Annotated in this window: 62 protein-coding genes and 1 pseudogene (2 of these 63 running past the window's edge); 28 read left to right on the top strand and 35 right to left on the bottom strand. The window is 71.8% G+C overall.

Translation table 11 applies throughout. From position 1 onward, the window contains the following. Both JAO84_RS19715 and JAO84_RS19710 read right to left on the bottom strand, forming a co-directional pair. Window positions 1-72, bottom strand: partial view of a response regulator transcription factor gene (locus JAO84_RS19715; protein ID WP_116159717.1) — the 5' end (the start) only. 609 nt of this gene lie to the left of the window's left edge; only the first 72 of its 681 coding nucleotides appear in the window; its start codon is at window positions 70-72; the stop codon falls past the left edge of the window. Beyond that, the gene (locus JAO84_RS19710; protein ID WP_265867386.1) at window positions 69-1,370 is read right to left on the bottom strand and encodes a cell wall metabolism sensor histidine kinase WalK; all 1,302 of its coding nucleotides are present in this window, start codon (window positions 1,368-1,370) and stop codon (window positions 69-71) included. Before JAO84_RS19710 ends, JAO84_RS19715 begins: the two co-directional genes overlap by 4 nt. Window positions 1,371-1,663: 293 nt before the next feature. Here JAO84_RS19710 and phoU point away from each other — a divergent pair, with 293 nt between their 5' ends. Further along, window positions 1,664-2,344: a phosphate signaling complex protein PhoU gene (gene phoU / locus JAO84_RS19705; RefSeq protein WP_265867476.1), complete on the top strand. Its 681-nt coding sequence runs from the start codon at window positions 1,664-1,666 to the stop codon at window positions 2,342-2,344. 106 nt (window positions 2,345-2,450) lie between these two features. Beyond that, entirely contained in the window at window positions 2,451-2,609 is a 159-nt protein-coding gene (locus JAO84_RS19700) for a hypothetical protein (protein ID WP_265867387.1), read from the top strand. 50 nt (window positions 2,610-2,659) lie between these two features. On the opposite strand, the gene JAO84_RS19695 is transcribed toward JAO84_RS19700, so the two are convergent. Next, on the bottom strand, window positions 2,660-3,151 hold the full coding sequence (locus JAO84_RS19695) for a GNAT family N-acetyltransferase (RefSeq protein WP_370414047.1): 492 nt from the start codon (window positions 3,149-3,151) through the stop codon (window positions 2,660-2,662). Window positions 3,152-3,223: 72 nt separating this feature from the next. Between JAO84_RS19695 and JAO84_RS19690 the strand changes: the two genes are divergently transcribed. Further along, window positions 3,224-3,835, top strand: coding sequence for an N-acetyltransferase family protein (locus tag JAO84_RS19690; protein WP_370414046.1), 612 nt, complete (start codon window positions 3,224-3,226; stop codon window positions 3,833-3,835). Window positions 3,836-3,847: 12 nt separating this feature from the next. On the opposite strand, the gene JAO84_RS19685 is transcribed toward JAO84_RS19690, so the two are convergent. From JAO84_RS19685 to JAO84_RS19675, 3 genes are all read right to left on the bottom strand, one after another. Continuing rightward, the gene (locus tag JAO84_RS19685) at window positions 3,848-4,201 is read right to left on the bottom strand and encodes a hypothetical protein (protein WP_370414045.1); all 354 of its coding nucleotides are present in this window, start codon (window positions 4,199-4,201) and stop codon (window positions 3,848-3,850) included. A gap of 182 nt (window positions 4,202-4,383) precedes the next feature. Further along, the gene (locus JAO84_RS19680; protein WP_370414044.1) at window positions 4,384-5,049 is read right to left on the bottom strand and encodes a hypothetical protein; all 666 of its coding nucleotides are present in this window, start codon (window positions 5,047-5,049) and stop codon (window positions 4,384-4,386) included. A 267-nt stretch (window positions 5,050-5,316) separates the two neighbouring features. Beyond that, complete coding sequence (locus JAO84_RS19675) at window positions 5,317-6,075, bottom strand: phosphoglyceromutase (protein WP_265867392.1); 759 nt, start codon at window positions 6,073-6,075, stop codon at window positions 5,317-5,319. Window positions 6,076-6,199: 124 nt separating this feature from the next. Between JAO84_RS19675 and JAO84_RS19670 the strand changes: the two genes are divergently transcribed. Continuing rightward, window positions 6,200-7,537 carry an MDR family MFS transporter gene (locus JAO84_RS19670; protein WP_370414043.1) on the top strand — a complete coding sequence of 446 codons (1,338 nt, stop codon included), beginning with the start codon at window positions 6,200-6,202 and terminating at the stop codon, window positions 7,535-7,537. A gap of 18 nt (window positions 7,538-7,555) precedes the next feature. On the opposite strand, the gene JAO84_RS19665 is transcribed toward JAO84_RS19670, so the two are convergent. After that, window positions 7,556-8,107, bottom strand: a complete 552-nt coding sequence (locus JAO84_RS19665) for a YbjN domain-containing protein (RefSeq protein ID WP_370414042.1) — start codon at window positions 8,105-8,107, stop codon at window positions 7,556-7,558. Beyond that, on the bottom strand, window positions 8,100-9,494 hold the full coding sequence (gene mshA / locus JAO84_RS19660) for a D-inositol-3-phosphate glycosyltransferase (RefSeq protein WP_370414041.1): 1,395 nt from the start codon (window positions 9,492-9,494) through the stop codon (window positions 8,100-8,102). The genes JAO84_RS19665 and mshA overlap by 8 nt, the downstream gene beginning before the upstream one ends. Before the next feature lie 246 nt (window positions 9,495-9,740). Here mshA and JAO84_RS19655 point away from each other — a divergent pair, with 246 nt between their 5' ends. From JAO84_RS19655 to JAO84_RS19645, 3 genes are all read left to right on the top strand, one after another. Next, window positions 9,741-10,553: a class I SAM-dependent methyltransferase gene (locus tag JAO84_RS19655; RefSeq protein WP_370414040.1), complete on the top strand. Its 813-nt coding sequence runs from the start codon at window positions 9,741-9,743 to the stop codon at window positions 10,551-10,553. Between the two features lie 248 nt (window positions 10,554-10,801). Next, on the top strand, window positions 10,802-11,860 hold the full coding sequence (locus JAO84_RS19650) for a C40 family peptidase (protein ID WP_370414039.1): 1,059 nt from the start codon (window positions 10,802-10,804) through the stop codon (window positions 11,858-11,860). A gap of 353 nt (window positions 11,861-12,213) precedes the next feature. Continuing rightward, a complete protein-coding gene (locus JAO84_RS19645) occupies window positions 12,214-13,458 on the top strand; it encodes a PP2C family protein-serine/threonine phosphatase (protein WP_370414038.1) in 1,245 nt (414 codons plus the stop codon). Window positions 13,459-13,526: 68 nt separating this feature from the next. Here the strand turns inward: JAO84_RS19645 and JAO84_RS19640 are convergent, their stop codons facing one another. The 3 genes from JAO84_RS19640 to JAO84_RS19630 all read right to left on the bottom strand — a co-directional run bounded on the left by JAO84_RS19640 (window position 13,527) and on the right by JAO84_RS19630 (window position 14,893). Beyond that, window positions 13,527-13,859 (bottom strand): DUF2516 family protein, encoded by a 333-nt coding sequence (locus tag JAO84_RS19640; protein ID WP_370414037.1) that lies wholly within the window; start codon window positions 13,857-13,859, stop codon window positions 13,527-13,529. Between the two features lie 112 nt (window positions 13,860-13,971). Then, window positions 13,972-14,484: a hypothetical protein gene (locus JAO84_RS19635; protein ID WP_370414036.1), complete on the bottom strand. Its 513-nt coding sequence runs from the start codon at window positions 14,482-14,484 to the stop codon at window positions 13,972-13,974. Between the two features lie 28 nt (window positions 14,485-14,512). Next, entirely contained in the window at window positions 14,513-14,893 is a 381-nt protein-coding gene (locus tag JAO84_RS19630) for a helix-turn-helix domain-containing protein (protein ID WP_370414035.1), read from the bottom strand. 250 nt (window positions 14,894-15,143) lie between these two features. Here JAO84_RS19630 and JAO84_RS19625 point away from each other — a divergent pair, with 250 nt between their 5' ends. From JAO84_RS19625 to JAO84_RS19600, 6 genes are all read left to right on the top strand, one after another. After that, on the top strand, window positions 15,144-15,476 hold the full coding sequence (locus JAO84_RS19625) for a WXG100 family type VII secretion target (RefSeq protein ID WP_370414034.1): 333 nt from the start codon (window positions 15,144-15,146) through the stop codon (window positions 15,474-15,476). A 22-nt stretch (window positions 15,477-15,498) separates the two neighbouring features. Next, on the top strand, window positions 15,499-15,804 hold the full coding sequence (locus JAO84_RS19620) for a WXG100 family type VII secretion target (protein WP_265867406.1): 306 nt from the start codon (window positions 15,499-15,501) through the stop codon (window positions 15,802-15,804). Beyond that, entirely contained in the window at window positions 15,804-17,516 is a 1,713-nt protein-coding gene (locus JAO84_RS19615; RefSeq protein ID WP_370414033.1) for an RNase A-like domain-containing protein, read from the top strand. The genes JAO84_RS19620 and JAO84_RS19615 overlap by 1 nt, the downstream gene beginning before the upstream one ends. Beyond that, the gene (locus JAO84_RS19610; RefSeq protein WP_370414032.1) at window positions 17,516-18,109 is read left to right on the top strand and encodes a hypothetical protein; all 594 of its coding nucleotides are present in this window, start codon (window positions 17,516-17,518) and stop codon (window positions 18,107-18,109) included. Before JAO84_RS19615 ends, JAO84_RS19610 begins: the two co-directional genes overlap by 1 nt. Window positions 18,110-18,176: 67 nt before the next feature. Next, window positions 18,177-18,476 carry an RNase A-like domain-containing protein gene (locus JAO84_RS19605; protein ID WP_370414031.1) on the top strand — a complete coding sequence of 100 codons (300 nt, stop codon included), beginning with the start codon at window positions 18,177-18,179 and terminating at the stop codon, window positions 18,474-18,476. A 12-nt stretch (window positions 18,477-18,488) separates the two neighbouring features. Further along, entirely contained in the window at window positions 18,489-19,163 is a 675-nt protein-coding gene (locus tag JAO84_RS19600) for a contact-dependent growth inhibition system immunity protein (protein ID WP_370414030.1), read from the top strand. Between the two features lie 35 nt (window positions 19,164-19,198). On the opposite strand, the gene JAO84_RS19595 is transcribed toward JAO84_RS19600, so the two are convergent. Together JAO84_RS19595 and JAO84_RS19590 are read right to left on the bottom strand one after the other, a co-directional pair. After that, window positions 19,199-19,762: a GNAT family N-acetyltransferase gene (locus JAO84_RS19595; protein WP_370414029.1), complete on the bottom strand. Its 564-nt coding sequence runs from the start codon at window positions 19,760-19,762 to the stop codon at window positions 19,199-19,201. Window positions 19,763-19,820: 58 nt separating this feature from the next. Further along, entirely contained in the window at window positions 19,821-22,181 is a 2,361-nt protein-coding gene (locus JAO84_RS19590; protein ID WP_370414028.1) for an ATP-binding cassette domain-containing protein, read from the bottom strand. Between the two features lie 211 nt (window positions 22,182-22,392). Here JAO84_RS19590 and JAO84_RS19585 point away from each other — a divergent pair, with 211 nt between their 5' ends. After that, window positions 22,393-22,812, top strand: a complete 420-nt coding sequence (locus tag JAO84_RS19585) for a helix-turn-helix transcriptional regulator (RefSeq protein WP_370416811.1) — start codon at window positions 22,393-22,395, stop codon at window positions 22,810-22,812. Window positions 22,813-22,822: 10 nt separating this feature from the next. After that, a complete protein-coding gene (locus JAO84_RS19580; protein ID WP_265867413.1) occupies window positions 22,823-23,242 on the top strand; it encodes a VOC family protein in 420 nt (139 codons plus the stop codon). Window positions 23,243-23,252: 10 nt separating this feature from the next. Here JAO84_RS19580 and JAO84_RS19575 read toward each other — a convergent pair whose 3' ends face one another. Beyond that, window positions 23,253-23,675, bottom strand: a complete 423-nt coding sequence (locus JAO84_RS19575; protein WP_370414027.1) for a hypothetical protein — start codon at window positions 23,673-23,675, stop codon at window positions 23,253-23,255. 534 nt (window positions 23,676-24,209) lie between these two features. On the opposite strand from JAO84_RS19575, the gene JAO84_RS19570 reads away from it, so the two are divergent. Both JAO84_RS19570 and JAO84_RS19565 read left to right on the top strand, forming a co-directional pair. After that, window positions 24,210-24,695, top strand: coding sequence for a MarR family winged helix-turn-helix transcriptional regulator (locus tag JAO84_RS19570; RefSeq protein ID WP_370414026.1), 486 nt, complete (start codon window positions 24,210-24,212; stop codon window positions 24,693-24,695). A gap of 97 nt (window positions 24,696-24,792) precedes the next feature. Next, window positions 24,793-26,238 (top strand): MFS transporter, encoded by a 1,446-nt coding sequence (locus JAO84_RS19565; protein ID WP_370414025.1) that lies wholly within the window; start codon window positions 24,793-24,795, stop codon window positions 26,236-26,238. On the opposite strand, the gene JAO84_RS19560 is transcribed toward JAO84_RS19565, so the two are convergent. From JAO84_RS19560 to JAO84_RS19545, 4 genes are all read right to left on the bottom strand, one after another. After that, window positions 26,228-28,294 carry an AAA family ATPase gene (locus JAO84_RS19560; protein WP_370414024.1) on the bottom strand — a complete coding sequence of 689 codons (2,067 nt, stop codon included), beginning with the start codon at window positions 28,292-28,294 and terminating at the stop codon, window positions 26,228-26,230. The genes JAO84_RS19565 and JAO84_RS19560 overlap by 11 nt on opposite strands. A gap of 74 nt (window positions 28,295-28,368) precedes the next feature. Beyond that, a complete protein-coding gene (locus tag JAO84_RS19555; RefSeq protein WP_370414023.1) occupies window positions 28,369-29,016 on the bottom strand; it encodes a TetR family transcriptional regulator in 648 nt (215 codons plus the stop codon). 20 nt (window positions 29,017-29,036) lie between these two features. Then, the gene (locus tag JAO84_RS19550) at window positions 29,037-30,287 is read right to left on the bottom strand and encodes a GNAT family N-acetyltransferase (RefSeq protein ID WP_370414022.1); all 1,251 of its coding nucleotides are present in this window, start codon (window positions 30,285-30,287) and stop codon (window positions 29,037-29,039) included. Window positions 30,288-30,455: 168 nt separating this feature from the next. Continuing rightward, window positions 30,456-31,085, bottom strand: a complete 630-nt coding sequence (locus JAO84_RS19545) for an ABC transporter substrate-binding protein (RefSeq protein WP_370414021.1) — start codon at window positions 31,083-31,085, stop codon at window positions 30,456-30,458. Between the two features lie 141 nt (window positions 31,086-31,226). Between JAO84_RS19545 and dtd the strand changes: the two genes are divergently transcribed. Then, window positions 31,227-31,652 carry a D-aminoacyl-tRNA deacylase gene (gene dtd, locus JAO84_RS19540; RefSeq protein ID WP_265867424.1) on the top strand — a complete coding sequence of 142 codons (426 nt, stop codon included), beginning with the start codon at window positions 31,227-31,229 and terminating at the stop codon, window positions 31,650-31,652. A gap of 51 nt (window positions 31,653-31,703) precedes the next feature. On the opposite strand, the gene JAO84_RS19535 is transcribed toward dtd, so the two are convergent. The 6 genes from JAO84_RS19535 to JAO84_RS19510 all read right to left on the bottom strand — a co-directional run bounded on the left by JAO84_RS19535 (window position 31,704) and on the right by JAO84_RS19510 (window position 36,656). Then, a complete protein-coding gene (locus JAO84_RS19535; protein WP_370414020.1) occupies window positions 31,704-32,669 on the bottom strand; it encodes a folate-binding protein YgfZ in 966 nt (321 codons plus the stop codon). A gap of 21 nt (window positions 32,670-32,690) precedes the next feature. Beyond that, entirely contained in the window at window positions 32,691-33,188 is a 498-nt protein-coding gene (locus tag JAO84_RS19530; RefSeq protein ID WP_370414019.1) for a Fur family transcriptional regulator, read from the bottom strand. A gap of 40 nt (window positions 33,189-33,228) precedes the next feature. Next, entirely contained in the window at window positions 33,229-33,801 is a 573-nt protein-coding gene (locus tag JAO84_RS19525) for an FABP family protein (protein ID WP_370414018.1), read from the bottom strand. Between the two features lie 241 nt (window positions 33,802-34,042). Further along, the gene (locus JAO84_RS19520; RefSeq protein WP_370414017.1) at window positions 34,043-34,909 is read right to left on the bottom strand and encodes a hypothetical protein; all 867 of its coding nucleotides are present in this window, start codon (window positions 34,907-34,909) and stop codon (window positions 34,043-34,045) included. After that, complete coding sequence (locus tag JAO84_RS19515; protein ID WP_370414016.1) at window positions 34,906-35,787, bottom strand: hypothetical protein; 882 nt, start codon at window positions 35,785-35,787, stop codon at window positions 34,906-34,908. The genes JAO84_RS19520 and JAO84_RS19515 overlap by 4 nt, the downstream gene beginning before the upstream one ends. Further along, window positions 35,784-36,656, bottom strand: a complete 873-nt coding sequence (locus tag JAO84_RS19510; protein WP_370414015.1) for a hypothetical protein — start codon at window positions 36,654-36,656, stop codon at window positions 35,784-35,786. The genes JAO84_RS19515 and JAO84_RS19510 overlap by 4 nt, the downstream gene beginning before the upstream one ends. Window positions 36,657-36,779: 123 nt before the next feature. Here JAO84_RS19510 and JAO84_RS19505 point away from each other — a divergent pair, with 123 nt between their 5' ends. After that, window positions 36,780-37,142, top strand: coding sequence for a DsrE family protein (locus tag JAO84_RS19505; RefSeq protein ID WP_265867431.1), 363 nt, complete (start codon window positions 36,780-36,782; stop codon window positions 37,140-37,142). 1 nt (window position 37,143) lies between these two features. Here JAO84_RS19505 and JAO84_RS19500 read toward each other — a convergent pair whose 3' ends face one another. From JAO84_RS19500 to JAO84_RS19460, 9 genes and pseudogenes are all read right to left on the bottom strand, one after another. Continuing rightward, on the bottom strand, window positions 37,144-37,404 hold the full coding sequence (locus tag JAO84_RS19500; protein ID WP_370414014.1) for a DUF3099 domain-containing protein: 261 nt from the start codon (window positions 37,402-37,404) through the stop codon (window positions 37,144-37,146). A gap of 46 nt (window positions 37,405-37,450) precedes the next feature. Next, window positions 37,451-37,633, bottom strand: a pseudogene (locus JAO84_RS19495) (XRE family transcriptional regulator); the annotation flags it as partial. 169 nt (window positions 37,634-37,802) lie between these two features. Then, on the bottom strand, window positions 37,803-38,090 hold the full coding sequence (locus JAO84_RS19490; RefSeq protein WP_265867432.1) for a DUF1416 domain-containing protein: 288 nt from the start codon (window positions 38,088-38,090) through the stop codon (window positions 37,803-37,805). A 36-nt stretch (window positions 38,091-38,126) separates the two neighbouring features. Next, window positions 38,127-38,972 (bottom strand): sulfurtransferase, encoded by an 846-nt coding sequence (locus JAO84_RS19485; protein WP_265867434.1) that lies wholly within the window; start codon window positions 38,970-38,972, stop codon window positions 38,127-38,129. 170 nt (window positions 38,973-39,142) lie between these two features. Next, window positions 39,143-39,223, bottom strand: coding sequence for an Ms5788A family Cys-rich leader peptide (locus JAO84_RS19480; RefSeq protein ID WP_352021666.1), 81 nt, complete (start codon window positions 39,221-39,223; stop codon window positions 39,143-39,145). Window positions 39,224-39,449: 226 nt separating this feature from the next. Next, a complete protein-coding gene (locus JAO84_RS19475; RefSeq protein ID WP_370414013.1) occupies window positions 39,450-40,142 on the bottom strand; it encodes a DUF2993 domain-containing protein in 693 nt (230 codons plus the stop codon). A gap of 119 nt (window positions 40,143-40,261) precedes the next feature. After that, on the bottom strand, window positions 40,262-41,422 hold the full coding sequence (locus tag JAO84_RS19470; protein ID WP_370414012.1) for a hypothetical protein: 1,161 nt from the start codon (window positions 41,420-41,422) through the stop codon (window positions 40,262-40,264). Window positions 41,423-41,432: 10 nt separating this feature from the next. After that, entirely contained in the window at window positions 41,433-41,687 is a 255-nt protein-coding gene (locus JAO84_RS19465; protein ID WP_265867437.1) for a MoaD/ThiS family protein, read from the bottom strand. A 45-nt stretch (window positions 41,688-41,732) separates the two neighbouring features. Next, the gene (locus JAO84_RS19460; RefSeq protein WP_370414011.1) at window positions 41,733-42,611 is read right to left on the bottom strand and encodes an alpha/beta hydrolase family protein; all 879 of its coding nucleotides are present in this window, start codon (window positions 42,609-42,611) and stop codon (window positions 41,733-41,735) included. 187 nt (window positions 42,612-42,798) lie between these two features. Here JAO84_RS19460 and JAO84_RS19455 point away from each other — a divergent pair, with 187 nt between their 5' ends. The 5 genes from JAO84_RS19455 (at window position 42,799) to JAO84_RS19435 (ending at window position 48,089) form a co-directional block, all read left to right on the top strand. Next, window positions 42,799-43,632: a response regulator transcription factor gene (locus JAO84_RS19455; RefSeq protein ID WP_370414010.1), complete on the top strand. Its 834-nt coding sequence runs from the start codon at window positions 42,799-42,801 to the stop codon at window positions 43,630-43,632. Window positions 43,633-43,693: 61 nt separating this feature from the next. After that, on the top strand, window positions 43,694-44,719 hold the full coding sequence (locus JAO84_RS19450) for a LacI family DNA-binding transcriptional regulator (protein ID WP_370414009.1): 1,026 nt from the start codon (window positions 43,694-43,696) through the stop codon (window positions 44,717-44,719). A gap of 124 nt (window positions 44,720-44,843) precedes the next feature. Next, window positions 44,844-45,878: a S1C family serine protease gene (locus JAO84_RS19445; RefSeq protein WP_370414008.1), complete on the top strand. Its 1,035-nt coding sequence runs from the start codon at window positions 44,844-44,846 to the stop codon at window positions 45,876-45,878. Between the two features lie 31 nt (window positions 45,879-45,909). Then, window positions 45,910-46,659: a response regulator transcription factor gene (locus tag JAO84_RS19440; protein WP_370414007.1), complete on the top strand. Its 750-nt coding sequence runs from the start codon at window positions 45,910-45,912 to the stop codon at window positions 46,657-46,659. After that, complete coding sequence (locus JAO84_RS19435) at window positions 46,656-48,089, top strand: ATP-binding protein (RefSeq protein WP_370414006.1); 1,434 nt, start codon at window positions 46,656-46,658, stop codon at window positions 48,087-48,089. Before JAO84_RS19440 ends, JAO84_RS19435 begins: the two co-directional genes overlap by 4 nt. On the opposite strand, the gene JAO84_RS19430 is transcribed toward JAO84_RS19435, so the two are convergent. Together JAO84_RS19430 and JAO84_RS19425 are read right to left on the bottom strand one after the other, a co-directional pair. Beyond that, on the bottom strand, window positions 48,054-48,914 hold the full coding sequence (locus JAO84_RS19430) for a phosphatidylinositol-specific phospholipase C (RefSeq protein WP_370414005.1): 861 nt from the start codon (window positions 48,912-48,914) through the stop codon (window positions 48,054-48,056). The two genes, JAO84_RS19435 and JAO84_RS19430, sit on opposite strands and share 36 nt — an antisense overlap. Window positions 48,915-49,043: 129 nt before the next feature. Next, on the bottom strand, window positions 49,044-50,888 hold the full coding sequence (locus JAO84_RS19425; RefSeq protein ID WP_370414004.1) for a bifunctional UDP-sugar hydrolase/5'-nucleotidase: 1,845 nt from the start codon (window positions 50,886-50,888) through the stop codon (window positions 49,044-49,046). Between the two features lie 212 nt (window positions 50,889-51,100). Here JAO84_RS19425 and mshD point away from each other — a divergent pair, with 212 nt between their 5' ends. The 4 genes from mshD to JAO84_RS19405 all read left to right on the top strand — a co-directional run. Beyond that, window positions 51,101-52,027 carry a mycothiol synthase gene (gene mshD, locus JAO84_RS19420; RefSeq protein WP_265867448.1) on the top strand — a complete coding sequence of 309 codons (927 nt, stop codon included), beginning with the start codon at window positions 51,101-51,103 and terminating at the stop codon, window positions 52,025-52,027. A gap of 100 nt (window positions 52,028-52,127) precedes the next feature. Continuing rightward, the gene (locus JAO84_RS19415) at window positions 52,128-52,529 is read left to right on the top strand and encodes a GntR family transcriptional regulator (protein ID WP_370416810.1); all 402 of its coding nucleotides are present in this window, start codon (window positions 52,128-52,130) and stop codon (window positions 52,527-52,529) included. After that, window positions 52,526-53,368 carry an ATP-binding cassette domain-containing protein gene (locus JAO84_RS19410; RefSeq protein ID WP_370414003.1) on the top strand — a complete coding sequence of 281 codons (843 nt, stop codon included), beginning with the start codon at window positions 52,526-52,528 and terminating at the stop codon, window positions 53,366-53,368. The genes JAO84_RS19415 and JAO84_RS19410 overlap by 4 nt, the downstream gene beginning before the upstream one ends. Continuing rightward, window positions 53,365-53,398, top strand: the 5' end (the start) of a protein-coding gene (locus JAO84_RS19405) for an ABC transporter permease (protein ID WP_370414002.1). 917 nt of this gene lie beyond the right edge of the window; the window shows 34 of its 951 coding nt (coding positions 1-34); its start codon is at window positions 53,365-53,367; its stop codon lies beyond the right edge, outside the window. Before JAO84_RS19410 ends, JAO84_RS19405 begins: the two co-directional genes overlap by 4 nt.

Genomic DNA, 53,398 nt, shown 5'->3' with positions numbered 1-53,398 from the left:
CTCCTTGCGGAGCATGTACGACAGGGCGTCGCTGAAGGATTCCTCATCCTCGACGACAAGCACACGGGTCACGGAAGGACCTCCGGGGCGGGGAGTGGTTCGGTCATGAGATCGGGGGTGGGGGAGGTGGAGGCGGCACCGTGGCCGGAGCCGAACCCGCCGCCGCCTTCGGCGTCGGGGTCGGCGTCGGGCCCGTCCTCGTCGGATCGGCGGTTCCGCGCGGCGCCCGCCTCGGGGAGCCGCAGGGTGAAGGTCGAGCCCTGGCCCTCGGTGCTCCACACGGTGACCTCGCCACCGTGGGAGGCGGCCACGTGCTTGACGATGGCCAGGCCGAGCCCCGTACCACCGGTGGCACGGGAGCGGGCCGGGTCGACCCGGTAGAAGCGTTCGAAGATCCGCTCGCGGTCCTTCTCCGAGATGCCGATGCCCTGGTCGGTCACCGCTATCTCGATCAGATCCCCGCCGGGCGCCGCCACCCGGCGGGCGGCGATGCCCACCCGGGTGCGGGCCGGCGAGTAGTTGACGGCGTTCTCCACGAGGTTGCCGAGGGCGGCGGCGAGCTGCCCCCGGCTGCCCCAGACGGACAGGTCGGCCGTGCCTCCGGACGCCATGGTGATCTGCTTGGTGGACGCGGTGTGGCGCGAACGGTCGATCGCCTCGGCGACCAGCTCGTCCACCCGCACCGGCTCGGAGTCCTCCAGCGGGTCGTCGTTCTGCACCCGCGAGAGGTCGATGAGCTCCTGCACGAGATTGGTGAGGCGGGTGGCCTCGATCTGCATCCGGCCCGCGAAGCGGGTGACCGCCTCGGGGTCGTCCGAGGCGTCCATGACCGCCTCGGAGAGCAGGGAGAGCGCGCCGGTCGGGGTCTTCAGCTCATGGCTCACGTTCGCCACGAAGTCGCGCCGCACCGCTTCGATGCGCCGCGCCTCCGTCAGGTCCTCGACGAGCAGGAGCACCAGCCGGGACCCCAGCGGGGCGACCCGGGCGGAGACGGCGAGGGCCTCGCCGCGCCCGGTGCCGCGCCGCGGCAGATCCAGCTCGACCTGTCGTATCTCCCCGTCCCTGCGGGTGTCGCGGGCCATGTTGAGCATGGGCTCCACGGCCAGCTTCCCGCCGCGGACCAGGCCGAGCGCGTACGCCGCCGAGCTGGCCTTGACCACCGAGTCGCTCTCGTCGAGGACGACCGCGGAGGAGCGCAGCACGGACAGCACGGTGTCGACGCCGGGCGGCAGCACGGCGTCGGTGTGCAGGGAGGTACGGGTGGGTCGCGCCTGGTCGCGCTCGCTCCAGCGGAATGCCAGCATGGCGATCACGCCGGTGCACACCCCGGCGATCGCGGCCAATGCGGCGACCGCCGCGTTCACGTCCATGCCATCCAGGTTATGCGGGACGAATGACACTCTCCCAGCCGTCCGAGTGGCTGCTCGAACAGTCGTCGCCCAGAGTTCACCGAGGGGACGGGCCGGGTTCATTTGCCCTGATGGAGACTGCGGCGTCCGTTGCCCAGAGTTCACCTGGGGGACAGGGGTGATTCACGCGAGGGGCTGGTGCCGGACGCGTAGGGGCCCGACCGTAGGGGGTACGTACGGCCGTACAGGCGTACAGCGGATACGGGCCTACGCAGATACAGGCGTACAGCAGAGGCGTGAAGAGAGGGACATCGATGCGGGACGCGTACCACGAGGAACTTGACTCGATCGGCGAGGGCCTGGTCGAGATGGCCCGCCTGGTCGGGTCCGCGATCGGGCGCGCCACCACGGCCATGCTGGACGCCGACCTGAAGCTCGCGGAGAGCGTCATCGCCGCGGACCAGAAGGTCGACGACCTCCAGCACGACCTGGAGGCGCGCGCGATCGCGCTGCTCGCCCGGCAGCAGCCGGTGGCGACGGACCTGCGGATCGTGGTGACCTCGCTGCGGATGAGCGCCGACCTGGAGCGCTCGGGCGACCTGGCCCAGCACGTGGCCAAGCTGACCCGGCTGCGTTTCCCGGACCGGGCCGTGCCGAACGACCTGCACGCGACGATCCTCCAGATGGGTCAGCTGGCGCAGCGCCTGATGGCGAAGGCCGCCGAGGTGATCATCACCAAGGACGTCGACATGGCGATGCAGCTGGAGCAGGACGACGACGAGATGGACCTGCTGCACCGCACGCTCTTCCAGCACCTGATGGACGACCGCTGGAAGCACGGCATCGAGACCGCCGTGGACGTGACGCTGCTCGGCCGCTACTACGAGCGGTTCGCCGACCACGCCGTGTCGGTGGCCAAGCGCGTGGTCTACCTGGTGACGGGCGAGCACGCGGACGAGCTGCAGCCGGCGGACGTGCCGGTCGAGGGCGCGTAAGGACCCACGGCGGGAGGTGGTCGCACAACAGTGCGCCGTTGATGCGCCCTGGGGGGTGGGCATGCAATGGGGGGAGGCGAGGTACGCCTCTGAGGGAGGGACCCCCATGGCCGACACCGCTCCGACCACCGACCGCCCGCAGGAGCCGCCGGCCCCGCGCGGCGCCCAGTTCCTGCCCGTCCTCGGCGCCTGCGGCTGCGGCTCCGGCTGCGGCTGCGGCTGCCAGTCCGGCGGGCCGTGCCAGTGCGGGGGCTGCTCCTCGTAGGACTCGGGTGCGGGGCCTGCCGACGGCGGGCCCCGTTCCGCTTCCCGCTGCTATGCAGGCTGTACGAGGTCGAGTACGCCGACGGTCTGGTCGCCGGCGAGCTCGCCGGTCTCGCGGAAGCCGAGCCGGCGGTAGAAGTCACCGGGCCCGTGCTCGCCGCGGTGCCAGGTCACGTACAGCTGCCCGGCCCCGCGCCGCCGCAGCTCGTCGCGCACGGCGTCGACGGCGAACCGCCCGTACCCCTTGCCCTGGTGCTCGGCGCCGATGTTCAGCCGCCACAGACCGCTGCGGAGGTCGGCCGGGTCCCGCTCGGCGTCCCACTGGATGTCGACGAAGGCCATGACGAAGCCGACGAGCTCGTCCCCGTCGAAGATCAGCCGCGGCCAGGCGGTGTCCCCGTACGCATAGGCCTCGGCGAGCGAGTGGGCGACGGGCGCGACGTTGTCCTGCTGGTGGGGGTGGACCTTCAAGGCGAGGGCGGCGTCGACGGTGGCCGGGGTGACCGGCTCCAGGCGCGGCGCCGGTATCGGTGACGAACTCATGGGCAGACGTTAGACGAGGCCTTGCGTTGTTCAGGCCTTGCGTTGTGTGCGGGGGGCGCCAGGATGGGGCGCATGCCTGCCGTACCCGCGCTGCTCCGCCGTACCGTCCTCGCCCGGGCGAACGCCCCCGAGGAGGTGTCCCCCGCGCTGCGCCGGCAGCTGATCGACTGCTGGATCGCGGTCACCAACGCGGGCGGGGCCGCCGGTTTCCCCTTCCCGCCGGTCGCGGAGGCGGAGGTCGCCCCGGTCACGGACGCGCTGATCGCGCGCCTCGCGCCGGACGGGCACCGCCTGATCACCGCAACGGTGGGTGCGCGCCTCGCCGGCTGGGTGGTCCTCGGCCACGACCCGAACCCGCTGGTCGCGCACTGGGGCTCGGTCCACCACCTGCAGACCCACCCCGACTTCCGCGGCCACGGCCTGGGCACCGCCCTGATGCGCGAACTCCACCGCGTGGCCCGCGACGAGCTCTCCCTCACCCACCTCCGCCTCGCCGCCCGCGGCGGCGAGGGCCTGGAAGCCTTCTACACCGCCCTCGGCTGGACCGAAACCGGCCGCTGGCCCCAAGCCCTACGCCTGGGCCCGACTCCGGAGGACCTCCGGGACGAGGTGCTGATGGGCCTGGACCTCCGGCCGACAACCGAGGTGCTGCGGGCGGCCGGCGCGAAGGTTCGTACGCAGTAGGCCGGGCGGCGGTCAGGGCCTGAGGAAGACCACCGAGCGCAGCTTCAGTCGGTCCGAGGCCGGGCGGCCGTGGGGGCGGAGGGTCCAGGAGTCACCGGTGCAGTCGGGCTCGGTGAAGACCATCGCGTACTCGTCGGTGTCGTTGTGCGGGGCGAAGGCCGGTGCGGAGGCGTCCGGGTCCGCGACCTCGGCGAGGGTGATGCACTGATCGCTCGCCGGGTCGTGCAGGGTGACGGCGATGGGCTCGCCGTTCAGGCCGACCACGCGGTAGGAGAAGTCGCCGGTGGTGGCATGGGCCGGGGTGGCGAAGGCGGCGGTGAGGGCGAGGGCACCGCAAGCGGCGGCGAGGGTGTGCCGAAGGCGCACGGGAAGGTCTCGTTTCATGGTGAGGAGAGGGCGTACGGGACAGGGCGGATCCGGACGGAACGGAACTGCACTGCCCGACCTCTACCGCTCCCCGTACGCCCCTCATGCCGCGCCCGCGAGCCGGAAGGTTTCTTTGTCACCCGTCCGGCCCACGGCCACGCCCCGCGCCCGCGCCCCACGCCCTACGGCATGAACACCTGGTCCAGGCGGTGGATCGCGCCGTCCTCGCCCACCTCGTAGCGGAAGACCAGCCCGGAGTCCGGGTGCGCGTTCACCCAGTCGATGAGCTCCTGGACACCGATCCGCTGGTTCTCGGTGCTCGGGACGATCGGGTCGGTGGCGGTGACGTACGCCGCCTGGTCGAGGGCCCAGCGGCTGTCCTCACCGCTGACGACGAACGGCGCGCCGTCACTGTCCGGGGTGCCGCAGCCCCACGCGCCGTGCTGCATGACGAGGTTGACCTTGCCCGTGCTTCCGGGAAGCTCCTCGATGCGGTAGAGGGCGAACTCGTCGGGGTCGTACGCGTCCGGGTTCGGCGCGCTCGTCACGCACCCGGGCGCCGCCGTACCGCCGCCACCGGAAGTGGTGCCCTTCTTGGTGCCCTTCTTGGACGTCTTCTTCTTGGTGCCGGACGTGGTGGACCCGGAAGACGGCTTGGAGGACGGCTTGGAGGCGGGTACGGCGGTGGGCGCGTCCGTGGTCGTGGCCGGGGCGGGCGCCGAGCTCGAGGCGGGCGAGGCGGCCGGAGCGGGCGCCGCGGCCTTGTCCTTCTGACACCCCGTGAGCGCGGCGGCCAGCGCGACGGCGGCGAGCGTGACGGCAGCGGATCTGAAGCGCGTGATGTTCATTCCGGGACTCCCCCTCTTCTGCGGCGGCCATCCGAAGCCGCATCCCGTCCCGGAACGTAGCAACGCACCCCCCACAGCCGCGAGATCCGGCCACCCTCTGTCGCACACCCGGGACATTCCCGTCACGCGACCCGAACGCCCGGATCCCACCCATCCCAGGCGCCCCAGGAGCACCGACGACAGCACCGACGACAGCACCGACGACAAACGAAGAGCCCCCCGTCCTGCCGTACACCGGCAGGACGGGGGCTCTCTCGTGCGGGAAGGTTACTTCTTGCCCTGGTTCTTCACGGCCTCGATCGCCGCAGCCGCCGCCTCCGGGTCCAGGTACGTGCCGCCCGGCTTGATCGGCTTGAAGTTCTCGTCGAGCTCGTAGGCCAGCGGGATGCCCGTGGGGATGTTGAGGCCCGCGATGTCGGCGTCAGAGATGCCGTCGAGGTGCTTCACCAGGGCGCGCAGGCTGTTGCCGTGGGCGGCGATGAGGACCGTGCGGCCGGCGAGGAGGTCGGGGACGATGCCGTCGTACCAGTACGGGAGCATGCGCTCCACGACGTCCTTCAGGCACTCGGTCCGCGGGCGCAGCTCCGGCGGGATCGACGCGTAGCGGGCGTCGTCGGCCTGGGAGAACTCGGAGTCGTCGGCGAGGGCCGGCGGCGGGGTGTCGTAGGAGCGGCGCCACAGCATGAACTGCTCCTCGCCGAACTCCGCGAGGGTCTGCGCCTTGTCCTTGCCCTGCAGCGCGCCGTAGTGGCGCTCGTTCAGACGCCACGAGCGGTGGACCGGGACCCAGTGGCGGTCGGCGGCCTCGAGGGCGAGCTGCGCCGTGCGGATGGCGCGCTTCTGCAGCGAGGTGTGCAGCACGTCGGGCAGCAGGCCGGCGTCCTTCAGCAGCTCACCGCCGCGGACCGCCTCCTTCTCGCCCTTCTCGGTGAGGTTGACGTCCACCCAGCCGGTGAACAGGTTCTTCGCGTTCCATTCGCTCTCGCCGTGGCGGAGGAGGATCAGCTTGTACGGTGCGTCGGCCATGCGTCCGAGCCTAGACGACGGCCGCCGATTGACGCGCACCGTCAATTCACTGGCGTCCGGCCTATGAGATTCGTAAGTTACGAGGGCTGCAAGCGGGACTTACTCACAGGGGGCCGGGCCACACATGTCCATCGATTCGCTCAGACGATCAGCGCGCGCCACCGTCTCGGGGTTCCCGGGCGGCTTCTGGTGGCTCTGGCTGTCGACCCTCGTCAACCGGACCGGCGCCTTCGTCCTCACCTTCCTCTCCCTCTACCTCACCCAGGAGCTCGGGCTCTCCGCCTGGTTCGCCGGACTCGTCGTCGCCCTGCACGGCCTCGGCGGCGTCGCCGGCTCCCCGCTCGGCGGCATGCTCACCGACCGCTGGGGCCGCCGCCCCACCATGGTCACCATGCACCTCGCGGCCGCCTCCTGCGCCGTACTGCTCGCACTCGTCACCAGCGCCTGGGCCATCGCCCTCGTCGTCTTCCTCATGGGCATCGCCATGCAGGGCGTCCGGCCGTCCATCAACGCCGCCATCGCGGACATGGTCCCCGCCCACGAGGTGCGCCGCGCCTACGCGCTCAACTACTGGGCGCTCAACCTCGGCTTCGCCATCGCCGCCATCGGCGGCGGCGTCGCGATCGTCCTCGGCTACCGCACCCTCTTCCTCGTCGACGCCGCCGCGACCGCGCTCTGCGCCCTGATCGTCTTCCTCCGCCTGCCGGAGACCCGGCCGGCCGCCGCGCTCGACGCGACCACCGGCAAGGCCGTCGCCGAGGAGAAGGTCAGCATCCTCACCGTGCTGCGCGACGCGCCCTTCCGCACCCTGGTGACCCTCAACCTGCTCGTCTGCCTGGTCTTCACCGCGCCCTGGATCGGCCTGCCGCTCACCATGACCGGCGAGGGCCTGAAGCCCTCGGCGTACGGCGCGGTCATCGCCGTCAACGGCATCGTCATCGTCGGTTTCCAGCTGCTCGTCAACAAGGTCACCGACAAGCGCTCGCCGGTGCTCCTGCTGACCGTCTCCTCCCTCCTCTTCGCCCTCGGCACCGGCGCCACCGCCCTGGCCGGCAGCCCCGTCGCCTTCGCCGCGACCGTCATCGTCTGGACCATCGGCGAGATGGTCCACGTCCCGACGAACGCCGCCGCCACCGCCCGGCTCGCGCCCGAGCACGCCCGCGGCCGCTACCAGGGCGTGATGGGCATGTCCTGGGCGGTGGCCGGTTTCGTCGCCCCGATCCTGGCCGGCTGGATCGTGGACGGGCCCGGCCCGGACGTCCTGTGGATCTCCTGCTTCGTGATCGGCGCCGTCGCCGCCCTCGGCTACCAGACCCGCCTGCGGACGGCCCTCGCGGACGCCGAGGAGGACGAGGAGACGGCGCCCGTGGCGAAGGTCTCCGAGGACGCGAAGGCCTCCGAGGACGCGAAGGCCTCCGAGGACGTGAAGGCCTCCGAGGACGTGAAGGTCAGCTCCGCCTGAACCCGGACCCGGCCCGGGTCAGTTCGCCGGCTTCTGGGTCAGGTTCTTGAACGCGTCGAGGTTACGGGTCGACTCCCCGCGCGACACCCGCCACGCGTACTCGCGGCGGATCGCCGACGCGAAGCCCAGCTCCAGGAGCGTGTTGAAGTCGCCGTCCGCCGCCTCCAGGACGGACCCGAGGAGCCGGTCCAGCTCCTCGGGTGTGACGGCCGCGAGCGGGAGCTTGCCGGCGAGGTAGATGTCGCCGAGCGGATCGATCGCGTAACTCACCCCGTACAGACGCAGATTGCGTTCGAGCAGCCAGCGGTGCACGCCGGCCTCGTTCTCGTCGGGGTGCCGGATGACGAAGGCGTTGAGGGAGAGGGAGTGGCGTCCCACGCGCAGCGACAGCGTCGTGAACAGCTTGCGCGTGCCCGGCAGCTTGACGACGTAGGAGCCCGGTTCGGTGGACTCCCACTCCAGTTCGGCGTCCTTGAAGGTGTCCTCGACGATCCGCCGGACGTCCCCGGTCTTCGCCCCGGGATTCGCCCCGGTCTTCGCCGCCTCTGCTGCCTCCGCTGCCTCAGCCATGGTGGGAGCGTACGCGACGCCGGTGCTCGCGCAGTTCGCGCAGCTCGCGCAGGCCGTGCTCGTGGCGCGCGCGGTGGTCGTGCATCGCGGCCGTGTACACGTCCGCCGTCGCCGAGGCCGCCGTGTCCCAGCCGAAGGAACCGGCGTGCCGGGCCGCCGCCGCGCCCATCCGGTCGGAGAGCCGCGGCTCGGCGGTGAACCGCTCCAGGGCGCGGGCGTAGTCCGCCGGGTCGTGGCCCTGCACGAGGAAACCGGTGACGTCGTCCCGTACGGCCACGGGCAGACCGCCCACCGCCGCCGCGACGACCGGGGTGCCGGCCGCCTGGGCCTCGATGGCGACCAGGCCGAAGGACTCGCTGTACGAGGGCACGACGAGCACGCTCGCGGCCCGGAACCAGTCGGCGAGCCGGTCCTGCCCGACCGGCGGATGGAACCGCACGACGTCGGATATGCCGAGCTTGGCGGCGAGCTTCTGCAGCCCCTCCGGCTTGGCGAGGCCGCTGCCACTGGGGCCGCCGACCACCGGCACGACCATCCGGGAGCGGAGGGAGGGGTCGCGGTCGACGAGGATCGCGGCGGCGCGGAGCAGTATGTCGGGGGCCTTGAGCGGCTGGATGCGGCCGGCGAACGCGGGGATGAAGGCGTCCTGCGGCAGCCCGAGCCGGGCCCGGGCGGCGGCGCGGCCGTCGGCGGGGCGGAAGTGGTCCAGGTTGACCCCGGGGTGCACGACGGCGATCTTGGCCGGATCGGCGTCGTAGAAACGGGAGAGCTCGTCGGCCTCCTCGGCCGTGTTGGCGATGAGCCGGTCGGCGGCCTCGACGATCTGCGTCTCGCCGATCACGCGGGCGGCGGGCTCGGGGGTGTCGCCGTCCGCGAGCGCCGCGTTCTTGACCTTGGCCATGGTGTGCATGGTGTGGACGAGCGGGACGCCCCAGCGCTCGGCGGCGAGCCAGCCGACGTGCCCGGACAGCCAGTAGTGGGAGTGCACCAGGTCGTAGTGCCCGGAGCGCTGCCCCGCCCAGGCCTGCATCACGCCGTGCGTGAAGGCGCACAGCTGCGCCGGCAGCTCCTCCTTGGCCAGCCCCTCGTACGGACCGGCGTCCACGTGCCGTACGAGCACACCGGGCGCGAGCTCGACGACCGGCGCGAGGCCGCCGGTGGTGGCGCGGGTGAAGATCTCCACCTCGACGTTGATCGCGGCGAGCCGCTTGGCCAGCTCCACGATGTAGACGTTCATGCCGCCCGCGTCGCCGGTCCCCGGCTGGTGCAGCGGCGAGGTGTGCACACTGAGCATGGCCACCCGGCGCGGCCCACGGTGCCGGCCGGGAAGCCGGAGCCGGGACTGCGTCGCCAGGGTGCCGGCGAACCGGGACACGTACTGGCTCACGTCGGCGGTCCTTCCGCTGTGGTTCCGCTGTCGGGCATGGCAGAGGGAGGGTGCGGAACACCCACCGGCCTCCAGAACACCGGAATGCCCGCTTTCATTTCCGTCCGGGGCTTCGCTTTGCCAATTCATTACGGCGGAGGCGGCGGTCATTACGGCGGAGACGGCGGCCGGCGGTACGGCCCAGGGGGCGCCCAGGGTCCGCCCAGGGGGCGCTCCGCACCCCATGCGCTCGCTTACGCTCATGGCATGGCCCGCCGCACCACCAGTACCGCCGCCGTCCGCCCCGTCGGGACGGTGACGCGCGGGACCACGAATCCGAACCGTCTGCGGCGCCAGGACCGGTGGATCGCGGCCGTGCACGGCCCGGCGATGCGGCGCTCGGAGGCGGCCCCGGTCGCGGTGGACCTCGGGTACGGGGCCGCGCCGTGGACCGCCGTCGAACTGCTCGGGCGGCTGCGGACCGCCGATCCGCGGGCGGTGGTCGTCGGGGTCGAGATCGAGCCGGCCCGGGTGGCCGCGGCGCAGCCGTACGAGCGGGAGGGGCTGACCTTCCGGCACGGCGGCTTCGAGGTGCCGGTGCCGGGCGAGGTCTCGCTGATCCGGGCCGCGAACGTGCTGCGGCAGTACGACGAGGAGCAGGTCGCCGCCGTCTGGGAGCGCCTGTGCCGGCGGCTCGCGCCGGACGGGCTGCTCGTCGAGGGCACCTGCGACGAGATCGGGCGGCGGCACGTCTGGGTCGCGCTCGACCGCTCGGGTCCGCGCACGGTGACCTTCGCGACCCGCCTCGGTTCGCTCGACCGGCCGTCCGATCTCGCCGAGCGGCTGCCCAAGGCCCTCATCCACCGGAACGTGCCCGGCGAGCCGGTGCACGCCTTCCTCCGGGACTTCGACCGCGCCTGGGCCGCCGCCGCGCCCTTCGCCTCGCTCGGCGCCCGGCAGCGCTGGATCCGCTCCGTGCGCGCCCTGGCGGCGGACTGGCCGCTCACGGACGGGCCGCGGCGCTGGCGCCAGGGCGAGGTGAGCGTGCGCTGGGACGCGCTGGCGCCCCGTACGGGATGAGTGAACTCCCCCTGAATTTCCCCGGGCTGTGGAACGCGCCCGGCGCCGCGTACGTCCACCGTGGGGGGAAGTGACCCGACAGGCCCGGCTTTCCCCTGTTGCTTTCGGGTTCGGCATGGCACTATCGCCAAGGTCACCAGTAAGTTACTGACGGTAAATCAGATACAGCACAGCAGCAGTGCAGCAGCAGTGCAATAGCAGTAGAGCAGTAGACAGAGCTTCAGATTCGGTGTCCTGAGGGGGAGCCAGTGAACCGACGCCGCCACGCCATCGCCACGCTCACCGTGGTCTGCGCCCTGACGGTGCTCGCCTCACCCGCGCTCACCCTCCAGGCCGCCGCGGCCCCGCTGCCGCCCGGGCCGCCCGCGCAGCCGAAGAAGACCCTCGAAGAGGTCCGCAAGGAGATCGACGGGCTCTACCGTCAGGCGGCCGCCGCCACCGACGCGTACAACCTGGCCGAAGAGAAGGCCAAGGAGCAGTCCGACGAGATCGTGAAGCTCGCCCGGCAGATCGTGGCCGGCCAGGAGAAGATCGACGACCTCAAGGCGCGCGCCGGCGCCGCCGCCCGCGCGCAGTACCGCAACGGCGGTCTGCCGGACGGCGCTCAGTTCGTCCTCACCAACGACCCGCAGCTCTTCCTCGACAACGCCGGCCGCCTCAAGGAGGGCCACAAGGCCACCAAGGACCTGCTCGCCGAGATGACGAGCACCCAGGCGCTGTTGACCGCCTACGCCAAGGACGCCAGCCTCAACTGGACGAAGCTGGAGGCCAACCGGGTCAAGCAGGCCAAGGCGAAGAAGGAGATCAACGGCAAGATCGAGGCGGCGAAGAAGCTGGAGTCGCAGCTCGCCGCCGAGGAGCGGGCCCGGCTGCTGCGCCTGGAGGAGCAGGCGCAGTACAAGGCGCAGACCGCCTGGCTCGACTCCGGCGTCCTCAAGGGCCTCAGCGAGAAGGCCACCCCGGCGGGCAAGCGCGCGGTGGAGTTCGCGACGGCGCAGATCGGCAAGCCGTACGTGTGGGGCGCCGAGGGCCCCGGCTCGTACGACTGCTCCGGCCTCACCCAGTCCGCCTGGGCGGCGGCCGGCCATCCGATCCCGCGCACCTCGCAGGAGCAGTGGCGCCTGCTGCCGCACGTGGACATCAAGGACATGCGGCCCGGCGACCTGATCGTCTACTACAAGGACGCCACCCACATCGGGATGTACGTGGGCAACGGCGCGATCGTCCACGCGCCGCGCCCCGGCCGGAACGTGACGATCGCGGGCGCGGGCTCGATGGAGATCCTGGGCGTGGTGCGGCCGGAGTAACCGGAGGACGGGATGCCGGCGCCGTACGGCTCCGCGCGCCGCCCCCTCTTCGTACTCCCGCGCGCCCTCCTCGTACGCTGCGCGCACCCTTCTCCAACTCTCCGCACGACCTCCGCGTGGGCTCCGCACGCCCTCCGCACGCCCCCTTCGCCCCCGCCCCGACGTGACGTTTCTCATCGCCCGGAGCGCCCGCCGGCCCGCCGTCACACGCTCCGAGCGGCGACTACCTCCCCATCCGTGGCATATGCCATACCGCCGTGCCGGTTCACTCGGTGATCGCCATTCCGCTGCGCCCCGCGGTACCGCTATGGTCGGTCCCCGGCCCTCGGGGGGAGGGAAGGAAACCCAAACCGATGCCCGTACCCGTACCGCGCCAGAGAATCGATTCTCCCGCGGCACCCGGAACGCCCGGCACCGCCCACGACCTCACGCTCCTGGTCGTCGAGGACGACCCGGCCGGCGCCCTCGCCGTACCCGAGCTGCTCGACGCGGCCGGGACCCGGGTCCGTATCCGCACCGCCCGCAACCTCACCGAGGCCGAGCGGCTGCTCACCGACGACGTGCACTGCGTCCTCGTCGACCTCTCCCTGCCCGCCCCCCGCGGGGCCGAGGACGACCTGCTCGCACCGCTGCGGCACATCCTGCGGCTCGCGCCGCGGCACGCCGTGCTCGCGCTCGCGGCGGCCGGGGACGCGGAGCTCGCGGCCGAGGCGGTACGGGTCGGGGCGCAGGACCACCTCTTCAAGGAGGAGCTGGACGGGCGGCTGCTGAGCCGCGCCATCCGCTACGCGGTCGAGCGCAAGCGCAACGACGTCGTGAAGATCAAGCTGGCCGAGTCGCGGCTGCGCGCCCAGGAGAACGCCCGCCTGGAGCGCGGACTGCTGCCCACGCCGCTCCTGGAGGGCTCCGACCTGCGGTTCGCGGCCCGCTACCGGCCCGGCCGGTCCCGGGCGCTGCTCGGCGGCGACTTCTACGACACCGTGCGCACCCCGGACGGCACCGTGCACGCGATGATCGGCGACGTCTGCGGCCACGGGCCTGACGAGGCGGCGCTCGGCGTGGAGCTGCGGATCGCCTGGCGGGCGCTGACCTTCGCGGGGCTGTGCGGGGACGAGCTGCTCTCCACCCTCCAGCAGGTCCTGGAGCACGAGCGCGAGAACGACGAGATCTTCGCAACGCTGTGCACCGTCGACATCTCGGCGGACGGACGCCGCGCCGGGCTGTGCCTGGCGGGCCACCCCTCGCCGCTGATCGCCCGGCACGGGCGGGCGGCGGAGCTGCTGCCGTACGAGGACGGGGGCCCGGCCCTGGGACTGCTGCCGCGCGCCCGCTGGCCGCGCCGGCAGGTGGAGCTGGGCGGTTCGTGGAGCCTGCTGATGTACACCGACGGGCTGATCGAGGGCCGCTCGGCGGGGCCTGGCTCGCCGCGGCTCGGCCAGGACGGCATGGTCGAGATGATCAACCGGCAGCTGGCGGAGGGACTGCGCGGCGAGGAGCTGCTCGACGCGGCGGTGACGGAGGTGCGCTCGCTGAACGGCGGGGAGCTGACGGACGACGTCGCGGTCCTCGCCCTGGAACGGGACAAGGCCCGGGCGTAACCGCCCGGACCTTGGCCTTGATCGCGCTCTTCCGACTGCCGGCTACGGGCAACCGCTACCGGCAACCGCTACCGGCCGCCGTTGTAGGGGCCGTACGGGCCGTCGCTGCTGGAGCCGCCGCGGCGGCCGCCGGAGATCTGGCGGAGGGCCGGCCGCACGTCGACCATGAAGACGATGGCGGCGATGAGCCCGGCGATCTGCAGGAACAGCATCGGCAGCAGCAGGTTGAGGAGCAGGTTGATGCCGAGCAGGATCAGCCAGAACTTCTTGGTCTGCTTGTCCGCCGCGCGGTAGGCGTCCTCGCGCGCCGTGGCGGCGAAGGCGAACGCGGCGACGGCGAAGCCGGTGAAGACCAGGAAGGTCACCAGGGAGAGGATCGAGTCGAAGCCGTTCGCCAACATGCTGAGCACCGCCTAGGTGTGTGGGTGGAGCGCCTCGCGGCCAAGGTACCCGGTACAACGCTCCGGACACCGGGTTTGGTGCCCGGACCGCCCGCCCGGCTCTGCTCAGCCTTTACTCGGCGGTTTCGGCTGCGGCCTTCTTGGCGGGCGCCTTGCGGGTGGTGGCCTTGCGGGCGGCCGGAGCCTTCTTGGTCTCGGGCTCGGGCTCGGGCTCGACGACCGGCTCGGGCTCGACGACGACGGCGATCTCGGTGATCTCCTCGGCGACCTCGCCGCGCCAGGCCTTCACGGTCTCCTCGCCGTGCGCGGCGAGCTCCTCGTACTTCTCGCGCGCCTTGACCGCGTACTCGGCGGCGACCCCGACCCCGCGCAGCGCCAGGTCCTGGGCCTGCTCGCCGAGCTTCTTCAGGTCGGTGTCCAGACCGCCGACGAACTCGGCGAACTTCGCCTGCGCCTTCTCCTGCACCGCCTTCGTGTCCGTGTTGCGCACGGCCTCGATGCGCGCGGGCGCGTCGGCGGCGAGCTGCTCGATCAGCCCGGGCACCTTCTTGGCCTGCTGCGCGGCGAGGTCGGCGGCGCCGGCGGCGAAGTAGAGGGGGGTACGGAGTTCGTCGATGATGGCCATGGTCGTGGTCCTCCCGGAAGTTCAGGTGCTACGTGTCGGTGGGCTGCTGCGCCTGCTGCTGCTCGGCGGCGTTCTCCTTGCGGAAGGAGTCGTAGATCTGGAGCAGCACCTGCTTCTGCCGCTCGTTGATCGACGGATCGGCCAGAATGACGGCCCGCGTCTCCAGCTCGTCCCGCTCCTGCTCGTCGAGAATCCCGGCGCGCACGTACAGCGTCTCGGCGGAGATCCGCAGCGCCTTGGCGACCTGCTGCAACACCTCGGCACTGGGCTTGCGCAGCCCCCGCTCGATCTGACTCAGATACGGATTCGACACCCCCGCCGCCTCGGCGAGCTGCCGCAAGGACAACTGCGCGGTGCGCCGCTGCTCACGGAGGTACTCACCGAGATTCCCGACGTTGAGTGAAGCCATGCTCCGACCATGCCAGCTGCTGCTAACTATTGCAAGCAGCCGCTTGCAATAGTTTTGCAACGACGGTCACCATCCGCGTTTGCTAACGTCGGCAGAGTGATCAGCCACTGACCACACCGGGGGGAGAGACACCGTGAACGCTGCACCTCATGCGGCGAGTTCGGCCGCCACAGCCGGTACACCAGGTTCCGCGGAAGACCTTGCATTTACCGAGAGCAAACTCAAATCGCTCGCCGGGGACCTCGACACGATGCAGGAGGTGCTGAAGAAGCAGCTCCTGCGCATGGACGAGATCGTCGACCGCATCGAGTCCCGCTGGCACGGACCGGCCTCGGAGGTGTACCGGACCAGGCACCGCGCGGCGGCGGAGGACGCCGTCCGCATCCGGGAGACGATGAAGATCCTGGCCAAGGCGATCCGCCTGAGCAAGGACGGGTTCTCGGCGCAGGACCTGGAAGTCCTGGAGGAGTTCCGGCGCATCCGGTCCCACACCGACATCCAGGCGGAGACCGACGCCCTGTCCACGCCGAACACCGAACCCGCGGCGCCGTCCGCACCACGCAGCCGCATCGCCGACCTGTGACGACAACGAACGAGGGGGATTCATGCCGTCGAGCGACGACCACATATCCGTCGACTTCGCCACCCTGCAAGGCATGGCCGGGGACCTCGAAGAGATCCTCAAGACGCTCAACGAACAGCTCGACCTGCTCTACCGGCGCGTCGAAAAGGTCGTCCTGACCTGGGACGGCGAGGCCCGCCAGACGTTCGTCGACCAGCTGGACAAGTGGGACCGGTCCGCGCAGGACCTCCAGGCCGCCCAGGCGTGGCTGCACGACATCGTGGTGAACGGCCACCTGGCCTACGCCGCGGCCCACCGGGCCGTGCTGCGCGGCTGGGGGGCGGCCTGATGGCCGGGGCGGCACCGCCTTCCCCCGCGGCGAACGGCGGTTTCGACGTCCAGCCGGTGCACGTCCACCATGCGGCGGACCTGGTGAAGGAGGCCCAGTTCGCCCATGCCGAACGGGCGTTCGTCCTGGTCGACGTCCTGAACGAGTACAACCAGTCTGCCGGCACCGGCTGGGGCGCGGACGCGTTCGCGGTCAAGTACGCGGAGGTGGTCGAGAAGTTCCTCGACGCGTGGGGCCGCAGCGTGGTCAGCGTGGGCGGTGCCTCCATCGGCCTGAACCACACCGCCAACCACTATGTGCTGGCCGAATGGGAGGCGTCCGGCCGCAAGGGGGCGATGCCGCACCGGCAGCCGGAGCCGGTGGTCATCAACAAGCCTCCGCGCTACGGGCCGGTCAACCCCATCAAATGGACCGGCACAGGCGAGGACGTCGACTCCTGGTGGATCACCGGCGCGATCGGCGAGTTCCCCGACTTCCTCGCCGACGTCATCCGGCCCGCCATCGAGCACGGCCTCCGCCTGGGCAAGGTCCACGAGATCACCCCGGGCATCAAGGAGGACGAGACCCGGGCCATGGCCAAAGCCTGGCGGAAGCTCGGCTCCGAGGCCGTGAAGGCATCGGACGAGCTCAACACCGCCATCGCCACCATCACCAACCCGAGGGACAAGGGCGAGTGGCAGGCAGCCATGCGGACCTTCGGCCAGAGCATCTGGGGTGCCACGGCGTGGGGCAGGCAGCTGGACACGGACGGCAACCGGGTCGAGAAGGACGGCCGCCAGTGGCGGCACAGCAAGGACGTCACTCCCGACCGCCGCCGCCCCATCATCGACGTGCTGAAGGAGACCGCGGACAAGATCGCGGACGTCCTGGATCACCTCTCCGACGTCGGCGAGAGGACCACCAAGTTCACCGAGCGGGCCGGCATCAACGCGGCGAAGGCCACGGCCGAGGATCTCACCGACCTCAGTCTGTCGAACCTCACCAAGCTGGCGGTCGGCGCAATCATGGGCCGGATCGTGCTCACCTTCCGGAGCCACATGGACAAGCAGGGCGTGAACGCGGTCGTCGAGACGTACCACAAGGAGTTCGTCGACGCCACGAACACACTCAACGCCCTCGTCTGGGAGCTGGACTTCGCGGCCCAGAGCGCCCCGACCTATCAGGCGGAGATCGCCCGCGCCCAGGGCTTCGGCGCGCGCTCGCTCAACGAGTTCAAGAAGGAACACAGCTGGCAGATCGGCGGGGAGAGCCCCTCCCCGTACATGTACTCGCTGGACCTGGCGACGAACGAGGGCCTCAACGGCGCCCACACCCTGGACAAGCACGTCGGCAAGACCGACGAACAGCTCCTTCAGCGAATCAAGGACGAGCAGCGCGCGAACGGCAAGTTCGTCATCCTGTCGTCCTCGTCTTTCCCGGACATCAATTCGGCCCAGAAATTCACTCAGTACAACATTCGCCAGAACACCGAGCAGATCCAGGACTGGCTCAAGAACCCACCGCCCGCAGAAAAGGAATTGGTCGTCGACGTTCCCTCGGTCCCCAACGAGGGCCCCCTCACCGGCAACGCTGTGACCGGGCGGACCGTGCAGGCCGACAAACAAACCGCGACGATACAGCCCCCCGAGGATACTCACGGCGTAACCACTCGTCTCAAGTACGACCCGAACCTGAACCCGCCTTTCGTCGTCTACACCTCGGCACCCCAGTAATGGAGCACATGATGGAAGAAGTTCGGCTCGACGCAGCGGCGTGGTCGGATGCGCTCAAGCTGTACCAGTGGCTTTGCACGTTCGTCAGCGTCGCTCCCCGCGAGCACGACGAATGGTGGCTCGACGTCGGGGCGATCATGCGCCTCGAAACCCGGGACCCGCGAGGCTGGGAATCCATCGACCCCTACGAGGGCGAGGAGGAGCGCCGGGAAGACCCGCTGTTCCCGTGGCTGGAGACACCCTCCACACCCGCGGACGCGGAACGCTATCGGAAGCTGGTGGGAGAGCTCCCCCGCGCCTCGGTACGGTCGCTGATCGTCCGGCTCGGATCCGCGCCCCGCACGGACCTCTCCCTGTCACCGGGCTGGGCGGAGCGCCTGCCGGAGACGGAACGACGGGCCGACGTGATCCTGTCGCGCTTCCCGGACCACTCCCGCTTCTACACCAACCTCGGCTGGAAGAGCGACCAGCCCGATTTCTACAAACAGGACTCCCTGAGTTTCAACCCCTTCAGCGGATTCGACTGGGACGCCGGGCTGATCGCCGTGAACGATGACGAAGTCGCCGTGTTCTGGAATTTCCAGAACCTCTGATCCGACCCTCCGACCCTCCGACCCTCCGCCCCTCCGCCCCTCCGACCCGCCCACCGAGGAACACCCCATGCTCACCAGATCCGCCACCTACCCCGACCGGGAAACCGCCCAGTGGGCCGCCCAGCAGGTCGTCACCCGCAACGAGCAGGCCATCCACCGGTGGCTCGCCCAGGGCACCCGGCCCCGGCTGACCGTCGAGGCCTCCTGGCCGTCCCGAGAGGAGCCGGTCGGGCGCGTGCTCATCCAGGCTATGGCGCTCGCCGGGCGCGGCGCCGTGGACGTGCGGGCCGCGCGGGTGGTGCTGCGCCGCGACCCGGCCAGTCCGCTCGGGTTCGTCGTGCACAGCACCTTCCCGATCTACGTGTGAAGGGACCGGCACATGTCCATGAAGCCCCTGGAGTTCGACCGGCGGTACGGCGAACTCGACCAGGTCGTCAGCGCCTACGTCGGCCAGCCCGCCGACGACACCCCCGAGGCGCCCGGCGCCGCCCTCACCTCCTACCTCCGCCACACCTGGCACACCCGCCCCTGGGCCCTGGCTACCGCCGAGCAGCAGCTCCGCACCTACGCCCAGAACCCGCCCGGCCGGCTCCGGCTGCGGCTCGGCGAGTTCTACCCGGTGCCGGACGTCGGCCTGCCCGAGTCCGGGATCCAGGACTGGCTGGTCCTGCTCGCCGATCACATCGGACGGAGCATCGAGGAGGGGCGGGTCCCGCCGCCCGCCGCCCTGCCGGAGACGCACTGGGAGTGGCACGCCCGCTTCCCCGAGCTCGGCCAGTTCCTCGGCGGCTGGTTCTCGCAGGACATGCCGGACGAGTTCGAGGACCACGAAGCGGCCGTCCGCGACTACGCCGCGACGGCCCACCCGACGCTCGTCGCCCGGCTCGTCGGCGAACTGCGCGAGCTGCTCGCCCTCGGGCTCGACGAGGTCGACTACGCGCTCGGCGTGGCCGAGCTCGGCATGGAGGTCGACCCGCCCGCCCCGTACACGGCGAGCGCGTGGCTGCTCACCGTCGCCGAGCAACTGGCCGGGCCCCGCGCCGAGTACGCGTAGGCCCGGGTCGGCCCTGCCCGTGCGGGGCGCCCGGGTCAGTGCGGGTCGGCCTGCGGTGTGACGTCCGCGCGCAGGAGGCCGTACACGTACATGTCGCGGCGCTCGGCGCCCACCTGTTGCCAGCCGCGCAGGAGGCCCTCGCGGTGGAAGCCGGCGTGTTCGGCGGTGCGGAGGGAGGGGGTGTTCCAGGGTTCGACGTGGAGTTCGAGGCGGGGGATGCGGAGGGTGTGGAGGGCCCAGGTGGTGACCGTGGTGAGGGCGGAGGCGGCGGCGCCGTGGCCGCGGGCGGGTGGGGTGAGCCAGTAGCCGAGGGAGGCGCGGCCCTGGGAGAGGTCCTTCAGCCAGAGGCCGATGGTGCCGACCGGGCGGGCGTCGGGGGTCTCGATCACGAAGGGGTAGCCCGCGCCGCTGCTCGCCCGCTGCCACTGGCGGCGGACGAAGGCCTCGCCCTCCGCCTCCGTGTAGGGGACCGGGACCGTCGAGATCAGGGGGATGTACGGGTCCGCCGAGGCCTCACGGACCAGCGGGAGGTCCGTGAGGCGCCAGGGGCGGAGGGTGAGACCGGACGGGGTCGGGAGGACGGGGACGTCGAGGGGCATCCACCGATCCTGCCCGACCCCCGCGCCGTCCCGGCCGGGGACGGGCCGGGGACGGGCCTCACGCCCCCACGTAGTCCGCCAGGTGCCGGCCCGTGAGGGTGGAGCGGGCGGCGACCAGGTCGGCGGGGGTGCCCTCGAAGACGATGCGGCCGCCGTCGTGGCCGGCGCCCGGGCCGAGGTCGATGATCCAGTCGGCGTGGGCCATGACCGCCTGGTGGTGTTCGACGACGATCACGGACTTGCCGGAGTCGACGAGGCGGTCGAGCAGGCCGAGGAGCTGTTCGACGTCGGCGAGGTGGAGGCCGGCGGTGGGCTCGTCGAGCACGTACACCCCGCCCTTGTCGCCCATGTGCGTGGCCAGCTTCAGACGCTGCCGCTCGCCGCCCGAGAGGGTGGTCAGCGGCTGCCCCACCGTCAGATAGCCGAGGCCGACGTCCACGAGACGCTCCAGGACGCGGTGCGCCGCCGGGGTGCGGGCCTCGCCCGCTCCGAAGAACTCCTCCGCCTCCGCCACCGACATCTCCAGGACCTCGGCGATGTTCCGCCCGCCGAAGCGGTATTCAAGCACCGAGGCCTGGAACCGCTTCCCCTCGCACTCCTCGCAGACGGTCGCCACCCCGGCCATCATCGCCAGGTCGGTGTAGATCACCCCGGCACCGTTGCAGGTGGGGCAGGCACCCTCCGAGTTCGCGCTGAACAGCGCCGGCTTCACCCCGTTGGCCTTGGCGAAGGCCTTGCGGATCGGTTCGAGCATCCCCGTGTACGTGGCGGGGTTGCTGCGCCGAGAACCGCGGATGGCGCCCTGGTCGACCGAGATGACGCCCGCGCCCGCCGGGATCGACCCGTGCACCAGGGAGCTCTTGCCGGAGCCCGCGACACCCGTCACGACCGCCAGCACGCCGAGCGGCACGTCGACGTCGACGTCCTGGAGGTTGTTGGCGTGCGCGCCGCGGATCTCCAGGGTGCCGGTGGGCGTGCGCACCGCGTCCTTGATCTTGGCGCGGTCCCCGAAGTGCCGGCCGGTCACCGTGCCGCTCTTCCGCAGCCCCGGCACCGTGCCCTCGAAGCAGACGCTGCCACCCGCCGACGCCGCGCCCGGGCCGAGGTCCACGACATGGTCGGCGACCGCGATCGTCTCCGGCTTGTGCTCCACCACCAGGACCGTGTTGCCCTTGTCGCGCAGCCGGAGCAGCAGATCGTTCATGCGCTGGATGTCGTGCGGGTGCAGACCGGTGGTCGGCTCGTCGAAGACGTACGTGACATCGGTGAGGGAGGAGCCGAGGTGCCGGATCATCTTGACCCGCTGCGCCTCGCCGCCGGACAGCGTGCCGGAGGGCCGGTCGAGCGCCAGATAGCCGAGGCCGATCTCCACGAACGAGTCCAGGGTCTGCTGGAGCGTGGCGAGCAGCGGCGCCACGGAGGGCTCGTCGATCCCGCGCACCCATTCCGCGAGGTCGCTGATCTGCATCGCGCAGGCGTCGGCGATGCTCACCTTGCCGATCTTCGAGGAGCGGGCCCCCTCGTTGAGCCGGGTGCCCTCGCAGTCCGGGCAGGTGGTGAAGGTGACGGCGCGCTCCACGAAGGCGCGGACGTGCGGCTGGAGCGAGTCGACGTCCTTCGACAGCATCGACTTCTGCAGCTTGGGGATCAGGCCCTCGTAGGTGAGGTTGATGCCCTCGACCTTGATCTTGGTGGGCTCGCGGTGGAGCAGGTCGGCCAGCTCGCGCTTGGTGTAGCGGCGGATCGGCTTGTCCATGTCGAAATAGCCGCTGCCGCTGAAGATCCGCCCGTACCAGCCGTCCATCGTGTAGCCGGGGATCGTCAGGGCGCCCTCGGCGAGCGACTTCGAGTCGTCGTACAGCGCGGTGAGGTCGATGTCGGAGACCGTGCCCCGGCCCTCGCAGCGCGCGCACATGCCGCCGGTGACGGTGAAGCTGCGCTTCTCCTTGACCGTCCGGCCGCCCTTCTCGACGGTCACCGCGCCGGCGCCGCTGATCGAGGCGATGTTGAAGGAGAAGGCCTTCGGGCCGCCGATGTGCGGCTCGCCGAGCCGGCTGAAGAGGATCCGCAGCATCGCGTTGGCATCGGTGGCGGTGCCGACGGTGGAGCGCGGGTCGCCGCCCATCCGCTGCTGGTCGACGGTGATCGCCGTGGTCAGACCGTCGAGGACGTCGACGTCGGGGCGGGCGAGGGAGGGCATGAAGCCCTGCACGAAGGCGCTGTACGTCTCGTTGATCAGCCGCTGCGACTCGGCGGCGATCGTGTCGAAGACCAGGGAGCTCTTGCCCGAGCCCGAGACGCCCGTGAACACCGTCAGGCGGCGCTTCGGGATCTCGATGCTGATGTCCTTCAGGTTGTTCTCGCGCGCGCCGTGCACGCGGATCAGGTCGTGGCTGTCGGCGGCGTGCGGCTTGGTCATCGTCTCTCCCTGCGGCCCCGTGTCATGTCCTGGAGCCAGGCTAGGCGCGGGCCCGCCGCCGTGCTTCTCGATTCCTGCCCACCTGTGGAAAACCTGATCGCGCCGCCGGAGCCTGTGGACAACCGGGGTGGGGCGGGCGCCGCGTGCCATCCTTGGGGTTGTGGCGCCACCCACCCTCGACGACCTGGTCAGACTGCGGCGGGCCCGGGACATGATGGACCGCGACTACGCGGAGCCGCTGGACGTCCCGGCCCTGGCGCGGGCCGCCCTGATGTCGCCGGGGCACTTCCAGCGCAGCTTCCGGGCCGCGTACGGGGAGACGCCGTACAGCTATCTCATGACCCGCCGGGTCGAGCGGGCGAAGGCGCTGCTGCGGCGCGGCGACCTGAGTGTGACGGAGGTCTGCTTCGCGGTGGGCTGTACGTCGCTGGGGTCGTTCAGCACGAGGTTCACGGAGCTGGTCGGGGAGAGCCCGAGCGCGTACCGGGCGCGGAACCACGACGCGGGGGAGCCGATCCCGGCGTGCGTGGCGAAGTTCCTGACCCGTCCGACCCGGGCCAGGCCGGTGGCGACGAAACCAGCGCCCGAACCGGTCAGGAACGGAGAAGCGGAAAGCGCGGCGCCCTCGTAGCGTCGACGGCATGAACAACACCATCAATCTCGCCCAGTGCTTCATCGCCGTCGACGACCACGACAAGGCGCTCGCCTTCTACCGCGACGCGCTCGGTCTGGAGGTCCGCAACGACGTCTCCTTCGAGGGCATGCGATGGGTCACCGTCGGCTCCCCCACCCAGCCGGACGTCGAGATCGTCCTGGAGCCGCCGCTCGCCGACCCGAACGCCCCCGCCGCCGACCGCCAGGCCGCGGCCGAACTCCTCGCCAAGGGCATGCTGCGCGGCGTCATCTTCCGCACCGACGACGTCGACTCCACCTTCGAACGCGTCCGCGCCGCGGGCGGCGAAGTCCTCCAGGAGCCCATGGACCAGCCCTACGGTGTCCGCGACTGCGCCTTCCGCGACCCGGCCGGCAACATGCTCCGCTTCAACCAGCCCCGCGCCTGACCAGGCCGGCTCAGCCCCAGGTGGTGGCCCAGGCCGCGATCCCGACGGCGATCGGGAGGGCCGTCGTGCCCGCGAGCAGGAAGCGCCCCGGCACGGACAGGCGCCGCCGCACGGACGGGGCGAAGGCCAGCAGGGTGGGGATGAGGAACGGGGCCAGCGTGACCCCGGCCGCGTAGAGCAGCAGGCCGTCGTCGAAGTGTCCTGCGGCCGCGCCCCAGATCACCCCGATGAACACCAGCGACATCGGCGCGGCCAGCACCAGGAGCACCGCCGCCCACAGGACCCCCGCCGCGAGCGCGGCGGGGGTCTGCCGCCGTCGCGCCTCCGCCGCGGCCGCCTGCGCGTACGCCTCGCGATGCATGTTCAGCTCCTGGATGGTGCGGTTGGTCGTTGCCTTCATCCTTGCCGCGCCGCCGTGGCGGCTCCTGAGCATCGGCGCTCATCTTCAGGTGCCTCCGTACTCAGCTCGGCCGGGGCGCGCCAGCCACTCCCGTACTGCCGTGTAGTCCGCCTCTGTGAGGCCCGTGCGCGGGGGCCTGTGCTCGTCGAGGGCGGTGCCCAACCGTCGCCCCGTTCGTTGTGGGCATGCGTTCCGCAGGGGCTGGGGGTCCCCCCAGGGCGAAGCGCTAGGGGGAGGGTGGGCACAACGGGCGGCGCCCCTTGCCGGGCCTAGGCTCCCGGGCCTGGACGTTCAGCGCGAGGGCGCCGCGCTCGTGGTGCGGGTAGGCCCGGGTGCGGAACGCGCCCGCATGGGCGCCGTCCCGTGTGCCCACCCGTCCCGCCCCAGCGGGACGAATGCCCACACGGGGTGGGCCGAACCCGGGCGCCACGCGTGCGGCCGGCTCGGGGTGCGGGCTCAGGTGAGGGCCGGGTCCACCGAGGAAGATCAGGGGGCGCATGGGGTCCAGCCTGGCAGTGGGTGGGTGGGGATCGTCCGCAACGGAACGGTTCGCCTTACCCTGGCCGCATGACTGCCATGGCGCCCACCCGGACCGAGCCCGATCTCTCCTACCTCCTCGATCACACCAGTCATGTGCTGCGGACGCAGATGGCCGCGCGGCTCGCCGAGATCGGGCTGACCGCGCGGATGCACTGCGTGCTCGTGCACGCGCTTGAGGAGGAGCGGACGCAGGCGCAGCTCGCCGAGCTCGGGGACATGGACAAGACGACGATGGTGGTCACGGTCGACGCCCTGGAGAAGGCGGGGCTCGCCGAGCGGCGGCCGTCCAGCAGTGATCGGCGGGCGCGGATCATCGCCGTGACCGAGGAGGGGGCGAAGGTCGCCGGGCGGAGTCAGAAGATCGTCGACGAGGTGCACCAGGGTGCGCTGGGCGCGCTGCCGGACGAGGAGCGCACGGCACTGCTCAGCGCGCTGAACCGGCTGGTCACCGGGCATCTCGAAACGCCCGCCGAGGCGCCGCGCACCGCCCGCCGGGCACGGCAGAAGGCCTGATCGGCCGGAACCCCGACCATCGATCCGAGATAGATGGTCTGCAACAAAACTATCTGCTAGCGTCCTACCTGTCGCCTCACCCGACAGGAGAACCGCCATGCGCCCCTGGACCGCCCTCGGCGTCCTCGCCACCGCCCTCCTCATGACCGTGCTCGACGGCAGCATCGTCACCGTCGCCATGCCCGCCATCCAGGCCGACCTGGGCTTCACCCCGACCGGGCTCAGCTGGGTCGTCAACGCCTACCTCATCGCCTTCGGCGCCCTCCTCCTGCTCGCCGGGCGCCTCGGCGATCTGCTCGGACGGAAGCGGATGTTCCTCGCCGGGACCGGCGTCTTCACCGCCGCCTCGCTGCTCGCCGGCGTCGCCGCCTCCCCCGCCGTCCTGATCGCCGCCCGCTTCCTGCAGGGCGTCGGCAGCGCGATGGCCTCCGCCGTCAGCCTCGGCATCCTCGTCACGCTCTTCACCGAGCCCCGCGAACGCGCCAAGGCCATCGCCGTGTTCAGCTTCACCGGCGCCGCCGGCGCCTCCATCGGCCAGGTCGCGGGCGGACTGCTCACCGACGCCCTGTCCTGGAACTGGATCTTCTTCATCAACCTCCCCATCGGCATCGCCGCCCTGCTCCTCGCCGTCCCCGCGCTCCCCGCCGACCGCCCGGCCGCAGCAGGGGGTCGCGCGGACGCGATCGGCGCCGTGCTGGTCACCTCAGGGCTCACCACCGGCATCTACGCCGTCGTCACCATCGGGGAGTACGGGGCCGGTTCGGCCCATACGCTCGGGCTCGGCGCGCTCGCGCTCGTCCTCCTCGCCGGGTTCCTGGTCCGTCAGGCGACCGCCGCGCAGCCCCTGATGCCGCTGCGGATCCTGCGCTCACGGGCCGTCGCCGGGGCCAATCTGGTGCAGATGCTGATGGTGGCCGCGCTGTTCTCCTTCCAGATCCTGGTCGCGCTCTACCTGCAGAAGGTGCTGGGGTACGGCGCCGCCGAGACGGGTCTCGCGATGCTGCCCGCCGCGGCCGTGATCGGCGTGGTCTCCCTCGGTCTCTCGGCCCGGCTGATCGCCCGCTTCGGCGAGCGGAACGTGCTGCTCACCGGCCTCGTCCTGCTCGTCGGCGTGCTCGGCCTGCTCGCCCGGGTGCCGGTCCGCGCCTCCTACGCCGTCGACCTGCTGCCGGTGATGCTGCTCGCCGCCGGGTTCGGGCTCGCACTGCCCGCGCTCACCGGGCTCGCCATGTCGGGCGCCCGGGAGGCGGACGCGGGCCTGGCCTCCGGTCTCTTCAACACCACCCAGCAGATCGGCATGGCCCTCGGCGTCGCCGTCCTGTCCACCCTGGCCGCCTCCCGCACCGAGTCACTCGCCGCCGCCGGACGGCCCGCCGCCGAGGCCCTGACCGGCGGCTACCACCTCGCCTTCGCCGTCGGCGCCGGACTGCTCGTCGCCGCCTTCGCGGTCGCCTTCACCCTCCTCCGCAACCCGCAGCCGAAGCCGAAGGGAAAGCCGCAGAAGCCCGCCGGACAGCCTCACCGCGCGCGCCTCACCGTATGAGCGCGGGCGGCAGCGCCTCCCGGTGGACCACGTCGAGCCGGGACACCGCGCGGGTCAGGACGACGTACAACCGGTGCAGGCCGCGCGGCTCGGCGGCCACGATCGCGGCGGGCTCCACGACCACCACGTGGTCGTACTCCAGGCCCTTGGCGAGCGAGGCCGGGACGACCGAGACCCGGCCGGAGACCCGGTCCGGGAGGTCGAGCCGCTCCGCCAGCGCGGCCACCGCCCGGTCCGCCGCGATCACGCCCACCGAGCCCTCCTCCGCCAGCGCCGCCCGTACCGCCTCCGCCACGCCCCCGGCCACGTCCGCGGTCTGACGTATGGTCACCGCCCCGCCCGCACGCAGTGAACGCCCGGCCGGCACCCCGGCGCCCAGCTCCGGCAGCAGCCGGTTGGCGAGCTCGACGACGGCGGCCGGGACCCGGTAGCCCGTGGTCAGCGGCACCAGTGCGGCGTCCGGCTTGCCGAGATGGGCCAGCTGCTCGGGCCAGTCCCGGGCCGCCCACGGGGTGGTGCCCTGCGCCAGGTCGCCGAGCACGGTCAGCGAACCGAAGTCCGCGCGGCGGGCGATGGCCCGGCACTCCATCGGCGACAGGTCCTGCGCCTCGTCGACGACGACATGCCCGTAGCTCTCGGGGCGCTCGATCAGCCCGGCCAGTTCGTCGAGGAGGACGAGATCGGCGGCGCTCCAGCGGGCACTGCGGTACGAGCGCGGGGGCTTCGCCCAGCGGATCGCCGCCCGCTCCCCGGACGAGAGCGAACCACGCGAACCGAGCGAACCGCCGTTCCACCGCTCGTCGTCCGGGTCGGTCAGGAAGGCGGCGAGCACCTCCTCCGGGGTGGTCCTGGGCCAGCAGGCCTCGACGGCCGCCGCCACCGGCCGGGCCCGCTCGATCCGCCGCACCCAGGCCGCACCCTGCGGCCCCGCCCGCCGCTCGGCGCGCAGCTGGAGGGAGCGCACGATCCGGGCCCGCACCCGCTCCCGGCCGGTCGCGTAGGGCGGGGCCTCCTCCCGTACGTCCGCGACGATCCGGGCCAGCTCGGCGGCGGGCACCCGCCAGCGGTACGAGTCGTCCGGCACCGTCACGTCCTCGGCGGGCGCGGGATCCACGCGCGCGTACAGCGCGCGGCGCAGCACTTCGGCCATCCGGGCGTCGTGCTTGACCCGGGCCGCGGCGGCACCGTCCTCGGCGCGCACCTCGTGCCGGGCGATCTCCTCGCCGATCGTGGACTGGCGCACCCCGGTCTCGCCGAGCGCGGGCAGCACCTCGGAGATGTAGGAGAGGAAGGTGCGGTTGGGGCCGAGGACGAGGAGTCCGGAGCGCCGCAGGCGCTGCGGATGCGTGTAGAGGAGATACGCGGCGCGGTGCAGGCCGACGGCGGTCTTGCCGGTGCCGGGGGCGCCCTGCACACAGATCGACGCGGCGGGCCCGGACCGCACGAGATCGTCCTGCTCGGGCTGGAGCGTCGCCGCGATGTCCCGCATCGGGCCCACGCGCGGGCGCTCGATCTCCCCGGCGAGGATCCCGCTGACCCCGCCCATCGCACTTCCGGCGCCGCCCCCGGGACCAGGGCCCTCAGCAGGACCAGGACCCTCGGCCAGATGCTCGTCCTCCAGCGCCGTCAGGTCCTCCGACGCGCCCGCACTGCCCGGCGCCCAGCCGAACCTCCGGCGTCTGACCACGCCCTGCGGGTCCTGCGGTCCCGCCTGGTAGTACGCGCGGGAGACCGGCGCCCGCCAGTCGACGACGAGCGGCGGCGCGGCCGGATGCTCCGCGACCCGGCGCCGCCCGATGTGGTGCACCTGCCCGTCCTCGCGGTCGAGCCGGCCGAAGAACAACGGCCCCGGCGGCATCTCCCGGAAGACCTTGGCACGGCTGCGCAGGTGGTACCCGAGGATCTCCGCATCGGCCCCGGACGCGGCGGTGTCCTCGCCTATGACCACCTGCTCCTCGACGTCCTCGGTCATCCGGACGAGGGCGGCGCGGCAGGCGTCGTGATGGGCACGTTCCCGTTCGAGAGCCTGGTCGAGGTCGTGATGCAGGAGCTTCATGACACGACGATACCCCGAGAGCGTTACTCGGTAACATTTTTTACCTGGTCAGTTTCGCCGCTTCGCGCGCCCCGTCAGTACGGCAGGCCCTCCGCGAGGCGCCGGAACGCCTCCCGCGTCGCCGCCTCCGCGTCCGGCAGCAGCTCCGCCACCCGCTCCCCCGCCTCGACCCGCCGCACGTTCTCGTGCGCCAGGACCCGCAGCACCGCCACGATCTGCGCCGCCGCAAGCCGCGCCGCCAGGGAGTCCGCACCCCCCGAGCCGGCGCCCAGCGCCGCCGCCAGGGCCTCCTCCGAACGTCCCTGGTACGCGGCCATGCGGGCGACCAGCGCAGGAGTGCCGTACAGCAGGCGCAGGAAGGCGAGGACCCGCGGATCGTCGTTCAGTCCCGTCACCGGGTCGCGCCGCGCCAGGCCCGCGAGGACGTGGTCGCGCAGGGCCGCGAGCGGCTCGGCGCCCGCCGCCCGCGCGGCGGCCACCACGCGGGCCGGCTCGTCCTCGTGGTCGGCGAAGCGATAGAGCGCCAGGTCCTCCTTGGCCGGGAAGTAGCGGAACAGCGTCGGCTTCGACACCTCCGCCGCCGCCGCGATCTCCGCGACCGACACCGCGTCGAAGCCGCGCTCCAGGAACAGCTCGACGGCCGTGTCCGACAGCGTCTGCCGCGTCCGCTCCTTCTTCAGCTCCCGAAGCCCGCTCACGGTCACGGTCACCCCTTCACACATTCTCGATCACACGATCTCGATCAGAAGATGTCCATGCTCCACGGTCGCCGCGGCGTGCGCAGCAGCAGGTCCGCCCGCGCCGCCGCGCCGGCCGCCGGCTCCTCGATCCGGCCGAGGGCGGCGAGCCGTACCGCCGACTCGTCGCCGAGCGCCAGCGTCGCCAACTCGGCCACGTCCAGGACCAGGTCGGGCGCGGCGGTGGTCGGGACGCAGCTGCCACCCGCCGGGGAGGCATCGAGCCGGAAGCGCCCGTTCGCGTAACCGGCCGCGTCCGTCACCTCCAGGACGAGGGCGCCCTCCGTCGCGTACGACCGCGGCTCGAACACCTTCGGTACGTCCAGGATCCGCAGCCACACCATGTCGGCGTGGGTGAGCACCTGCGCGGCGCGCGGGTCGGGCAGCAGCAGCGGGAGGACGTCGTCGGGTGCGCGGTAGCCCGTACGCACCTTGGTGACCCAGTCGACCGAGCAGACGAAGCGCCACAGGGCGCGCTCGGCGGCCGGGGTGACCGCGATCAGATCGCGCACGGTCGCCGTGTTGACCGGCTGCTTCTGGTCGCTCCACTTGTCGTCGGTGGTGTACGCGACATAGCCCTCGACCCCGCCGGCGGCGGACCGGTAGATCGCGTAGAACGGCTCGGTCCACGGCTGGGCGTGGTACGCGTTGCCGGTGCCGAGATCCCAGCCGCGCGGCGTCCGGTCGGTGATCCCGGCGCACTGCGCGGCGAACCGGCGGTGCAGCTCCGGGCCCTCCTTGCGGATCTGGGCGCCGTCGGAGAAGTCGATCCGCCCGCCGCCGTCCTCCGCCGACGGCCCCGACCAGCGGCGGTCGAACCCGGAGCGGGTCACGTCGACCAGCCACTCGGTGCCCCAGCTGGCGACGCCGAACCCGAACCGTCCGTAGATCGGGTACTCGGCGGCGATCAGCGTCGCGCACGCGTCGCCCCGCTCCCTGGCGAGCGCCAGGTCGTCCGCCATCATCCGGCTGAGCAGGCCGCGCCTGCGGTGGGTCGCGGCGACGGTGACCGCGCTGACCGCGTTCGCGGCGAGGTCCGCGCCGCCGACCGTGGACAGCTTCTGGTCGAAGGAGTGGAAGGTGGCCACCATCCGGCCGCGGTCGAAGGCGCCGAAGGTACGGGAGAGGTCGGTGTGCGGCAGCCGGTCGGCGACCTCCTCGTCCGCGACCACCGGCGGGCTGAGGAAGCCGCCCCGCTTGGCCACCAGCCACGCGTGGAACTCGGACTCGTCGATCGCACGCACCTCAAGGCTCATCCTTCGAGGCTATGCGGGCGCGCCGGGCCGCCGCACGCGAGTTTCCCGCCCGAGTCTCCGCCCGTGGGTTTCCGCCCGCGAGCTCCACGCGCGCGTGCCCGTACGCGAGTGTCCACGCGCGCGTACGTAAGGCGCGTGCGTAAGGCGCGTGCGTAAGGGCTGCGCGGCTCACGCCAGCAGGTCGTCGACCTGCGCCTCGCCCTCCCGGTAGCGGCGGGCGATCTCCGCGCTGCAGTCGTCGGCGGTCCGCTGGAGCTGCTGCCGGCGGCGCGAGACCTGCTGCTCGTAGCCCGCGAGCCGCCCCATCGCCAGGTGCAGCTCCTCGTCCGTACGCGCCGTGAGGTCCGACAGTTCGACCTCCGACAGCATGTCGGAGGCAAGCCGCCGGTACTCCTCGCTGCGCGGCGTCGACAGCGTCACGTGCCGCGCCGAACGCGCCACCGCCCCGGACCGGGACGGCGTGTCCGCGAGGATCTCCGACAGCCGGTCGACGACCGGCGTCTCCGGGTCCGTACGCCGCGCCAGCTCCGCGCGCAAGATGTCGATCCGGCCTTGCAGCATCCGCCGTACGTAGCTGAGGTCGGCCTCGTCGCCCTGCGCGTCGCGGCGCAGTGCGCGCAGCTCGGGCAGCCGGAGGCCGCCGAGGTCCGGCTGTGCCCCGTCCGGCAGCTCCGGCTCGGCGGACCGCTGCACGGGCGGGCGCCCGACGGCGCCTCCCGTCCCGGTCCGGGTGGTGGAAGTGGTGGTGATCAGCGGTACGGGACCGGACGGCGTCGGCCCGGTGCCAGGTGCACTCATGTGAATCGTCCCCTCGACCGGTGCGGTCGGCCGCACCGCCTGACACGCATGGTGCCACTGCGGACCGGGCGGACGCAGGCGCTCTGCACCCGTTCGGCCCTCCCCGTGTCAGCCGGTGGGCCGATCGGTAGGTTGGTCCGTATGCGAGCAGTGGTGCAGAGGGTCGACGGCGCGAGCGTCGTCGTCGCAGGGGAGACCGTCGGCGAGATCGTCGGCGAGGGGCTGTGCGTCCTGGTCGGGGTGACCCACGACGACACCCCCGAGAAGGCCGCGCAATTGGCCAGAAAGCTCTGGTCCGTCCGGGTGCTGGAGGGCGAGAAGTCCTGCTCCGACGTGAACGCGCCGCTGCTCGTCATCTCGCAGTTCACCCTGTACGGCGACGCCCGCAAGGGCCGCCGCCCCACCTGGAACGCCGCCGCGCCCGGCCCGGTCGCCGAGCCCCTCGTCGACGAGGTGGTGGCGCAGCTGCGGCAGCTGGGCGCGCACGTGGAGACGGGCCGGTTCGGAGCGGACATGCGCGTCTCGCTCACGAATCACGGCCCGTTCACGGTGCTGGTGGAGGTGTAGCCGTAGGGATCAGCCTTACGGCTACCCGTACGGCTACAGCTACGGCTACAGCTACGGCTCGACGACGGTCTCCTGCGCGGCGGCCGTCGTCCCCGCGATCAGCTCGGCGTCCACAGGCACGTTCCGCTTCACCAGGGCGAGGGCGATCGGCCCCAGCTCGTGGTGCCGGGCCGAGCTGGTGACGAAGCCCAGCTGGCGGCCCTCCTCGCCGTCCGCGGCGAGCCGCACCGGCGTCCCGGGCCCGGGCAGCAGCACCTCGCTGCCGTCCAGGTGCAGGAAGACGAGCCGGCGCGGCGGCTTGCCCAGGTTCTGCACCCGGGCGACCGTCTCCTGGCCGCGGTAGCAGCCCTTCTGCAGGTGCACGGCGCTGCCGATCAGACCGATCTCGTGCGGGATGGTCCGGTGGTCGGTCTCGAAGCCGAGCCGCGGCCGGTGCGCCTCGACCCGCAGCGCCTCGTACGCGAGGATGCCGGCGGCCGGCCCGTGCGAGGCGGCGAACGCCTCCAGGTCGGCGCGCGGCAGGAACAGGTCGCGGCCGTGCGCCGTCTCCCGTACGACCACACCGTCCGGCACCTCGGCGATCGAACCGGCCGGGAGGTGGACGACGGCGAAGTCCTCGGTCCGGTCGGCGATCTCCACCCGGTAGTAGAACTTCATCGACTCCAGGTACGCGAGGAGCGCCTCCTCCGTCCCCGGCTCGACGTGCGCCCAGACGGTCTCGCCGTCGTCGACGAGGTACAGCGCGTGCTCGATGTGCCCGTTCGCGGAGAGGATCAGCGCCTCGGTGGCCTGGCCGGCCGGCAGGTCGCTGACGTGCTGGGTGAGCAGCAGGTGCAGCCAGCTCAGCCGGTCGGAGCCGGTGACGGTGATGACACCGCGGTGGGAGAGATCGACGAAACCGGTGCCGTCGGCGAGGGTCCGCTGCTCGCGGAACAGGTCGCCGTAGTGCGCGGCGACGCCTTCGTCACGGCCTTCGGCGGGGACGGCGCCGGGCAGGGACAGCAAGGGGCTCTTCATGCAGAAAAGCCTACGACTCCGCTACGACTCCGTGGCCGCGGCCTTGTTCGCGGCCGTGTCCGCGGCCTGGTCCGCGGCCTTGTTCGCGGCCTTGTTCGCGGCCTGGTCCGCACACTTCCGGCACCTGCCGAAGATCGCGAAGTGCTTCATGTCCGTCTCGAAGCCGAAGGTCTCGCGGAGCTTGCCGGTGAACTCGGCGGCCACCTCCACCTCCGCCTCGATGACCTCCGAGCAGTCCCGGCAGACCAGGTGCAGATGGTGGTGCCGGTCGGCGAGGTGGTAGGTCGGCGCGCCGTGGCCCAGATGGGCGTGGCTGACCAGGCCGAGCTCCTCCAGGAGCTCCAGGGTCCGGTAGACGGTGGAGATGTTCACCCCGGACGCCGTCCTGCGGACCTCGACGAGGATCTCGTCCGGGGTCGCGTGCTCCAGCGCGTCCACGGCCTCCAGGACAAGCTGGCGCTGAGGCGTCAGCCGGTAGCCGCGCTGCCGCAGGTCGCTCTTCCAGTCGGTGCTCACCACGCCCCCAGTGTATGAGGGGGCGTGGCGGACACAGGCCGTCCTACTTGAAGAAGGCGATGCCGTCGTCGGGCATGTCGGGGAGGTTGCGCGCCATCTCGGCGACCTCCTCCGGGGTGACGACCTTCTTGAGCTGGGCCGACATGTAGGGGCGGAGCGGCACCTCGGGGGTGGCCTTCTCGCCGACCCACATCAGGTCGCCCTTGACGTAGCCGTAGAGACGCTTGCCACCGCTGTACGGGCCGGAGGCCGCGGTACGGGCGACGGCGTCGGTCGCGATGTCGATCTGCGGCTTCTGGTCGGCGAGCTCGCCGTACCAGACCTCGACGACGCCCTGGTCTCGGACCATGACGATCTCGACCTGGCGCTCCTTGTCGATGCGCCAGTAACCGCTCTCGGTCTCCAGCGGGCGGACCTGCTTGCCCTCGGCGTCAAGGACCCAGGTGCGGGAGTGGTACTCGATGAAGTCCCGGCCGTCGTGGCTGAACGTCACGGTCTGGCCGAAGTTGCACTTCTCGGCGCCGGGGAAGTCGGAGACGCCCGCGCCCTCCCACGTGCCCAGCAGGAACGCGAGGGGAACGAGGCCCGGGTTGAGGTCGGACGGGATCTGGATCATGAGCAGCTCAGGCGATCTCTGTGGTGGGGGTTAGCGCTGGCCCTGGTACAGCTTCTTCACGGCAAGACCGGCGAAGGCGAGAACCGCGACGCAGACGAGCGCCAGCAGGGTTTCGAAGAAGACGATCACTTTGGTGCTCCTCGGTGAGCGGTGAAGGCGGTACGGGCCGGCCCCCAGCTTAGTGGGCGGGGACCGGCCCCTCTCGGTGAGGTGGGTCTCGTACGCGATCTCGTACGGGATCTCAGCCGAGCAGCTGGTTCTGCAGGGTGACCGTCTGCTGGAACGGTACGGGCGCCGCCTCGCCCTTGCGGGACTGGACGACGAGCCCGAGCGTGTCGCCGGCCTGGATGTAGGCCCAGCGGGTCTGCTCGGGGCCGTACGGCTTGCGCTCGGCGACCGCGTACAGGGCCGTGTTCGTGACCCGCACGTCGTCGCCGAGCGACTCGGTCTCGATGCCCTGCACCCCGTCGAGGAGCACGGTGTCGGCGGAGCCGGCGTTCAGCGCCTCGTCCTTGAAGGCCTCCGAGAAGCCGACGGACTTGAAGCGCAGGAGGTAGACGGTGCTCCGGGTGCCGTCCGGCATGGTCCAGGCGCGGACGGCGACGTGCCGCAGCGCGGAGTCGTCGATGGCCTGCTTCAGGCCGGCGCGCTTGTCCTTGGCGTAGAGGGAGACGTACTGGTCGACGCTCATCCACACGCCGTCGAGCTTCGGGTCGACCGTCGCCCCGGCCGGCGCGGGCAGCAGCAGGGCGCGCAGGTCGGCGTGGTGCACCTCGCCCTCGTTGCCGATGGTGAAGGGGCGCGGGGAGCCCTCGGGCAGCGGCGGCAGGCTCAGCTTCGGGTACGCCCAGCGGCCGTCGTTCTCGGTCGCGAGACCGGGCACGTCCGTGCGCTCCATCGAGGTGATCGCGGCGGCCGTCCCGGCCCCGAGCCCGCCGCACACCACGACGGCGGCGGCCCAGCGCAGGACGCTGCCGAGCAGCTTGCGGGAGCGGGGGTTCTTCGGAGCGGTCTCCAGAGCGGCCGGGGCCTCCTGGGCCACTGCGGCGTCCGGAGCGACATCCGGAGCGACATCCGGGGCGACATCCGTCGGCTCGGTCACGGTCATACGTACTCCCCCGGGGACTTGATGTGGTCGAGCTGCTTCTTCACGAGCTCGGCGACGGCGGACTTGTCGAAGGGCCGGCTGCCGGAGGCGGTGACGGTGACCGAGTACTCGGAGTCGTACGCGGAACAGACCATCCCGTCGAGGCTCTCCTCCGCGTCCTCGCCCTTCGGCTTCGGCATCGCCCAGCAGGTGGCGTTCTTGTGGCCGGCGATCTTCGGCCCCTTGGGGAACTTCAGCAGGCCGGCGAGCTCGTTGCGCATCTTGTGCATCTCGGCGCCGAACCGCTTGTTCTTCATCCGCACGACCTGCACCTCGAGGACGAGGTTGGCGTCGTCGGAGGCGTAGGAGCGGACCGCGATGCCCTGGATGCCGAGCTTCTCGATCCGCTTGTCGAACTCGCGGCGCTTCTTGCCGGACAGGCCCTTGCCGGACTGCTTGACGAGGGCGACGGCGTCCTTGGCGCTGACCTCGCCGTCGTTGCCGAACTCCTCGACGTCGGGGCCGAGGCCGTACCCCTCGGGCACCGGCAGGAGCAGCTTGCTCAGCGGGGTCGAGGCGCGGCCGTCGGGGGCGTTCGCGGCCGGGTCCTTGGCCGGGGTGGGCGGCTCCTCCCAGGCGACGGTGGGCGCGTGGCGGTCGGCGCCCGCGACGGTGACGCCGGTGAAGGTCGCGCCGGCGCCGACGCCGAGGACGAGGACGCCGGTGAGGACGTACGGGAAGAGGCGGCGCGGCGCGCGGGGCGCGGGCGTCTCGGCCACGGCGGCCGTCTCCGCCACGGCGGGCGGCTCCGTCACGGCCTGCTCCACGGGCTCCGGCCTGTTCTGGCCCTGGTCCTGGCCCTGGTCCTTGTTCTCCACGGTGGTGGTCTCCTCGCTCACAGGCGCCCCAGCTGTCGCTCGGCCAGCGAGGTGATCTCCTTCTGGCTGATCTTCTTGGTGTCCAGGATGTAGACCTCGACCGCGACGTCTCCCCGGTGGACGACGGCCCTGGCCTCGTAGACGTCGACGAACCCTGCCTCCCGGTCGACGGGAAGGACGTAGCTGCGGCCCTCGGTGCTGCCCTTGAGCGGCTGGCCGTAACCGTTCTCCTCCTCCAGGCCCTCCCGCAGGGTCGTCGCCCGGTCGGCGGCCCCCAGACGGTCGTTGGAGCGGAACTGCAGCAGGTTGATGTGGACGGTCTTGAACTCGCCGACCTGCCAGGATGTGGTGGCGATCCGGCGGATGCCGTTGTCCATGAGGTACTCGAAGGCGCCGCTGGGCGACTCGAAGTCCTCGGCGTACGAGCTGGCGCTCAGCCAGTGGTCCTCGGGTGCGTAGTCCACGTCCTTCGCGCCGGCCGGCTTGGGCAGCAGCAGCTTGCGCAGGTCGCCCTCGGTCTTGAGGCCGCGGTCGTCGGCGACGGCGAGGGCCGGCGGCTCCTGGCCCTTGGCGGCGGGCTTGGCCGGGTAGGCGAGGTCGACCTGGTTGAGCGGCGGCAGCGGGGTGGGCTCGCGCTCGGCCTGGACGCCGTAGCCGACGGCGACACCGCCGACGATGCCGAGCACGGCGGCGGCCGCGAGCAGCACGAGCGTGCGCCCGCCGCGACGGCGGCGCGGCGGCACCTCGTCGTCGGCGGGCTCGGGAACGGCCGCGGGAACGGGCGGCACGTCTTCGGCAGGAACCGGCAGCGTTGCGGGTTCCGCGGATTCGGCGACCGGGCCGGGGGCGGGTGTCGGCTCGGCCTCCGGGGTGTTTCGAGCGGATTCCACCGCTTCTGTGGCTTCCAAAGCAGTCCCCCCACGAGACTAGAAGCGCGGATTCCGTTACCCGCGCGCCTAGCTGACACGCGAGGGGTGCATGAGGTTGCCGGGAACCGCATTACAGTTCGGTATATGGCGAAGAAGCTCGTGATCAAGGTGACCGCCGGGGCGGACGCCCCCGAACGCTGCTCCCAGGCCTTCACCGTGGCCGCCGTCGCCGTCGCGAGCGGCGTCGAAGTGTCCCTCTGGCTGACCGGAGAGTCCTCCTGGTTCGCCCTCCCGGGCCGCGCGGCCGAGTTCGACCTCCCGCACGCCGCCCCGCTCCCGGACCTGATCGACTCGATCCTGGCGGCCGGCCGCATCACCCTCTGCACCCAGTGCGCCGCCCGCCGCGAGATCACCGAGGACGACGTCCTGAAGGGCATCCGCATCGCGGGCGCGCAGGTCTTCGTCCAGGAAGCGATGTCGGACGAAACCCAGGCCCTGGTGTACTGACCTACCGGTCCTTCTTCTTGCCGTCGAGCTCGTCCCACCACTCGTCCGACTGCTTGTCGCCCGTCGGGTCGTCCCACCAGCGGTCCTCCGGGCCGCGCCGGTTCGCGATCATCGCCGCGACCGGCGGGATGACCATGGCGACCACGCACATGGCGATGGCGGCGGGGACGGAAAAGAGCCGCACGACAGCCCAGGCGCCCACGAAAAGCACCAGGCAGACGCCCATCATCCAGAAGTAGACGCGCCGTCGCCGTGCGTACACACCTTCAGCGTACGACCGGAACCCGCCCCCGGACAGCGCGCGGGCGCTACTCAGGCGGCCGGCTGTACCGCTCCAGCGTCGCCTTGCTCGTCGACGTGTCGACCAGCCGCAGCTCCCATGGACCGGTGTTCACGTCGAAGTCCTTGCCGAACCCGACCCACTTTCCGGTCATCCGACGCCCGGTCGGCTCGACCAGCATCTGCACAGCCCCCCCGTGGTACCGGGCACCGTTGTCGGCGGACGGAGTCCGGCGCAGCGGCCCGAAGCTTGTGAGGCCCTCCGGGGCCGAGCAGTGCGAGGGGCGCGTCGGGAAAACAGACCGAAGGGCCGTGCCTCAAGTCCCGGAAAGCGTCCAACCCCCAGGAGGCACGGCCCTTCGGCCGGTCAAGCGTGCGGTGTCACACCGCGATGGCGACCTCGGCCAGGCCGCCGTGCTGGGCCACGACCTGGCGGTCGGCGGTGCCGCCGGGGACCAGGGCGCGGACGGTCCAGGTGCCCTCCGCCGCGTAGAAGCGGAACTGGCCGGTGGCGGAGGTGGGGACCTCGGCCGTGAACTCGCCGGTCGAGTCCAGGAGACGGACGTAACCGGTGACGGGCTGGCCGTCCTTGGTCACGTAGCCCTGGATGGTGGTCTCACCGGGCTTGATGGTCGAGGCGTCGGGGCCGCCGGGCTGCGCTCCGCACATGTCAGGAATCCTTACGGTCGAAGGGGGAGGAAGGTCTTACTTGTTGGCGCCGAGCTCGATCGGCACGCCGACGAGGGAGCCGTACTCGGTCCACGAGCCGTCGTAGTTCTTGACGTTCGTGACCTCGAGCAGCTCGTGCAGGACGAACCAGGTGAGCGCGGAGCGCTCGCCGATGCGGCAGTAGGCGACGGTGTCCTTCGCCAGGTCGACCTGCTCGGCCTCGTAGAGGGCCTTCAGCTCCTCGTCCGACTTGAAGGTGCCGTCGTCGTTGGCGTTCTTCGACCACGGGATGTTGCGGGCGCTCGGCACGTGGCCCGGGCGCTGCGACTGCTCCTGCGGGAGGTGGGCCGGCGCGAGGAGCTTGCCGGAGAACTCGTCGGGCGAGCGCACGTCGACGAGGTTCTGGGTGCCGATCGCGGCCACGACGTCGTCGCGGAAGGCACGGATGGAGGTGTCCTGGGCCTGGGCCTTGTACTCGGTGGCCGGGCGGTTCGGGACCTCGGAGCCGTCGACCAGGTCGCGGGAGTCGAGCTCCCACTTCTTGCGGCCGCCGTCGAGGAGCTTCACGTCCTGGTGGCCGTAGAGCTTGAAGTACCAGTAGGCGTACGAGGCGAACCAGTTGTTGTTGCCGCCGTAGAGGACCACCGTGGTGTCGTTGCCGATGCCCTTGGCCGAGAGGAGCTTCTCGAAGCCCTCCTGGTCGATGAAGTCACGGCGGACCGGGTCCTGGAGGTCCTTCGTCCAGTCGATCCGGATGGCGTTCTTGATGTGGTTCTTCTCGTAGGCGGACGTGTCCTCGTCCACCTCGACGAGGGCGACCTGCGGGTTGTCGAGGTTGGCCTCGACCCAGTCGGCGTCGACCAGGACGTCGCTGCGAGCCATGCTGTTTCTCCTCCGGGGCAGTGTGCGGCGGTTCGTGCGGGGTGGTGCGGGTACGCGTCGGCTCGCGGTGCGGACGACGGCGTACGGCTGCGCAAGGGTGGCCCCGGCATCACGACGCGGGTACTTCACGCCGTAGGGGCCTGAGGGAATACGGGAGATGTGCGTCCCGCTCAGACCGAGCGACAGAGCATGGCGGCGACGCGGCACAGGTCTACTGCCCGCCGCTTCGTGAGTTCCGCCTGTCGCTTCATGCCCTCGATCGTAGGGACGGACCGGCGGCCGTGTCACCGGTGTGTCGTATTCTGAGACGCGATCATCCGATATACGAGATCCGAAGCAGGTACGGATCTTCCGCGGACGCCCGCCGAGCGCCCGCGCCCCTTCACTTTCTACGGATCGGACGCCACCGTCTCAGAATGTGATCAGTGGGCGTCCAGGAGAGGAAAAACAAGCCCGGAACAAGCCATGTACCGGGGCTCAGCCGGCGGCGAGCGCCACGTCCCGGCCGGTCACCGTCACCACGAGACCGTTCTCCCGGGCCTCGACCTTCGTCAGGCGCATGCCCTTCGGCAGGCCCTCGATCCGCCGGTCGAAGTCGGTGCGGGAGCGCACCATGCCCTCCAGGCCCGGGATGCCCTCGCCGGGCACCTCGTCCGCGCGCACCCGGATGGTGTCGCCGTTCACCAGGGTCACCGTGGACAGCACGCTGCGGGTCAGCGTCCGGCCGAGGATCCGCACCCCGCCCGTCACCTTCAGCTTGCCGTCGCCGCCGTACGCCACCTTCGCGTCCCGGCCCGAGGCCGCGGCCAGGTCGGGGTAGGCGATCAGCGCGGTGCCGTCGGCGCTGCCCGCCCGCTCGATCCCGTAGGCGTCGGTCAGGGTCACGTCGTGCAGCGTGGCGTTCATCTCGTCGATCCGCACCGGGCGGCCCCCGGCCATCACCTGGACGCCGGTGAAGCGCACCGCGACCTCGTCGAAGCTGCGGCCGGCGGCCTGGGTGAGGAACGGGAAGCCCTTGATGTCGACGTCCGTGGACTCGGGGCGCACCGCGCCGACCCGCACCCCGTCGGCGGCCTCCGACTCCGCGTAGGACGCGGCGACCCGGTCCGCGCCGACCAGGAGCCCGCCCAGCACCACGGCCACGATCAGCACCATCCGTAGTGCTCGCATGCGTTTCTGCCCCCAGATCACGAGTCCGGCCCCCCGACACAAGATCGACGTGTCAGGGGGCCGGTCGGTTCCCCGGAGTCTCACGCTCCGGTCGGTGCGGGCTCCGGTCGGTGCGGGGGCTACGCGAGCGCCCTGCCGAGGAGATAGATCGCGGGCACGGCGGCGGTCAGCGGCAGCGCCACGCCGGCCGTCATGTGCACGAACCGCGACGGGTAGTCGTAGCTCGCCACCCGCAGCCCGACCAGCGCGCAGACGCCCGCGCCGAGGCCGAGCAGCGCGCCGGAGCCGCCGAGGCCGGTGAGCCCGCCGGCCGCGATGCCGCCGCCCGCCGCCGCGAGCAGCGCGACGACCACGGAGGCCGGGCCGGGCAGCGGGAGGGCGCGGGCCAGGACGGTGGCGGCGACGGCGACCGCGCCGGCGACCACCGCGTCCGGCTCGGCGCCGAGCTGTCCGGCGGCCAGGATCGCCAGGGCCGCCGAGGCGACCGTCGCCATCAGGCCGTACATCCGCTCGTCGGGATCGGCGTGGCTGCGCAGCTGGAGCACCAGGGTGAGCAGCACCCACACGCCGAGGGTGCCGATGACGGCGGCCGGCGTGTGCTCCCGGCCGGCGATCAGCAGCACGGCGTCGGCGACGATCCCGCCGAGGAAGGCGAGCGCGATGCCCTGCCGGGCGGGCCACATGCCGTTGAGCCGGAACCAGCCGGCCGCGGTGAGGCCCTGGAGCAGCAGCAGCGGGACGAGCAGCGCGTACGGGCCGACGGCCGCGCCGACCGCGAGCAGCACGCCGAGACCGGCGGTGAGCGCGGCCGGCTGCATCCCGGGCTCGATGATCGGCGACCGGCCCTCGGCGCGGGCGCGCTGGGCGTCGGTGATCCGGGAGTTCCCGGAGAGGGTCGGCGGGGAGTAGGCGGGGCCGGGCTCCGCGGGGGCCGCCACGGCCTCGGGAGCGGGAGCCGGTGCCTCGTACGCCACGGGGGCCGGGGCCTGGGCCTCGTACGCCACCGGGGCCTCGTACCCGTACGGCATCTCCGGGGGCAGCGGGTGGCCGCCCGTGGCGGGCTGCTGGCCATACCCCTGGGGCGGGAAGTACGGAGTCTCGTACGACACGGGCGCCTGCGGCGGCGCGACCTGCGGCTGCTGCACCACCGGCTGGTACTGCGTGTCCCAGGTCTGCCCCTCCCACGTCTGGGTGACGCTCGGGTCGTACGGTTGACCGCCCTGGGGGCTCCCCTGAGGGATCCCCTGCGGGTCGTACGGGTACTGCTGATCACTGCTCATGGTGTGCGGTTCACCCTCCTGCGAACGGGGGGAGCACCTCGACCGTGCCGCCCTCGGCCAGCCGTACCGTCTCATGCGCGCGGGTCCCGACCGGGTCGCCGTCGATGAGGAACGAGCAGCGCTGGAGGACCCGGGTCAGCTCGCCGGGGTGCCGCTCGCGGACCGAGGCCAGGGCCTCCGCGAGGGTCTCGGCGGCGTACGGCTCCTCTGCGACCCCCGCGGCCGCCTTCGCCGCGGCCCAGTAGCGGATGGTTCCCGCTGCCATAGCGGCGCTCCCTTCGTTCGTGTGCGCGCCGCCCCCCATGATGGGCTATGGCCGGGCGAGCCAGTTCCCGAGGCGGTCGAGCAGCTCGTCGCCCGCCGCGTTCTCGGCGTGGCCCATGCCGCGCTCCAGCCACAGTTCGGCCGGACTGCCGGCCATCTCCGCGGCCTCCGCGAGCATCCGGGGGTGGTCGAGCGGGAAGTACGGGTCGCGGTCGCCGTGCACCACGAGCAGCGGGGTCGGCGCGATCAGCGGCACCGCCTCGAACGGCGCGAGCGGCACCGGATCCCACTCCTTGCGGTCGATCCGCGTCCCGAGGCCGTAGCGCCCGACCAGCCGGCCCACCGGCCGGGTGACCACCCAGTGCACGCGGCGCATCGACGGCGTCCCCCGGTAGTACCAGCGGGCCGGGGCGGAGACGGCGGCCACGGCGTCCGCGCGGGCGTCCGTCCCCTTCTCCAGGGCGGCGTGCCGCAGCACGACCGAGCCGCCCATGGAGAAGCCGACCGTCACCACGCGCGCGTGGCCGAGCTCGCGTGCCCAGCGGACGGCGGCGGACAGGTCCAGGACCTCGCGGTCGCCGACCGTGGAGCGGCCGCCGGAACGCCCGTGGCCGCGGAAGGAGAACGAGACCACGGCGGCGTGCCGGCGGAAGGCCTGCGCGGCGCGCCTGACCGCCGGCCGGTCGGCCGAACCGGTGAAACCGTGCGCGAGGACGACCGCGGTACCTGCGTCCGTATCGGAGTCCGCACCCACACCCGTATAGGCGCCCGTATCGGTGACACTGGCTGTGGAGGGTTCGTAAACCGCCTCGATCCGGACACCGTCATCCGTACGCAACACCGTGCGCAAGGTGGCGCGGCGAGGGACGGAAGTGAGCGAGGAAACATCCACCATGTGAAATCGGCCCTCTGCCTCGGAACTCATGTGAGCTATTGTGCTTGGCAGAGGATCCGGGCAATGCAGCCCCCGGGTCCTTTTGTGTTTTCCGACCGTTGTTACGGACAGGTGAACAAAAGCTCTCGGGGCGCGAGGGCCGAGGAGGAACCGACGTCATGGACGATCGACCCCGTACGAAGCACGACCGACCGACGAGCGTGGCAGGTGGGACGCGATGAGTTCTCTGCTGCTTCTCACCAACGCCCTGCAGCCGTCGACCGAAGTGCTGCCCGCTCTCGGTCTGCTGCTCCACAACGTGCGGGTGGCCCCCGCCGAGGGCCCGGCCCTGGTGGACACCCCCGGCGCCGACGTGATCCTGGTGGACGGGCGGCGCGACCTGCCGCAGGTGCGCTCGCTCTGCCAGCTGCTGCGCTCCACCGGACCGGGCTGTCCGCTGATCCTGGTCGTCACGGAGGGCGGTCTCGCCGCCGTCACCGCCGACTGGGGCATCGACGACGTACTGCTCGACACGGCGGGGCCGGCCGAGGTGGAGGCGCGGCTGCGCCTGGCCATGGGCCGACAGCAGATCGGCGTGGACGACTCCCCCATGGAGATCCGCAACGGCGACCTGTCGGTCGACGAGGCCACGTACAGCGCCAAGCTGAAGGGCCGGGTCCTGGACCTGACCTTCAAGGAGTTCGAGCTGCTCAAGTACCTCGCCCAGCACCCGGGGCGGGTCTTCACCCGGGCGCAGCTCCTCCAGGAGGTGTGGGGGTACGACTACTTCGGCGGCACCCGAACGGTCGATGTGCACGTACGGAGGCTCCGCGCCAAGCTCGGCCCGGAGCACGAGTCGCTGATCGGCACCGTCCGCAACGTCGGCTACCGCTTCGTGACGCCGGAGAAGGCCGACCGCTCGGCCGACCGCTCGGCCGACCGCTCGGCGGATCGTTCGGGGGAACGGTCCGCGGATCGTTCGGGGGACCGATCGGGGGGCCGTTCCGAAGGGCGCGCGGAGGCGCGCGTCAAGGCGGACACGCGGGAACTCACTCCGGTGGAGGACCGTTAACGTGGCGTATGCCACAGCGCGACCTGCCGGTAGGTAGGTCACCCCGCGTAGACTTCCGCGCGTGGCCAAGGTGACGCGGGATGACGTTGCGCGACTGGCGGGTACTTCTACCGCGGTCGTGAGTTACGTGATCAACAACGGACCCCGGCCGGTCGCCCCGGCCACGCGCGAGCGTGTCCTCGCCGCCATCAAGGAACTGGGCTACCGGCCCGACCGGGTGGCCCAGGCGATGGCCTCGCGGCGCACCGACCTCATAGGCATGATCGTGCCGGACGCCCGGCAGCCCTTCTTCGCGGAGATGGCGCACGCGGTCGAGCAGGCGGCCGCCGAGCGCGGAAAGATGGTCCTGGTCGGCAACTCCGACTACCGCACCGAGCGCGAGATCCACTATCTGCGGGCCTTCCTCGGCATGCGGGTGTCCGGTCTGATCCTGGTCAGCCAGGGCATGAGCGAGCAGGCCGCGAGCGAGATCGAGGCCTGGGACGCGAAGGTCGTGCTGCTGCACGAGCGGCCCGAGGCGATCGACGACGTCGCCGTCGTCACCGACGACATCGGCGGCGCCCAGCTCGCCACCCGTCACCTCCTGGAGCACGGGCACCCGTACGTGGCGTGCATGGGCGGCGTGCCGAACACGCCGGCCGTCGGCGACCCGGTCGCCGACCACGTCGAGGGCTGGCGGCGGGCCATGCTGGAGGCCGGCCGCCCGGTCGAGGGCCGGCTCTTCGAGGCCCCGTACAACCGCTACGACGCGTACAAGATCGCGCTGGAGATCCTGGCCGGGCCGCAGCGGCCGCCGGCCATCTTCTGCTCGACCGACGACCAGGCCCTCGGCGTGCTGCGGGCCGCCCGCGAGCTGCGCATCGACGTGCCGGGGGAGCTGGCGGTGGCCGGCTTCGACGACGTGAAGGAGGCGGCGCTCGCGGATCCGCCGCTGACCACCGTCTACTCCGACCGCCCGGCGATGGCCCGGGCGGCGGTGGATCTGGTGCTCGACGACTCGCTGCGGGTCGCGGGCTCGCGGCGGGAGCGGGTGAAGCAGTTCCCGTCGGCGCTGATCGTGCGCGGCTCCTGCGGCTGCGAGCACTGACCCGGTAAACCCGGACGTGCCTGACCCGTACACGTCGGGTCTTTATTTCGGGCATACAGGCTTCTGTCGGGCTTCTCACCCCGTCCTCAGACGGTTCTCATGTACGGCTCCGAGAGTCGTAGCCATGACGGACGACACGCAGCCCCAGCCGCAGCAGCCCCAGCCGCAGCAGCAGCCGTACTACCCGCCGCGGCCCCCGTACGAGCCGTACACCACGTACACCCAAGCCCCCGCGCCCTCGCCGCGCCGCCGTGCCAAGCGCGGGGTCGGTCTCATGGCCGCCGTGGCCATCGCCGCGGCGGCGGTCGGCGGCGGGACCGCGACCCTCGTCGAGCGCTGGACGGACGGCGGGACCGCGACCGCGTCCGGCGCCGTCAGCGGCACGAACGTCTCCGCGAGCAGCAAGGGCACCGTCGCCGGCGTGGCCCAGGCGGTGTCCCCGTCCATCGTGGAGATCTCGGCGAGCTCGAACTCCGGCAAGTCGACCGGCTCGGGCGTGATCATCACCTCCGACGGCGAGATCGTCACCAACAACCACGTCATCTCCGGCGCCTCGCAGATCAGCGTGCAGCTCAGCGACGGCAAGACGTACACCGCGAAGGTCGTCGGCACCGACCCCGACAAGGACCTCGCGCTGATCAAGCTGCAGGGCGCGTCCGGACTGAAGACCGCCACGCTCGGCGACTCGTCCAAGGTGCGGGTCGGCGACGAGGTCGTGGCCATCGGCTCCCCCGAGGGCCTGACCGGCACCGTCACCAGCGGCATCGTCTCGGCGCTCGACCGCGATGTGACCGTCGCCAAGGAGGACGGCGGCCAGGACGGCGGCCAGGACGGCGGCCAGGGCGACGGTCAGGGCCAGCAGCAGTGGGACCCGCGCCAGGGCTGGCCGTTCGAGTTCGGCGGGCAGCAGTTCAACGGCGACACCGGCTCCTCGAAGACCACGTACAAGGCGATCCAGACCGACGCCTCCCTCAATCCCGGGAATTCCGGCGGCGCGCTGATCAATATGAACGGCGAGATCATCGGCATCAATTCGGCCATGTATTCGCCCAGCTCTTCGAGCGGTTCCACGGCCGGCAGCGTCGGCCTCGGATTCGCGATCCCGGTGAACACCGTCAAGGCCGACCTGGACGCCCTGCGCTCGGGCGGCGACAGCTGATCACGTGGAGCACACGTGGGACGCTGACCCCATGACCGGCCAGCAGAACGATGCACGGAACGATGTTGAACGCATCCTCGTCGTCGACGACGAGCCCGCCGTCCGCGAGGCCCTGCGGCGCTCCCTCGCCTTCGAGGGGTACGGGACCGAGGACGCCGTCGACGGGCTCGACGCGCTCGCCAAACTGGAGTCGTACGACCCCGACCTCGTCGTCCTCGACGTCCAGATGCCCCGCATGGACGGGCTCACCGCCGCCCGCCGGATCCGCGCGTCCGGCTCGACCGTGCCGATCCTGATGCTCACCGCCCGCGACACCGTCGGCGACCGGGTCACCGGCCTCGACGCGGGCGCCGACGACTATCTGGTGAAGCCCTTCGAGCTGGACGAGCTGTTCGCGCGGATCCGCGCCCTGCTGCGGCGCAGCTCGTACGCGGCGCAGCAGGCGGCGGCGACCGCGGGCGCCGTGGCCGAGGACGTCCTCGCCTTCGAGGACCTGCGGATGGACCTGGCGACCCGCGAGGTGACCCGGGCCGGGCGGCCGGTGGAGCTGACCCGTACCGAGTTCACCCTCCTGGAGATGTTCCTGGCGCACCCGCGGCAGGTGCTCACCCGGGAGCAGATCCTCAAGACCGTGTGGGGCTTCGACTTCGAGCCGAGCTCCAACTCCCTGGACGTGTACGTGATGTATCTGCGGCGCAAGACCGAGGCGGGCGGCGAGCCGCGCCTGGTGCACACCGTGCGGGGCGTCGGCTACGTCCTGCGCGGCGGAGGCGCCGAATGACCAGCCCCGTCGCCTGGTTCCGGGCCCGGCCGCTGCGCTCCCGGCTCGCGCTGCTGACCGCGCTCGCGGTGGCGGTCGCGGTCGCCGCGGTGTCGCTGGCCTGCTGGTTCGTGACCCGGGCGCAGCTGGAGCACGAGCTGGACTCGGGGCTGCGCGGCACCAAGGTGGACAACGGCTATCTGACGATGGTGATCGCCGGCTGCCGGACCGGGCGTCAGGCGCCGCCGCTGCCGCCGTACACCGTGCAGCTGGTCTTCACCGACGGCACGGTGTGCACGTCGGGCAAGGCGGCGATCCCGGCGCAGGCCTCGGACGTGGGGGTGGCGCGCCGGCTGCTCGACGACGCCCTGCACACGACGAAGGACGGCGACGGGCGCGAGATGCGCGTCTACACCTACGCGGACCCGTCCCGGCCCGACGCGGCGGTGTCGCTGGCCCGTCCGCTGTCCGAGATCGGCAATTCGATGAACACCCTGGCCTGGGTGCTGTTGCTGGTCTCCGGGATCGGCGTGGTCGGCGCGGGCGCGGCCGGGCTGTGGGTGGCGCGCACCGGGCTCGCGCCGGTGGACCGGCTGACCGGGGCGGTCGAGCACGTGGCGGCGACCGAGGACCTGACGGTGCGGATCCCGGTGGAGGGCGAGGACGAGATCGCCCGCCTCTCGCGCTCGTTCAACGCGATGACGGCGGCGCTCGCGACCTCCCGGGACCGGCAGGCGCAGCTGATCGCGGACGCGGGCCACGAGCTGCGCACGCCGCTGACCTCGCTCCGTACCAACATCGAACTCCTGGCACGCAGCGAGGAGACGGGCCGCGCGCTGCCGCCGGACGACCGACGGGCCCTGATGGCCTCGGTGAAGGCGCAGATGACGGAGCTGGCGGCGCTGATCGGCGACCTGCAGGAGCTGTCCCGGCCGGAGGCGGCGGCGCTCGGACCCCTGGAGGTCGTACCGCTGCACACGGTGCTGCGGTCGGCGCTCGACCGGGCCCGGCTGCGCGGTCCTGAGCTGCGCTTCGAGACGGATCTGGCGCCCTGGTACGTACGGGCGGAGCCGGCGGCGCTCGAGCGCGCCCTGGTGAACGTCCTGGACAACGCGGTGAAGTTCTCGCCGCCGCGCGGCACGGTCGAGGTGCGGCTGATGCGCGGCGAGCTGACCGTGCGGGACCACGGTCCTGGCATTCCGGCGGACGAGCTGCCGCATGTCTTCGACCGCTTCTGGCGCTCGCCGTCGGCGCGCAGCCTGCCGGGTTCCGGTCTCGGCCTGTCCATCGTGGCCCGTACGGTCGGGCAGGCGGGCGGCTCGGTCGCGCTGGCCCCGGCGGCGGACGGGGGCGGCGGGACGGTGGCGACGGTGCGGCTGCCGGGGGCGCCGACACCGCCGCCGGCGGCTGGGGACTCAGTTGTGGCGGATGAGGGACTCGACGAGTCCTGAGCGGGTGTTGGGGTAGTCCATCGGGACGATCCCGAGGCCCTTCCAGCCGGCGCCCTCGCCGTCGATGAGGGAGTGCACCTGCGGGTTGAGCCGGTCGGCGTTCCAGCGGGGCGGGAGGCCGGCGGCGGTGGAGACGAAGTTGACGTAGAAGGGGCCGGGCCGGCCGGCCGCCTCGCGGAACTGGTCACGGATCTTGGGCCACTTGGCGAACGGCTCGGCCTGGTAGTCGTCCTGCACGTCGAAGTACCGTCCGTCGGCCCAGCGCAGCCCCGGCAGGCCCGCGTTGTCGGCGAGCAGCACGACCTTGCCGCGGGCCTCGCCGAGGGTGGGCACGCCGTCGCCGATGCGGAACAGCGGGCGCCAGCCGCGGTTGTCGAGGTAGTCGTCGAAGATCGCCCGGAAGGTGGCGTCGGAGTCGGTCGAGTACTCCTGCTTGACCCGCATCAGGACGGTCTCGGAGGGGTGTGCGGCGAGGAAGTTCCAGCAGGCCACGAGGACGTCGCCGAACATCATGTTCTGGTAGAAGGACCCGTGGTGGATGGCGAACGAGCCGCCGGTGACCCGGCAGCGGATGTCCAGGAAGCGGATGCCGCTGTCCAGTTGCTGGGCGATGGTGGTGTTCTGGCACTCGGTCCACAGCCCGCCGTAGCGGGCCCCGGAGTCGTGCGTTCCGGGGATCGTGAGCTTCTGGAGCGGGGTGGGGTCGCCGTAGGCAGCCATCCAGTCCTGCGTCCCGAGGGCGGTGGCCGCCCGGGCGGAGGGGGTGCCCACGAGGAGTGCGGCACCGGCTGCGGCGGCGCCCGCGAGAAAGCGTCGTCGGTCCATGGCGGCACTATGACAGCGCTTGACGTGCCCCTGCCAGAGTCGTGCGCCGGGTGATTACCGCCGGGTACGCGGGTACGCCGAAGGGCGGCGCCCGCCACGCGGACACCGCCCCTCTGACTGCTGCAATGACTACTTCACGATCGTGATCCGGCCCAGCGCCGGCGGCGCCAGCGGGGCGCTCGCCGAGGAGTGGGCGGTCATGTAGGCGACGAGCACGTCCAGGTCGGAGGCGCCGACCAGCTTGTTCTTGTGCTCCTTCAGCACGGGGAAGCCGTCGCTGCCGGCCGCCAGGAACTCGTTCATCGCGACCCGGTAGGTCTTCGCCGGGTCGATCGCCTCGCCGTTCAGCTTCACCGAGTCGACCACGATCCGGTCCGCGCCGGTCTTGGTCGTGTCCAGGGTGTACGTGAAGCCCTTCGACACCTGCAGGTACTTCGGGGCGGCCAGGTTCGCGCCGCTGACCTGCTGCTGCAGCGTGGTGATCAGCTGGGCGCCGGTCAGGTCGACCGTCGTCATCATGTTGGTGAACGGCTGGACGGCGTACGCCTCGGCGTAGGTCACCACGCCGTCGCCCTCACCACCGGACTGCGCGTAGGTCAGCGGCATGCGGATGCCACCCGGGTTCATCAGCGCGAGCTGCGCGCCGCCCTTGTCCGCCGGGGCCATGGCCTCCAGCTGCGCGTCGGCGATCAGGTTGCCGGCCGGCCGCTCGACGTCGGCGAACGGCTTCTTGGGGTCCGGGAGCGGGTTCTCGATGTCGGCCGAGATGTGACCCACCGCACGGTTCGCGACCGGCGCGGACAGCGTCTTGTAGCGGCTGATCAGGTCGGTCATGTCCTTCGCCGGGGTCACGTCACGGGTGACGACGTGGTTCGCGGAGGCGACGGCGGTGCGGACGATGTCCTTCGTACGCCGGTCGTAGGTCAGCGTCGTGTCGGTGTACAGCCGGCCGAAGGAGGCCGCCGAGGTGACGGTGCGCGGCTTGCCGGACGGGTCCGGGATGGTGCACGCGTACGACTGGTGGGTGTGGCCGGTGACCAGGGCGTCGACCTGCGGGGTGACGTTCTTGGCGATGTCCACGATCGGGCCGGAGATGCCGGCGCCCGCGCCCGGGGTGTCGCAGTCGTAGTTGTACGCGCCGGAGGCCGGCATGCCGCCCTCGTGGAGCAGCGCGACGATCGACTTCACGCCCTTGCGCTCCAGCACCTTGGCGTACTTGTTGATCGTCTCGACCTCGTCGCCGAACTTCAGGCCCTTGATGCCGTCGGCGTTCACGATGTCCGCCGTGCCCTCCAGGGTCACGCCGATGAAGCCGATCTTGATGCCGTCGCGCTCCCAGATGTAGTACGGGTCCAGCATCGGACGGCCGGTCTTCTCGTCCGTCACGTTCGCCGCGAGGTACGGGAAGTGCGCGCCGGAGAAGGTCCTGCCCTCCTCGTAGCAGCCCTCGACCGGGTGACAGCCGCCGTTCTGCAGACGGGCGAGCTCGCGCCCGCCCTCGTCGAACTCGTGGTTGCCGACGGAGGTGACGTCGAGCTTCAGCTTGTTCAGCGCCTCGACGGTCGGCTCGTCGTGGAAGAGGCCGGAGACCAGCGGCGAGGCGCCGATCATGTCGCCCGCGGCCGCGGTGATGGAGTAACGGTTCCCCTGACGGGCCTGGCGCAGGTGCGTGGCGAGGTACTCGACGCCGCCGACGCCCTCGATGGTCTTGGTGGTGCCGTCCTCGTTCAGCTGCGTGAGGCGGCCCGAGGAGCCGGTCGGCGGCTCCAGGTTGCCGTGGAGGTCGTTGAAGGAGAGGAGCTGGACGTCGACCATCCGCCCCCAGCCCTTGCCGTTGCCGTACCCGGCGTCCGCGGCGCGGTCCTGCGAGGCGCCGGCCGGCATCGCCGCCACGAGCGCGCCGACGGTGGCGAGTCCCGCCCCGAGGGCGAGGATGCGCCGCCCCGCCTTGTTCTTCTTCCGTGTCGCTGCCATTTCTCCCCAGTTCCCTGAACGACTCCGGTGTTGCCCGCGCAGCCTAGGGTCAACGCGCGTAGCGCAACAGGGGGGTGCGGGTTACGAGCTGGTTGACTTTGCTCACTTCTCCGCTGAATCCGCTCACGTCTCCCCGACCCCGGCCCTCCCCACCTGACAGTCTCCGGGTGATCTCCCACGGGGTCGGACGGCACAGCCGTAGGCTCGGAGGCATGACTTCCGACGCGGCGCCGGCCCTCGAACCCGGACGGCAGATCAAGAGTTACGAAGAGCTGAGCCCCGAGCAGATCAGTGATGTCCTCGACCTCCTCGAGGCCGCCGACCGCGCCGACGGCGTGCACGCCGTGTCGGAGCAGGGGCGGCTGTATCTGCGGCACGGGCGGCGGGAGGGCGTACGGCACTTCCTCCTGACGGTCGGCCCGCATCTGTACGGCTACGCCCAGCTGGAGGAGACCGACCCGGTGGAGGCGCCGGCGGCGGAGCTGGTGGTGCATCCGGCGCACCGGGGCCGCGGGCACGGCCGGGCGCTCGGCACCGCGCTGCTCGACGCGTCCGGGAAGCGGCTGCGGGTCTGGGCGCACGGCGGCAAGTCGGCGGCCCGGCACCTCGCGCAGGTGCTCGGCCTGACCCTGTTCCGCGAACTGCGCCAGCTGCGCCGGGCGCTGGTGCCGCTGGACATCCCGGAGCCGGTGCTGCCCGAGGGCGTGACGGTGCGCACCTTCGTACCGGGTCAGGACGACGCGGCCTGGCTCGCGGTGAACGCGGCGGCCTTCGCCCACCACCCCGAGCAGGGGTCGCTGACCCAGCGGGACCTGGACGACCGGATCGCGGAGCCGTGGTTCGACCCGAAGGGGTTCTTCCTCGCGGAGCGCGAGGGGCGGCTGGTCGGCTTCCACTGGACGAAGGTGCACGCCGAGGAGCAGCTGGGCGAGGTGTACGTGGTGGGCGTGCTGCCCGGCGCGCAGGGCGGCGGCCTGGGCAAGGCGCTGACGGCGATCGGCCTGCGGCATCTGGCGGCGGAGACGCTGCCGACGGCGATGCTGTACGTGGACGCCGACAACACGGCGGCGGTGCGGGTGTACGAGGGCCTGGGCTTCCGGACCCACGAGGTGGACCTGATGTACCGCACGGAGTCCTGAGACCCCGTCAGTAGGGCGGAGCGAGGGGGCGGTTGACACCGCCCCCTTCTTTGCACCACCCTTTCACTACTTGATTAGTGAAAGGGTGGTGCAAGCGCACGTGCTCGCCTACCGGATCGACCGCCGCAGCGGGGTCGCCACCTATCTCCAGATCGTCCAGCAGACCAAACAGGCCCTCCGCATGGGCCTGTTGGAGCCCGGCGACCGGCTGCCGACCGCCCGCGAGGTCGTCGAGGCCACCGCCGTGAACCCGAACACGGTCCTCAAGGCCTACCGGGAGCTGGAACGCGAAGGCCTGGTCGAGGCCCGCCGCGGCCTCGGCACCTTCGTCCGCGCCACCCTCGGCACTCTCGGCACCCTCGCCACCGGCCCCGCCGACTCGCCGCTGCGCGGCGAACTCGCCGCGTGGGCGCGACGGGCGCGCGAGGCGGGCCTGGAGCGGGACGACGTGGCCGCGCTCTTCACATCCGTACTGAACGAACTCTTCGAGGGGGACATATGAGTGAGGACATCGCGCTGAGGGCGGAGGGCATCGGCGTACGGTACGGAGGCCGGGCCCGGTCCTGGGCGCTCCGCGGCTGCCACCTCGCCCTCCCCGCCGGCCGCGTCTGCGCCCTGGTCGGCCCCAACGGCGCCGGCAAGTCCACCCTCCTCGCCCTCACGGCGGGCCTGCTCCGCCCCACCGAGGGCACGATCACGGCCCCGCCCCGCGAGAAGCTGGCGTACGTGGCGCAGGACAAGCCGCTGCACCCCCGGCTGTCCGTCGCGGACACCCTGCGGATGGGCCGCGAGCTGAACCCGGGCCGCTGGGACGAGGCCGCCGCCCGCCGGGTCGTCGACGGCGGCGGCTTCTCCTCCGACACGCTCGTGCGCCGCCTCTCCGGCGGTCAGCGCACCCGGGTCGCCCTCGCCCTGGCCCTCGGCAAGCGCCCCGAACTCCTCCTGCTCGACGAGCCGATGGCGGACCTGGACCCGCTGGCCCGGCACCAGCTGATGGGCCTGCTCCTGGCCGACGCCGCCGAACACGGCACCACCGTCGTCATGTCCTCGCACATCCTCACCGAGCTGGAGGGCGCCTGCGACCACCTCCTGCTGCTCGACGGCGGCCGGGTCCGCCTCGACGGGGCGGTCGACGAACTCCTCGCCGCCCACACCCTGCTCACCGGCCCGATCGGCGACCTCGCCCCGCACACGGTCGTCGAGTCCCGCACCACGGGCCGCCAGCTCACCGCGCTGATCCGCCCCGCGGGCCCGGTCGAAGGACCGTGGGAAACCAGCGAACCCTCCCTGGAGGACCTCCTCCTCGCCCACCTCCGCACCACCGAAGGAGCCGCCGCGTGAGCGCTCTCGCCCTCAAGGGCCCGTACTGGG

Source organism: Streptomyces fradiae (genome assembly GCF_041270065.1).
GTDB lineage: Bacteria > Actinomycetota > Actinomycetes > Streptomycetales > Streptomycetaceae > Streptomyces.
This window is presented reverse-complemented; position numbering and strand designations above follow the sequence as displayed.

Coding starts and splice junctions, on each gene's coding strand:
- JAO84_RS19435 (WP_370414006.1), top strand. CDS start 46,656: ATGACCAGCCCCGTCGCCTGGTTCCGGGCCCGGCCGCTGCGCTCCCGG.
- JAO84_RS19645 (WP_370414038.1), top strand. CDS start 12,214: ATGCCCGTACCCGTACCGCGCCAGAGAATCGATTCTCCCGCGGCACCC.
- JAO84_RS19535 (WP_370414020.1), bottom strand. CDS start 32,669: ATGAAGAGCCCCTTGCTGTCCCTGCCCGGCGCCGTCCCCGCCGAAGGC.
- JAO84_RS19570 (WP_370414026.1), top strand. CDS start 24,210: ATGACTGCCATGGCGCCCACCCGGACCGAGCCCGATCTCTCCTACCTC.
- JAO84_RS19610 (WP_370414032.1), top strand. CDS start 17,516: ATGGAGCACATGATGGAAGAAGTTCGGCTCGACGCAGCGGCGTGGTCG.
- JAO84_RS19560 (WP_370414024.1), bottom strand. CDS start 28,294: ATGAAGCTCCTGCATCACGACCTCGACCAGGCTCTCGAACGGGAACGT.
- JAO84_RS19625 (WP_370414034.1), top strand. CDS start 15,144: ATGCAGGAGGTGCTGAAGAAGCAGCTCCTGCGCATGGACGAGATCGTC.
- JAO84_RS19505 (WP_265867431.1), top strand. CDS start 36,780: ATGGCGAAGAAGCTCGTGATCAAGGTGACCGCCGGGGCGGACGCCCCC.
- JAO84_RS19445 (WP_370414008.1), top strand. CDS start 44,844: ATGACGGACGACACGCAGCCCCAGCCGCAGCAGCCCCAGCCGCAGCAG.
- JAO84_RS19490 (WP_265867432.1), bottom strand. CDS start 38,090: ATGTGCGGAGCGCAGCCCGGCGGCCCCGACGCCTCGACCATCAAGCCC.
- dtd (WP_265867424.1), top strand. CDS start 31,227: ATGCGAGCAGTGGTGCAGAGGGTCGACGGCGCGAGCGTCGTCGTCGCA.
- JAO84_RS19545 (WP_370414021.1), bottom strand. CDS start 31,085: ATGAGTGCACCTGGCACCGGGCCGACGCCGTCCGGTCCCGTACCGCTG.
- JAO84_RS19440 (WP_370414007.1), top strand. CDS start 45,910: ATGACCGGCCAGCAGAACGATGCACGGAACGATGTTGAACGCATCCTC.
- JAO84_RS19550 (WP_370414022.1), bottom strand. CDS start 30,287: ATGAGCCTTGAGGTGCGTGCGATCGACGAGTCCGAGTTCCACGCGTGG.
- JAO84_RS19465 (WP_265867437.1), bottom strand. CDS start 41,687: ATGGCAGCGGGAACCATCCGCTACTGGGCCGCGGCGAAGGCGGCCGCG.
- JAO84_RS19690 (WP_370414046.1), top strand. CDS start 3,224: ATGCCTGCCGTACCCGCGCTGCTCCGCCGTACCGTCCTCGCCCGGGCG.
- JAO84_RS19700 (WP_265867387.1), top strand. CDS start 2,451: ATGGCCGACACCGCTCCGACCACCGACCGCCCGCAGGAGCCGCCGGCC.
- JAO84_RS19665 (WP_370414042.1), bottom strand. CDS start 8,107: ATGGCTGAGGCAGCGGAGGCAGCAGAGGCGGCGAAGACCGGGGCGAAT.
- JAO84_RS19410 (WP_370414003.1), top strand. CDS start 52,526: ATGAGTGAGGACATCGCGCTGAGGGCGGAGGGCATCGGCGTACGGTAC.
- JAO84_RS19630 (WP_370414035.1), bottom strand. CDS start 14,893: ATGGCTTCACTCAACGTCGGGAATCTCGGTGAGTACCTCCGTGAGCAG.
- JAO84_RS19565 (WP_370414025.1), top strand. CDS start 24,793: ATGCGCCCCTGGACCGCCCTCGGCGTCCTCGCCACCGCCCTCCTCATG.
- JAO84_RS19455 (WP_370414010.1), top strand. CDS start 42,799: ATGAGTTCTCTGCTGCTTCTCACCAACGCCCTGCAGCCGTCGACCGAA.
- JAO84_RS19675 (WP_265867392.1), bottom strand. CDS start 6,075: ATGGCCGACGCACCGTACAAGCTGATCCTCCTCCGCCACGGCGAGAGC.
- phoU (WP_265867476.1), top strand. CDS start 1,664: ATGCGGGACGCGTACCACGAGGAACTTGACTCGATCGGCGAGGGCCTG.
- JAO84_RS19620 (WP_265867406.1), top strand. CDS start 15,499: ATGCCGTCGAGCGACGACCACATATCCGTCGACTTCGCCACCCTGCAA.
- JAO84_RS19605 (WP_370414031.1), top strand. CDS start 18,177: ATGCTCACCAGATCCGCCACCTACCCCGACCGGGAAACCGCCCAGTGG.
- JAO84_RS19485 (WP_265867434.1), bottom strand. CDS start 38,972: ATGGCTCGCAGCGACGTCCTGGTCGACGCCGACTGGGTCGAGGCCAAC.
- JAO84_RS19680 (WP_370414044.1), bottom strand. CDS start 5,049: ATGAACATCACGCGCTTCAGATCCGCTGCCGTCACGCTCGCCGCCGTC.
- JAO84_RS19470 (WP_370414012.1), bottom strand. CDS start 41,422: ATGAGCAGTGATCAGCAGTACCCGTACGACCCGCAGGGGATCCCTCAG.
- JAO84_RS19585 (WP_370416811.1), top strand. CDS start 22,393: ATGATGGACCGCGACTACGCGGAGCCGCTGGACGTCCCGGCCCTGGCG.
- JAO84_RS19575 (WP_370414027.1), bottom strand. CDS start 23,675: ATGCTCAGGAGCCGCCACGGCGGCGCGGCAAGGATGAAGGCAACGACC.
- JAO84_RS19635 (WP_370414036.1), bottom strand. CDS start 14,484: ATGGCCATCATCGACGAACTCCGTACCCCCCTCTACTTCGCCGCCGGC.
- mshD (WP_265867448.1), top strand. CDS start 51,101: ATGACTTCCGACGCGGCGCCGGCCCTCGAACCCGGACGGCAGATCAAG.
- JAO84_RS19425 (WP_370414004.1), bottom strand. CDS start 50,888: ATGGCAGCGACACGGAAGAAGAACAAGGCGGGGCGGCGCATCCTCGCC.
- JAO84_RS19615 (WP_370414033.1), top strand. CDS start 15,804: ATGGCCGGGGCGGCACCGCCTTCCCCCGCGGCGAACGGCGGTTTCGAC.
- JAO84_RS19640 (WP_370414037.1), bottom strand. CDS start 13,859: ATGTTGGCGAACGGCTTCGACTCGATCCTCTCCCTGGTGACCTTCCTG.
- JAO84_RS19430 (WP_370414005.1), bottom strand. CDS start 48,914: ATGGACCGACGACGCTTTCTCGCGGGCGCCGCCGCAGCCGGTGCCGCA.
- JAO84_RS19600 (WP_370414030.1), top strand. CDS start 18,489: ATGTCCATGAAGCCCCTGGAGTTCGACCGGCGGTACGGCGAACTCGAC.
- JAO84_RS19670 (WP_370414043.1), top strand. CDS start 6,200: ATGTCCATCGATTCGCTCAGACGATCAGCGCGCGCCACCGTCTCGGGG.
- JAO84_RS19580 (WP_265867413.1), top strand. CDS start 22,823: ATGAACAACACCATCAATCTCGCCCAGTGCTTCATCGCCGTCGACGAC.
- JAO84_RS19475 (WP_370414013.1), bottom strand. CDS start 40,142: ATGCGAGCACTACGGATGGTGCTGATCGTGGCCGTGGTGCTGGGCGGG.
- JAO84_RS19555 (WP_370414023.1), bottom strand. CDS start 29,016: ATGTGTGAAGGGGTGACCGTGACCGTGAGCGGGCTTCGGGAGCTGAAG.
- JAO84_RS19480 (WP_352021666.1), bottom strand. CDS start 39,223: ATGAAGCGACAGGCGGAACTCACGAAGCGGCGGGCAGTAGACCTGTGC.
- JAO84_RS19695 (WP_370414047.1), bottom strand. CDS start 3,151: ATGAGTTCGTCACCGATACCGGCGCCGCGCCTGGAGCCGGTCACCCCG.
- JAO84_RS19595 (WP_370414029.1), bottom strand. CDS start 19,762: ATGCCCCTCGACGTCCCCGTCCTCCCGACCCCGTCCGGTCTCACCCTC.
- JAO84_RS19520 (WP_370414017.1), bottom strand. CDS start 34,909: ATGACCGTGACCGAGCCGACGGATGTCGCCCCGGATGTCGCTCCGGAT.
- JAO84_RS19590 (WP_370414028.1), bottom strand. CDS start 22,181: ATGACCAAGCCGCACGCCGCCGACAGCCACGACCTGATCCGCGTGCAC.
- JAO84_RS19655 (WP_370414040.1), top strand. CDS start 9,741: ATGGCCCGCCGCACCACCAGTACCGCCGCCGTCCGCCCCGTCGGGACG.
- JAO84_RS19710 (WP_265867386.1), bottom strand. CDS start 1,370: ATGGACGTGAACGCGGCGGTCGCCGCATTGGCCGCGATCGCCGGGGTG.
- JAO84_RS19460 (WP_370414011.1), bottom strand. CDS start 42,611: ATGAGTTCCGAGGCAGAGGGCCGATTTCACATGGTGGATGTTTCCTCG.
- JAO84_RS19525 (WP_370414018.1), bottom strand. CDS start 33,801: ATGATCCAGATCCCGTCCGACCTCAACCCGGGCCTCGTTCCCCTCGCG.